This window comes from Paenibacillus sp. GCM10023252, assembly GCF_042653305.1.
Classification (GTDB): domain Bacteria; phylum Bacillota; class Bacilli; order Paenibacillales; family Paenibacillaceae; genus Pristimantibacillus.
Map to the genome: position 1 here is coordinate 1 of NZ_JBHSHW010000029.1, position 57,671 is coordinate 57,671.

51 protein-coding genes and 1 other annotated feature (1 of these 52 running past the window's edge) are annotated in these 57,671 nt (G+C 52.2%); of the genes, 12 read left to right on the plus strand and 39 right to left on the minus strand.

Annotated elements, in window-relative coordinates; genetic code table 11:
* Positions 1–84: 84 nt before the first annotated feature.
* From rpoZ to ACFO9Q_RS16320, 6 genes are all read right to left on the minus strand, one after another.
* On the minus strand, positions 85–300 hold the full coding sequence (gene rpoZ, locus ACFO9Q_RS16295; RefSeq protein ID WP_379183941.1) for a DNA-directed RNA polymerase subunit omega: 216 nt from the start codon (positions 298–300) through the stop codon (positions 85–87).
* 16 nt (positions 301–316) lie between these two features.
* Complete coding sequence (gmk, locus tag ACFO9Q_RS16300) at positions 317–937, minus strand: guanylate kinase (protein ID WP_379183943.1); 621 nt, start codon at positions 935–937, stop codon at positions 317–319.
* 14 nt (positions 938–951) lie between these two features.
* Positions 952–1,212 (minus strand): extracellular matrix/biofilm regulator RemA, encoded by a 261-nt coding sequence (gene remA, locus ACFO9Q_RS16305; protein ID WP_020615370.1) that lies wholly within the window; start codon positions 1,210–1,212, stop codon positions 952–954.
* A 325-nt stretch (positions 1,213–1,537) separates the two neighbouring features.
* Positions 1,538–3,439: a bifunctional homocysteine S-methyltransferase/methylenetetrahydrofolate reductase gene (locus ACFO9Q_RS16310; protein ID WP_379183945.1), complete on the minus strand. Its 1,902-nt coding sequence runs from the start codon at positions 3,437–3,439 to the stop codon at positions 1,538–1,540.
* A 33-nt stretch (positions 3,440–3,472) separates the two neighbouring features.
* The gene (gene dapF, locus ACFO9Q_RS16315) at positions 3,473–4,303 is read right to left on the minus strand and encodes a diaminopimelate epimerase (protein ID WP_379183947.1); all 831 of its coding nucleotides are present in this window, start codon (positions 4,301–4,303) and stop codon (positions 3,473–3,475) included.
* A 101-nt stretch (positions 4,304–4,404) separates the two neighbouring features.
* A complete protein-coding gene (locus tag ACFO9Q_RS16320; protein ID WP_379183949.1) occupies positions 4,405–7,188 on the minus strand; it encodes a calcium-translocating P-type ATPase, SERCA-type in 2,784 nt (927 codons plus the stop codon).
* Positions 7,189–7,361: 173 nt separating this feature from the next.
* Between ACFO9Q_RS16320 and ACFO9Q_RS16325 the strand changes: the two genes are divergently transcribed.
* Positions 7,362–9,173, plus strand: a complete 1,812-nt coding sequence (locus tag ACFO9Q_RS16325; protein ID WP_379183951.1) for an Rqc2 family fibronectin-binding protein — start codon at positions 7,362–7,364, stop codon at positions 9,171–9,173.
* On the opposite strand, the gene ACFO9Q_RS16330 is transcribed toward ACFO9Q_RS16325, so the two are convergent.
* The 8 genes from ACFO9Q_RS16330 to ACFO9Q_RS16365 all read right to left on the minus strand — a co-directional run bounded on the left by ACFO9Q_RS16330 (position 9,170) and on the right by ACFO9Q_RS16365 (position 17,380).
* Positions 9,170–10,144 (minus strand): MerR family transcriptional regulator, encoded by a 975-nt coding sequence (locus tag ACFO9Q_RS16330; protein ID WP_379183953.1) that lies wholly within the window; start codon positions 10,142–10,144, stop codon positions 9,170–9,172. The two genes, ACFO9Q_RS16325 and ACFO9Q_RS16330, sit on opposite strands and share 4 nt — an antisense overlap.
* On the minus strand, positions 10,116–11,006 hold the full coding sequence (locus tag ACFO9Q_RS16335) for a PHP domain-containing protein (protein ID WP_379183955.1): 891 nt from the start codon (positions 11,004–11,006) through the stop codon (positions 10,116–10,118). The genes ACFO9Q_RS16330 and ACFO9Q_RS16335 overlap by 29 nt, the downstream gene beginning before the upstream one ends.
* Positions 10,997–11,908 (minus strand): selenium metabolism-associated LysR family transcriptional regulator, encoded by a 912-nt coding sequence (locus tag ACFO9Q_RS16340; protein WP_379183957.1) that lies wholly within the window; start codon positions 11,906–11,908, stop codon positions 10,997–10,999. Before ACFO9Q_RS16340 ends, ACFO9Q_RS16335 begins: the two co-directional genes overlap by 10 nt.
* A gap of 212 nt (positions 11,909–12,120) precedes the next feature.
* The gene (locus tag ACFO9Q_RS16345; RefSeq protein WP_379183959.1) at positions 12,121–12,558 is read right to left on the minus strand and encodes a hypothetical protein; all 438 of its coding nucleotides are present in this window, start codon (positions 12,556–12,558) and stop codon (positions 12,121–12,123) included.
* A gap of 191 nt (positions 12,559–12,749) precedes the next feature.
* Positions 12,750–13,013, minus strand: coding sequence for a YlbG family protein (locus tag ACFO9Q_RS16350; protein WP_379183961.1), 264 nt, complete (start codon positions 13,011–13,013; stop codon positions 12,750–12,752).
* A gap of 104 nt (positions 13,014–13,117) precedes the next feature.
* A complete protein-coding gene (locus tag ACFO9Q_RS16355) occupies positions 13,118–13,597 on the minus strand; it encodes a YlbF family regulator (protein ID WP_379184582.1) in 480 nt (159 codons plus the stop codon).
* Between the two features lie 94 nt (positions 13,598–13,691).
* On the minus strand, positions 13,692–15,677 hold the full coding sequence (locus tag ACFO9Q_RS16360; RefSeq protein ID WP_379183963.1) for a helicase-associated domain-containing protein: 1,986 nt from the start codon (positions 15,675–15,677) through the stop codon (positions 13,692–13,694).
* The gene (locus ACFO9Q_RS16365; RefSeq protein ID WP_379183966.1) at positions 15,674–17,380 is read right to left on the minus strand and encodes a DNA repair helicase XPB; all 1,707 of its coding nucleotides are present in this window, start codon (positions 17,378–17,380) and stop codon (positions 15,674–15,676) included. The genes ACFO9Q_RS16360 and ACFO9Q_RS16365 overlap by 4 nt, the downstream gene beginning before the upstream one ends.
* Before the next feature lie 151 nt (positions 17,381–17,531).
* Between ACFO9Q_RS16365 and ACFO9Q_RS16370 the strand changes: the two genes are divergently transcribed.
* On the plus strand, positions 17,532–18,395 hold the full coding sequence (locus tag ACFO9Q_RS16370) for a thermonuclease family protein (protein ID WP_379183968.1): 864 nt from the start codon (positions 17,532–17,534) through the stop codon (positions 18,393–18,395).
* Between the two features lie 111 nt (positions 18,396–18,506).
* Here the strand turns inward: ACFO9Q_RS16370 and ACFO9Q_RS16375 are convergent, their stop codons facing one another.
* Complete coding sequence (locus ACFO9Q_RS16375) at positions 18,507–18,953, minus strand: CBS domain-containing protein (RefSeq protein WP_379183970.1); 447 nt, start codon at positions 18,951–18,953, stop codon at positions 18,507–18,509.
* A gap of 106 nt (positions 18,954–19,059) precedes the next feature.
* Positions 19,060–20,247, minus strand: coding sequence for a M20 metallopeptidase family protein (locus ACFO9Q_RS16380; RefSeq protein WP_379183972.1), 1,188 nt, complete (start codon positions 20,245–20,247; stop codon positions 19,060–19,062).
* Positions 20,248–20,460: 213 nt separating this feature from the next.
* On the opposite strand from ACFO9Q_RS16380, the gene ACFO9Q_RS16385 reads away from it, so the two are divergent.
* A complete protein-coding gene (locus ACFO9Q_RS16385) occupies positions 20,461–20,805 on the plus strand; it encodes a YugN family protein (RefSeq protein WP_379183974.1) in 345 nt (114 codons plus the stop codon).
* Positions 20,806–20,810: 5 nt separating this feature from the next.
* Entirely contained in the window at positions 20,811–21,983 is a 1,173-nt protein-coding gene (gene ftsW / locus ACFO9Q_RS16390) for a putative lipid II flippase FtsW (RefSeq protein ID WP_379183976.1), read from the plus strand.
* A gap of 110 nt (positions 21,984–22,093) precedes the next feature.
* Here the strand turns inward: ftsW and ACFO9Q_RS16395 are convergent, their stop codons facing one another.
* Positions 22,094–22,477 (minus strand): Asp23/Gls24 family envelope stress response protein, encoded by a 384-nt coding sequence (locus ACFO9Q_RS16395; protein ID WP_379183978.1) that lies wholly within the window; start codon positions 22,475–22,477, stop codon positions 22,094–22,096.
* A 164-nt stretch (positions 22,478–22,641) separates the two neighbouring features.
* On the opposite strand from ACFO9Q_RS16395, the gene cax reads away from it, so the two are divergent.
* Positions 22,642–23,700: a calcium/proton exchanger gene (cax, locus tag ACFO9Q_RS16400; RefSeq protein ID WP_379183980.1), complete on the plus strand. Its 1,059-nt coding sequence runs from the start codon at positions 22,642–22,644 to the stop codon at positions 23,698–23,700.
* Between the two features lie 55 nt (positions 23,701–23,755).
* Here the strand turns inward: cax and ACFO9Q_RS16405 are convergent, their stop codons facing one another.
* From ACFO9Q_RS16405 to ACFO9Q_RS16425, 5 genes are all read right to left on the minus strand, one after another.
* Positions 23,756–24,043: a DUF1507 family protein gene (locus ACFO9Q_RS16405; RefSeq protein ID WP_379183982.1), complete on the minus strand. Its 288-nt coding sequence runs from the start codon at positions 24,041–24,043 to the stop codon at positions 23,756–23,758.
* Between the two features lie 154 nt (positions 24,044–24,197).
* Complete coding sequence (locus ACFO9Q_RS16410; RefSeq protein ID WP_379183984.1) at positions 24,198–24,440, minus strand: HPr family phosphocarrier protein; 243 nt, start codon at positions 24,438–24,440, stop codon at positions 24,198–24,200.
* A gap of 107 nt (positions 24,441–24,547) precedes the next feature.
* Entirely contained in the window at positions 24,548–25,669 is a 1,122-nt protein-coding gene (locus ACFO9Q_RS16415; RefSeq protein ID WP_379183986.1) for an aminopeptidase, read from the minus strand.
* A gap of 31 nt (positions 25,670–25,700) precedes the next feature.
* A complete protein-coding gene (locus ACFO9Q_RS16420) occupies positions 25,701–26,411 on the minus strand; it encodes a hypothetical protein (protein WP_379183988.1) in 711 nt (236 codons plus the stop codon).
* Between the two features lie 120 nt (positions 26,412–26,531).
* Positions 26,532–28,493 carry a diguanylate cyclase domain-containing protein gene (locus tag ACFO9Q_RS16425; RefSeq protein WP_379183990.1) on the minus strand — a complete coding sequence of 654 codons (1,962 nt, stop codon included), beginning with the start codon at positions 28,491–28,493 and terminating at the stop codon, positions 26,532–26,534.
* Between the two features lie 409 nt (positions 28,494–28,902).
* Here ACFO9Q_RS16425 and rpsD point away from each other — a divergent pair, with 409 nt between their 5' ends.
* Positions 28,903–29,502, plus strand: coding sequence for a 30S ribosomal protein S4 (gene rpsD, locus ACFO9Q_RS16430; RefSeq protein ID WP_379183992.1), 600 nt, complete (start codon positions 28,903–28,905; stop codon positions 29,500–29,502).
* Between the two features lie 98 nt (positions 29,503–29,600).
* Here rpsD and ACFO9Q_RS16435 read toward each other — a convergent pair whose 3' ends face one another.
* The 3 genes from ACFO9Q_RS16435 to tyrS form a co-directional block, all read right to left on the minus strand.
* A complete protein-coding gene (locus ACFO9Q_RS16435; protein WP_379183994.1) occupies positions 29,601–31,136 on the minus strand; it encodes an SPFH domain-containing protein in 1,536 nt (511 codons plus the stop codon).
* A 47-nt stretch (positions 31,137–31,183) separates the two neighbouring features.
* Positions 31,184–31,714: an NfeD family protein gene (locus ACFO9Q_RS16440; protein WP_379183996.1), complete on the minus strand. Its 531-nt coding sequence runs from the start codon at positions 31,712–31,714 to the stop codon at positions 31,184–31,186.
* A 199-nt stretch (positions 31,715–31,913) separates the two neighbouring features.
* The gene (gene tyrS / locus ACFO9Q_RS16445) at positions 31,914–33,167 is read right to left on the minus strand and encodes a tyrosine--tRNA ligase (RefSeq protein WP_379183998.1); all 1,254 of its coding nucleotides are present in this window, start codon (positions 33,165–33,167) and stop codon (positions 31,914–31,916) included.
* A gap of 67 nt (positions 33,168–33,234) precedes the next feature.
* Positions 33,235–33,529 (minus strand) — a binding site (T-box leader).
* Positions 33,530–33,717: 188 nt separating this feature from the next.
* On the opposite strand from tyrS, the gene ACFO9Q_RS16450 reads away from it, so the two are divergent.
* Positions 33,718–36,831, plus strand: a complete 3,114-nt coding sequence (locus ACFO9Q_RS16450; protein ID WP_379184000.1) for a transglycosylase domain-containing protein — start codon at positions 33,718–33,720, stop codon at positions 36,829–36,831.
* A gap of 80 nt (positions 36,832–36,911) precedes the next feature.
* On the opposite strand, the gene acsA is transcribed toward ACFO9Q_RS16450, so the two are convergent.
* Positions 36,912–38,636 carry an acetate--CoA ligase gene (gene acsA / locus ACFO9Q_RS16455; protein ID WP_379184003.1) on the minus strand — a complete coding sequence of 575 codons (1,725 nt, stop codon included), beginning with the start codon at positions 38,634–38,636 and terminating at the stop codon, positions 36,912–36,914.
* Positions 38,637–38,846: 210 nt separating this feature from the next.
* Between acsA and ACFO9Q_RS16460 the strand changes: the two genes are divergently transcribed.
* Together ACFO9Q_RS16460 and ACFO9Q_RS16465 are read left to right on the plus strand one after the other, a co-directional pair.
* On the plus strand, positions 38,847–39,482 hold the full coding sequence (locus ACFO9Q_RS16460; protein ID WP_379184005.1) for a GNAT family N-acetyltransferase: 636 nt from the start codon (positions 38,847–38,849) through the stop codon (positions 39,480–39,482).
* 66 nt (positions 39,483–39,548) lie between these two features.
* A complete protein-coding gene (locus ACFO9Q_RS16465) occupies positions 39,549–40,736 on the plus strand; it encodes an acetoin utilization protein AcuC (protein ID WP_379184007.1) in 1,188 nt (395 codons plus the stop codon).
* 89 nt (positions 40,737–40,825) lie between these two features.
* Here ACFO9Q_RS16465 and ACFO9Q_RS16470 read toward each other — a convergent pair whose 3' ends face one another.
* From ACFO9Q_RS16470 to ACFO9Q_RS16485, 4 genes are all read right to left on the minus strand, one after another.
* Positions 40,826–41,524 carry a 5'-methylthioadenosine/adenosylhomocysteine nucleosidase gene (locus ACFO9Q_RS16470; RefSeq protein WP_379184009.1) on the minus strand — a complete coding sequence of 233 codons (699 nt, stop codon included), beginning with the start codon at positions 41,522–41,524 and terminating at the stop codon, positions 40,826–40,828.
* A 2-nt stretch (positions 41,525–41,526) separates the two neighbouring features.
* Positions 41,527–42,534, minus strand: coding sequence for a catabolite control protein A (gene ccpA, locus ACFO9Q_RS16475; RefSeq protein WP_379184011.1), 1,008 nt, complete (start codon positions 42,532–42,534; stop codon positions 41,527–41,529).
* A gap of 120 nt (positions 42,535–42,654) precedes the next feature.
* Positions 42,655–43,068, minus strand: a complete 414-nt coding sequence (locus ACFO9Q_RS16480; protein ID WP_379184013.1) for a hypothetical protein — start codon at positions 43,066–43,068, stop codon at positions 42,655–42,657.
* A 138-nt stretch (positions 43,069–43,206) separates the two neighbouring features.
* The gene (locus ACFO9Q_RS16485; RefSeq protein WP_379184015.1) at positions 43,207–43,647 is read right to left on the minus strand and encodes a VanZ family protein; all 441 of its coding nucleotides are present in this window, start codon (positions 43,645–43,647) and stop codon (positions 43,207–43,209) included.
* A gap of 58 nt (positions 43,648–43,705) precedes the next feature.
* On the opposite strand from ACFO9Q_RS16485, the gene ACFO9Q_RS16490 reads away from it, so the two are divergent.
* Positions 43,706–44,236, plus strand: coding sequence for a type 1 glutamine amidotransferase domain-containing protein (locus ACFO9Q_RS16490; RefSeq protein WP_379184017.1), 531 nt, complete (start codon positions 43,706–43,708; stop codon positions 44,234–44,236).
* On the opposite strand, the gene ptsP is transcribed toward ACFO9Q_RS16490, so the two are convergent.
* From ptsP to ACFO9Q_RS16520, 6 genes are all read right to left on the minus strand, one after another.
* Complete coding sequence (ptsP, locus tag ACFO9Q_RS16495) at positions 44,233–45,978, minus strand: phosphoenolpyruvate--protein phosphotransferase (protein WP_379184019.1); 1,746 nt, start codon at positions 45,976–45,978, stop codon at positions 44,233–44,235. The genes ACFO9Q_RS16490 and ptsP overlap by 4 nt on opposite strands.
* A complete protein-coding gene (locus ACFO9Q_RS16500; RefSeq protein ID WP_379184021.1) occupies positions 45,975–47,861 on the minus strand; it encodes a glucose PTS transporter subunit IIA in 1,887 nt (628 codons plus the stop codon). The genes ptsP and ACFO9Q_RS16500 overlap by 4 nt, the downstream gene beginning before the upstream one ends.
* Positions 47,862–48,010: 149 nt before the next feature.
* Positions 48,011–48,526 (minus strand): hypothetical protein, encoded by a 516-nt coding sequence (locus tag ACFO9Q_RS16505; RefSeq protein ID WP_379184023.1) that lies wholly within the window; start codon positions 48,524–48,526, stop codon positions 48,011–48,013.
* A gap of 146 nt (positions 48,527–48,672) precedes the next feature.
* Positions 48,673–49,107, minus strand: coding sequence for a CoA-binding protein (locus ACFO9Q_RS16510; RefSeq protein WP_379184026.1), 435 nt, complete (start codon positions 49,105–49,107; stop codon positions 48,673–48,675).
* A gap of 3 nt (positions 49,108–49,110) precedes the next feature.
* Positions 49,111–50,409: a 3-phosphoshikimate 1-carboxyvinyltransferase gene (aroA, locus tag ACFO9Q_RS16515; protein WP_379184028.1), complete on the minus strand. Its 1,299-nt coding sequence runs from the start codon at positions 50,407–50,409 to the stop codon at positions 49,111–49,113.
* Between the two features lie 43 nt (positions 50,410–50,452).
* Positions 50,453–50,995: a shikimate kinase gene (locus ACFO9Q_RS16520; RefSeq protein WP_379184030.1), complete on the minus strand. Its 543-nt coding sequence runs from the start codon at positions 50,993–50,995 to the stop codon at positions 50,453–50,455.
* Between the two features lie 137 nt (positions 50,996–51,132).
* Between ACFO9Q_RS16520 and ACFO9Q_RS16525 the strand changes: the two genes are divergently transcribed.
* Positions 51,133–51,426: a hypothetical protein gene (locus tag ACFO9Q_RS16525; RefSeq protein WP_379184032.1), complete on the plus strand. Its 294-nt coding sequence runs from the start codon at positions 51,133–51,135 to the stop codon at positions 51,424–51,426.
* Between the two features lie 28 nt (positions 51,427–51,454).
* Here the strand turns inward: ACFO9Q_RS16525 and gndA are convergent, their stop codons facing one another.
* Together gndA and ACFO9Q_RS16535 are read right to left on the minus strand one after the other, a co-directional pair.
* On the minus strand, positions 51,455–52,867 hold the full coding sequence (gene gndA, locus ACFO9Q_RS16530) for an NADP-dependent phosphogluconate dehydrogenase (RefSeq protein WP_379184034.1): 1,413 nt from the start codon (positions 52,865–52,867) through the stop codon (positions 51,455–51,457).
* Between the two features lie 234 nt (positions 52,868–53,101).
* Entirely contained in the window at positions 53,102–53,698 is a 597-nt protein-coding gene (locus ACFO9Q_RS16535; RefSeq protein ID WP_379184036.1) for a hypothetical protein, read from the minus strand.
* Positions 53,699–53,953: 255 nt separating this feature from the next.
* On the opposite strand from ACFO9Q_RS16535, the gene ACFO9Q_RS16540 reads away from it, so the two are divergent.
* Positions 53,954–54,604: a YktB family protein gene (locus ACFO9Q_RS16540; RefSeq protein WP_379184038.1), complete on the plus strand. Its 651-nt coding sequence runs from the start codon at positions 53,954–53,956 to the stop codon at positions 54,602–54,604.
* A 77-nt stretch (positions 54,605–54,681) separates the two neighbouring features.
* On the opposite strand, the gene ACFO9Q_RS16545 is transcribed toward ACFO9Q_RS16540, so the two are convergent.
* Positions 54,682–57,671 carry the 3' portion of an efflux RND transporter permease subunit gene (locus ACFO9Q_RS16545; protein WP_379184040.1) on the minus strand. The gene runs 37 nt beyond the window's last position, so the window shows 2,990 of its 3,027 coding nt (coding positions 38–3,027); its start codon lies off the right edge, out of view; it ends in the stop codon at positions 54,682–54,684.

Consider the following 57,671-nt stretch of genomic DNA (forward strand, 5'->3'; position numbering starts at 1 on the left):
TTTGCAACTATTCCATCCTAGCGAGCTGTCTCCTCAAGTGAGCACACCTACTTTTGAGACAGCCCCCTCCTGATTATCAAAAGATTATCTTAAGTTATTGCCTGTCTCGCGAGCTTCAACCACCACGATATCGTGGTAGATCTCTTCCAGCGCGACACCTACGAACTTGCGTGCTCTTGGGTTGCGAAGCTCGGACTTGTCACCGTTGCGAAGCATACGTGCACGGCGGGAAGCGGCGACCACGAGGGAATACTTGCTGTCTACCTTAGTCATCATCTCATCAATTGAAGGATATAGCATGAATGGGCACCTCTTTCTAGGCTTTCTCGGTTGTTGCGGCTTGAAGCTCCGTGAGATTCTTAACGAACCGATCTCGGCGGCAATGTTCAGCTACAATAATACTCTCAATTCGATGACAAGCAGCATCAATCTGATCGTTGATGACCGCGTAATCATAATGCTCCAGCAAGTTAATCTCTTCTACAGCCACAGACATCCGGTGATTAATCGTATCCTGTGATTCTGTTCCTCTACCTGTAATTCGCTGCTTCAGCTCATCCAGGGATGGAGGCATGAGGAAAATAAATACGCCTTCAGGGAACTTCTCCTTCACCTTCAGCGCACCTTGCACTTCAATCTCTAGAATAATGTCTCGCCCGCTGGCAATGGTTCGCTCGACGAAGTCTCGCGGTGTGCCGTAGCAGTTGTCGACATACTCAGCATATTCCAGCAATGCATCGCGAGCGATCATATCCTGGAACTGCTCCTTGGACTTGAAGAAGTAATTGACTCCGTCCACTTCCCCTTGCCTTGCAGCGCGGGTGGTCGCAGATACAGAGTAGACTAGTTCAGGCAGCCGCTTCCGCAGGACGGAGCATACGGTTCCCTTACCGACCCCGGATGGGCCGGACAATACGATTAACAATCCCTTATCCATTATAACTCCCCGTACTATTCGTCGTGATCGTCATCCTTCGTTGACAGACGGTGCGCTACCGTCTCCGGTTGAACCGCGGATAGAATGACGTGATCGCTATCGGTAATAATAACTGCGCGTGTGCGGCGGCCATAGGTCGCATCGATGAGCATATGCCGGTCGCGTGCTTCTTGAATGATGCGTTTGATCGGAGCCGATTCCGGGCTTACGATCGAGATAATACGATTAGCTGATACAATATTGCCGAATCCAATATTAATAAGTTTGATGGCCATGTCAGGTTCCCCTCCGGTCTTCCTCGTGCAACTGCTCGAATCAATCAAGATCTATTATAATTGTTAGTACGATGAAGTCCTTCCCAAGCTTACCAGACAGAACCATTGCACTATTCTTGACGAAAAGTGTCCGGAGCATACGTATGTCTCAGCCTTGACACCACGCAGACCTTCCCTCAGATACAAGGACAATCGAATTGTTGCTTAACCATCCATCCGTATCTATTGAAAACTATTTTAATTGATTTTGCACAATCGAACAAGGGAAAAAGCGAATTCCTGCGAAAATCGCCACATTCCTTCGCTTCTTCCCCTATTATGCGGTTCAAACCTTGCTGTGTGGTGAGCCTGTTCGATCCCATACATGCTGGGTTAGCTGCACCGCCATGTCATAGAACATGAACGGAGTCATAATATAAATTCCGTTAAAATACGGCAATGCATGGTCGATCAGCTCTTGGGCGATGCGCACGCCCTCTGCCCGGCCAGCTTCACCTTCAAGCCCTGCCATTCGCCTGCGCACCTCGTCTGACAGCTGTATACCCGGCACTTCGTTGTGCAGGTACTCCGCGTTCCGCCCGCTCGCTAGCGGGAATATCCCGATGAATACGGGAATGCTGAGATGCTTCGTCGCCTCGGCTACTCGCTCCATTAATTCTGCGTCATAGATGGGCTGGGTCATAATATAATCAGCACCAGATGCGATCTTGCGCTCCAAGCGCTGAACAGCCTTATCCAGATGCTTCACATTCGGGTTGAAGGCAGCCCCTACGACAAACTTAGCCTTCTGCTTGAGCGGCTTCCCGGAGAAGGCAATCCCTTCATTCAGCTGCTTAATCATCCGAATCATCTCGAAGGAAGTGAGGTCATACACATTCTTGGAATCCGGCAGATCGCCGAAGGTAGAAGGGTCTCCTGTCACCGCCAGCACATGATTAATGCCTAATGCATCCAGCCCCATCATATGGGACTGCGTACCGAGCAAGTTGCGATCTCGGCATGCGATATGAACAAGCGGCCTAAGACCGATACGTTCCTGCACGAGCGCGCCAAGCGCGAGATTGCTCATTCTGGTCACGGCAAGCGAGTTGTCCGCCATCGTGATGGCATCTGCCCCTACAGCCTTCAGCGCTTCCGCACCAGCCATGAACTTGCGTATGTCAAGATCACGAGGCGGGTCAAGCTCGACGATGACCGTATGGCGCTCCTTCACGAGATCGACAATGCTAGCTTCCACACCCTCGCCGCCTAAGTCATTCCCTGTGCCATGAGTCGTTACTTCAGGCTGAGTCTTGCTTGGTACAGAGATCTCAATTGGCGAATTAGCTGGCTCAGCAGCGACAGCTGATTGAGACAGCTGCGGAGCATAGCCCTCTAAGGCTGCAGCCATAGCTGCAATATGCTCCGGCGTCGTCCCGCAGCAGCCGCCGATAATACGAGCGCCTTGATCCGCGAACTTGCGGGCATAATCTGCGAAGTACTCTGGAGCGGTGGAGTACGTATACTTGCCGTCTACATAATCCGGTATCCCTGCATTGGGGAATACAGACAACGGCACGCCCACTGGGCCATTAATCGTATCAATTGCCCGCATAATGCCATTAGGGCCTGTCCGGCAGTTGAAGCCGATGACATCGGCTCCCTCCTCCTGCAGGCGGCGGAATGCTTCAAGCAGCGGAATCCCGTCTCTCGTACGCCCTACATCCTCAGCAGCGAACTGGCAGATGACAGGCAGATTGCTAAGCGACCTTGCGGCACGCAGGGCGAGCAGCAGCTCATCCAGATCGTAGAACGTCTCGAGCAGCAGCCCGTCAGCCCCCTCATCGATGAGAGCAGCCATCTGTCGCTCGAAGGCGTCTATAATCGTCCGCGGCTCCGCATTCTTCAGCTTCCCTGAGCGAATGGAGCCGACAGCGCCGACCACATAGGCATCTGAGCCTACTGCCGCGCGGGCAACTCGCACGCCTGCCCGGTTAATCGCCTCGACTTCGGACTCAAGGCCATATATAGACAGCTTCTCACTGTTCGCCGAGAACGTATTCGTCTCGATGACTCTAGCTCCCGCTTCATAATACCGGCGGTGCACATTCTCTATGACATCCGGATGGCTCCGGTTGAATTCCTCGTAAGAAACGCCGACAGGGAACCCCATCTGATACAGATAGGTTCCCATCGCGCCGTCTCCTGTTAGGATGCGCTGCTGGAGCGCTTCACGTAACAGCATCATCTATTCACTCCAATCCTTGCATCGGACACTCGTCTACAGCGACCCGCGGTACACTTCCGCAGCAGGCCCAGTCATATAGACATGATTGTCGGTCTCGTTCCATTCAATGAGCAGGTCTCCGCCCTTCAGCGATACCGTTGCTGTGCGGTCAGTCAGACCATTAAGCACGGAAGCAACCACCGTCGCGCAAGCCCCAGTACCGCAAGCAAGCGTAGGTCCTGCTCCGCGTTCCCATACTCGCATATCGGTATGACTGCGAGACTTGACTGTTACGAACTCCACATTAATCTTGCGAGGGAACATCGGGTGAGTCTCCAGCTTCGGGCCCCACTGTGCGAGGTCGAAGTTCACAGCATCATCGACATAGATGACGCAGTGCGGATTGCCCATGGATACAGCTGTGAAGCGGAATTGCTGTCCATCCACTTCGATTGGATGCTCCACCACTTGCTCGGCGTCCACGGTCGTCGGCACCTGCAGACCGTTCAGGATGGGCTCTCCCATATCTACGCGAACCTTCTGTACAACTCCGTTGTCCACCGTAAGCTGTACCTTCTGTACGCCAGCTCCAAGCGTCTCGATCGTAATCTCTTCCTGGCTCGTTAATTTATGATCATATACATACTTGGCGACACAGCGGATAGCATTGCCGCATTGCTCTGCTTCCGACCCATCTGAATTCATAATACGCATCCGGAAGTCCGCCTTCTCTGAAGGGAGAATATAGACAAGTCCATCTGCTCCTATGCCGAAGAATCGGTTGCACACATCGACAGCAAGCTCAGCCGCATTAGCCGGCAGCTCCTGCTCTCCCGCAATCACTACAAAGTCGTTCCCCAAGCCATGCATCTTCGTAAATTCCATTCTCTATGCACTCCCCTTGCCCTATATGCTTGCCTCCTAGCATACCGCATTAGGGGGAGAAAGGCTATTCATAAATCAGACGAACATTTGCACTTTTTGTGTCACCTAGCGGCTTCCCGAGGACCGAAGTTCAGCTTCGCAGGCTTCTTCCTCCGGTTAGAGGAACCAAGCACGCTGCCAATCCCCATGAAGAAGGTCGGAATTCCGGCGGCTACGAAGACGAGGCACCACTCCCGAACATTCAGCGGAACCGTCTTGAAGATCGGCTGCAGCGCTTCAATGTACAGAACGCCGAGCATGAGCAGCAGGGATGACAGTACAGCCAGCACGAGATACTTGTTCTGCAGCGGGTTGCGGTGGAAGATGGAGCGGGAGCTGCGGCAATCGAACACATGTATGAGCTGGGCCATCACTAACGTAGCGAAGGCGACCGTCTGAGCTCGCAGGAGCTGCTCACTGCTGCCTGGCGCCGTCCGAAGCGTAACCCAGAAGGCTCCAAGGGTACATACTCCGATGAGTATGCCTCTTGAGATGATTTTCCAACCGAGCCGCCTTGCAAAAATATTCTCCTTCGCTGACCTCGGCTTCTGCTGCATAAGATCCTTCTCCGCCTGATCGACGCCAAGCGCCATTGCTGGAAGTCCATCGGTGACCAGATTGACCCATAAGATCTGTATGGGAACGAGCGGCAGGGGCAGCCCCGCCATCATGGCCAGGAACATCGTCATAATCTCTCCGACATTGGAGGCAAGCAGATATCGAATGAACTTACGAATATTCTCGTAGATGGCACGCCCCTCTTCAATGGCAGCTACTATCGTGGAGAAATTATCATCACTCAAGATGAGCGAAGACGCTTCCTTGGATACATCCGTGCCGGTAATGCCCATGGCGATCCCGATATCAGCCGCCTTAATCGCCGGTGCATCGTTCACCCCGTCGCCCGTCATCGCAACGACATGCCCCTGCCGCTGCAGCGCCTTCACGATCCGCAGCTTGTGCTCGGGGGATACGCGAGCGAACACGAAGACGTTGTCGACCACTCGGTCAAGCTGCTCCTCCGTCATCGCCTCCAGCTGGCGTCCGCTCAGTGCGATTCCGCCGCGCGGCATGATGCCAAGCTGCCCCGCAATCGCTTCTGCAGTAAGGAGGTGATCGCCTGTAATCATGACGGTCTTGATGCCGGCGCGCCTGCAGGTAGCAATCGCTTCTCTTGCCTCGCGGCGCGGAGGATCAATCATACCGGTCAGGCCGACGAATACAAGCTGGCTCTCCGCTTGCTCTTCTCTCTCGAATAGATCAGATGGCCGCAGGTCTCGGTAGGCGAGGCCAAGCACCCGCAGCGCTTGATGCGCCATCGCTTCCCCGGCATCCGCGCACTTCTGCTTCAGCGAAGCGGTGAACGGCACTACCTTCCCATCCCACAGAATATAGGAGCAGTGCTCCATCAGCACGTCAGGAGCTCCCTTCGTACAGAGCAGCCTTCCTCCTTGGTGTGTGACGACGACGGACATCCGCTTGCGCTCCGAATCGAACGGGAATTCCTGCTCTCGCTTGTACAGCCCCTCGAGCGAGCTCGCAGACATGCCCAGCTTGGACGCCAGGACGGCAAGCGCCCCTTCCGTCGGATCTCCCTTCAGCACCCACTCGGCATGCTCTTCCTTCGCCTTGCGGCGCTTCGGCTCTTCCGCTTCAACCTTCGTTAGGACAGCATTATTACAGAGAGCGGATACTTGGAGCAGCCGCCTAAGTGTAAGATCATGCTTCACATCGATCGGCTTCCCGCCTTCAAGGATGCCCCCCAGAGGCTCATACCCTTCGCCCGTCACCTTCAGATTACGACCGCCTAGCCACACATCCGTGACGGTCATCTTGTTCTGAGTCAGCGTTCCAGTCTTGTCTGAACAGATGACAGAGGCACAGCCGAGCGTCTCGACCGAAGGAAGCTTCCTCACGATGGCCTTGCGCTTAATCATCCGCTGCACACCAAGAGCAAGTGCAATCGTCACTATGGCAGGCAGCCCCTCCGGTATTGCAGCTACAGCCAGGCTAACGCCAGCTAAGAACATGCCGTACCCAGGCTGTCCATGCAGGATGCCTGCGACGACAACCATTATAGTAAGTCCTACTGCGACGATAATCAGAATCTTGCCTAGCTGCTCCAGTCGATGCTGCAGCGGGGTCTCCATAGACTCTGTCTCTTGGATGAGCCCTGCAATCTTGCCCATCTCGGTGTCCATCCCCGTCTTCACGACGATCCCCTTCGCCGTCCCCCGCGTAATCATCGTACCCATGAAGCCGGTATTCTTCTGATCGCCCAGCGGCAGATCTTCCTCAGCAATGCCTGCAGCATGCTTGCCAACCGGCATAGACTCCCCGGTTAGCGCCGACTCTTCCGCATAGCAGCTGTTCGCTTCAATGAATCTGACATCAGCGGGAACACGGTCTCCGCTCTCGAGCAGAATCAGATCTCCGCGCACAAGCTCCTTCGCAGGAATGGACAGCTGAACACCTCCGCGAATGACCTTGGCTGCTGGCGCTGACATTTCCCTTAGGGCGCGAAGCGATCGCTCCGCCCGGAATTCCTGAACGAACCCTAATAGGGCATTAATGATAATAATGGCTACAATAGTAATAGCATCGAGATACTCCCCTAATAGGCCGGAGAGCAGCGTTGCACCCATTAGGATGAGCACCATGAAGTCCTTGAATTGATTGAGCAGCAGCATAACTGGAGAGACCCTCTTGCCCTCCGTCAGCTCATTGCGTCCCAGCTTCGCTAGCCGATCCGCTGCTTCTTCAGCAGTTAGTCCGCTCTCTGGTGAACTGTCCAGGATATCGATTAGCTCCCCTTTGCTTAATTGATGCCATTTCTTCTGATCCATTGCTTCGTTCCCTCCCGAGTTACGGCTACCCTGCTTAGCCACAAGTTTCCATACGGACAGCCTTCCTATCTCACTCTATTCGGACAATCTTCAATTTATCCCAGGAAGGACTTAAGTTTTCACTTCAACTATGGCATGATAGGAAGAGCTCTACATAGAAGGGAACGATCATCTTGGCATTAGACGGCTTCGTCATACGCTCTATCGTACATGAGCTCCAACGATGTGTTGGCGCTCGTATTCATAAGATTCATCAGCCCAGTACACATGATCTGGTCCTCAGCATTCGCGGGAACGGGGCACAGGGGAAGCTGCTGCTGTCCGCTAATCCCACCTATCCTCGTGTTCACTTCACGACAGCTTCCTATACGAATCCAATGGAAGCTCCCATGTTCTGCATGCTGCTCCGCAAATATTGCGAAGGCGGCTTAATTGAAGCCGTCAGGCAGATTGACAATGAACGTATCATCCATATGGATATCCGACAGCGTGACGAACTCGGAGACCTGAACTTCCGGACGATTATCATTGAGATTATGGGTCGCCATAGCAATATTATTCTGCTGGATCCATCTACTGGCACGATTCACGATGGAATCCATCATGTGACGCCATCCATCAGCAGTTATCGAATCATTATGCCTGGTGCAGCCTATGTGGCACCGCCCGATCAAGGCAAGGCGAATCCGATGGCTGCGGGCACTCTTGATGCCTTCCTCGGATTCATGCAAGCGGCCGAAGGTGCTGATGCTGCCGAAGTTCATGCTGATGCTTCATTAGAAGTCAGCCGCCCCCCTTCCACGGAGAGCAGCCCGATGCAGCAGCTCGTTGACACCTTCAGCGGACTCAGCCCTCTGCTTGCTAAGGAGATCGTTCACCGGAGCGGTGTACAGACGGGCAGCTGGGAGACTGAAGAACTCTGGCCTGCGTTCAACAGGCTGATCGAGGATTCCGTTAATCAACGGTATACCCCTACGATCGTAGTTGACGGGAAGGGCAAGGCTTACTTCACCATTACGGAGTTAACTCATATCGAGAGCAGCAAGACCGACTCTTATGACAGCATCAGTGTCTGCCTGGAGGACTTCTACGGGGACAAGGCGGAGCGGGATACGGTCAAGCAGCGAGTAGCGGATCTCATTCGATTCCTCCATAACGAGCGGAATAAGAATACGAAGAAGCTGGACAAGCTGCAGGAGACGCTGAACATTGCGAAGGATGCGGAGAAGTACAGAGTGCTCGGCGAGCTGGTGACGGCCTACATGCATCAGATTCAGCGGGGCGACAAGCAGGTGACGCTGGTGAACTTCTATGATGAAGAACAGACCGAGGTGACGATTGAGCTTGATCCTCAGCTGACCCCTCCGGAGAACGCACAGCGATACTTCCGAAGGTATACGAAGCATAAGAACAGCTTATCGGTCGTCGCGGAGCAGATGACACTTGCCCATGAAGAGATTGCGTACCTGGAAGGTCTGCTGCAGCAGCTGGACAATGCCGCAATTAGCGATATTGATGAGATCCGCGAGGAGCTTGTAGAGCAAGGATACTTGCGCGATCGGAGCAAGCGAGGCGCCAAGAAGGGCAAGAAGAAGTCTGCGAAGCCCGCTCTTCTGTGCTACTCCTCCTCTGAAGGGGTCCCGATCTACGTCGGGAAGAACAATACGCAGAATGAATACTTAACGAATCGCCTCGCAGCGCCAAGCGACACTTGGCTGCACACGAAGGACATCCCGGGCTCTCATGTCGTCATCAGAGGGACTGATTACGGGAATGCGACGTTGGAGGAAGCGGCTATGCTTGCCGCTTATTACAGTCAAGCTCGGTCCTCGAGCATGGTGCCTGTTGATCATACCTACATCCGGCATGTGCGCAAGCCTAGCGGAGCGAAGCCCGGCTACGTTATCTATGATCATCAGAAGACGCTGTTCATCACAGCGGATGAACAGCGTCTGAAGGCATTGCCCTATCAAGTTAGAAGCTAGTTTTTCTTATCCCTCGCGGCTTGCTCAGCAAGCCGCGATTTTATTTGGCCAACGGCACTCTTGCCATCCCCATAGATGAGATGAACACGCTCGGTTCCCGGGAGCAGGCCTTCCTCAGTGATTGCCCGACCCCCGAGGAATACCAAGGTGGATTGTCCGCTGTCAAGGATGCGCTTGTCAAGCTCCTGCAGGAACGGAATGGAGGCCTCCAGCCGTTCGCTGATGGAGAAGCTGAAGGTGAATGCCGCCGGCTTGAGATCGGTAAGGCAATCCATGATTCCCTTCTCCGACGGGGACGTTCCTAGGTAGACGACACGAAGGCCTTCCTGCTGGGCATAGAAGCCGAAGAATAGAATCCCGAGCTCATGCCTCTCCCCAGGACCGCATGCAGTGACGAGCAGCGGGCTCCCGGGAGCAGGCCGGTATAGATTGCGGATGGAGAGCATCTTATCCCGTATGAAGTGGCTGCCGAAGTGCTCTTGATATTCGGATATCTCGCCTCTCTCCCAGCGGTCTCCCAGCTCTACCAGGGCTGGCTCGAGAATATGGGTGAGCAGGTAGTCTAGATGGTGAATCGAGATGAGCTGCTCATAGTAGCGCTGTGCGCTGTCGAGATCAAGCTGCTTGAAGTAGTGAAGAAGCTGATGAATAGGCTGCTTCCAGTCATCGGTATGGGTCTCTGCCTTGTCCTGTCTTGGTCCTTGGTCCAGCTCAAGCACCTTGCTCTCAGTCGTCCCGTAGATCTCATTCTTCCACTCCAATACAGCCATCCCGATCGGAACACCTGCATCCACTCGCTTCTTCAGCCAGCCTAGCGTATCGAGGTCCAGCTTCGTGTACCCGCGATAGCCATTAGGCATGCGCTCAGGGGTGACGGCTTCGTATCGCTCCTCCCACTTGCGTATGAGCTGGGTGGACAATCCGGTCTGCATAGAGGCTTCCTTAATTGTATAGAGACGTCGTTCCATCATCACTTGAGCCCCCTGCCTCTCGGCTTAGCCGCCTTACAGCATCCATACTAGTCCACCGGCTGCCTACAGCGCCATGGTATAAGGTCCCATTGCGCGCTCCATGATAATCTGAACCTCCGGTGGTGATGAGCCCATACTTAGCGGCCAGCGCGCTGTACCTCGTCTCCTCCGGTGTCCCATGATCCGAATGGTACACTTCAATGCCTGTTACACCTTGCTTAATAATCTCTTCAACCAGCTCATCATCGTGATATAACCCCGGATGAGCAATGACACTTGCCCCTCCTGCTTCATGTATCCACTTCAGCGCTTCAACTGGGTCAATGCGGGGTGGATTCACGTAAGCGGCTGCCCCGACGGCCAGATACCGGTCGAAGGCTTCCTGCATCGTAGCAGCAGCTCCTGCCCGGATAATAGCTTCGGCAATATGCGGCCGTCCGACCGTCGAACCGGGCAGATTGCCCGAATGCTTCTGCCTTGCAATCTCGATGACTTGCTCCATCGTTACAGGGACGCCTAGCTGCACAAGTCTATCTACAATCATCTCATTGCGCTTGTTCCTCGTGTCGCGCAAGGAGCGGAGCCTAGTCAGCCACTCCTCATCTTGCCAGCGTATGAAGTACCCTAGAATATGAATATCATTCCCACGAGCGACCGTGCTTAATTCAACTCCAGGAATGACAGTAAGGCCTAACCGTTGCCCCTCCCGGATCGCTTCCTCTATTCCGGCAACCGTATCATGATCCGTAATGGCGATACCAGACAAGCCTGCCTCTGCGGCAAGGCGGACATTGCTCGACGGAGAGTCCATTCCATCTGACGCAGTCGTATGGGTGTGTAGATCCGCTCGTTCTATAGCCATTGCTGCAGATTCCTCTCTCTCAGGAAGGTGAGGAAGGTAACAGCTGAGATGGGAAGCAGAGCCGACTTCAGATAGATGGAATAGAATTGACGCTTGAACTGCGAATCAGAGATCGGAATGATTCTGATCAGCCCCAGCTCAACTTCGTGCTTAACCGATGAAGTCGATAGCAGCGAGATGCCGAGTCCCGCCTCCACTGCCGACTTCACCGCACCCGTGCTTCCGAGCTCCATAACTACCTTAAGACTTGCAGGATCAATCTTCTTCTTCCTGAACTGCTCCTCCATGACGAGCCTTGTCCCAGAGCCTTGCTCCCTTAGGACGAACGGATATTCCGCTACTTCCGCCAGCGTTAGACTCTGTCGATCGGCCAGCGGGTGGTCCTTAGATACAATCAGCTTCAGCTCGTCGCTCATAACCGCCTCCATATGCATATCAGGATGGTTAACCGGCGCCTCTATCAACCCGAAGTTAAGCTGATGATTCAGAATGTCTTCCATAATCTGAGCGGTATTCATGACCTTCATAGAGATGGAGATGGTCGGATATTCCTGTCCGAACGGACCTAACAGCCGAGGCAGAATATATTCCCCGATCGTCAAGGAAGCGCCTAGCTGCAGCCTCCCCTTCAATTGCTTCGTGAACAGCGACATAGCGGCGTCCGTATCACGAATCAATTCAATGCTGCGTTGTGCATAAGGCATGAGCGCCCTGCCCGCTTCTGTCAGCTCGATTCGCTTCGTCGACCGTAGCAGCAGCTTCGTGCCGAAGTAGTCCTCAAGCGATTGTACCTGCATCGTTACCGCTGGTTGAGTCATATGTAGAGCTTGTGCTGCAGCTGAGAAGCTGCCCCGTTCAGCTACCGTATAGAAGATGTGCAATTGATGAAAATTAAGAGCCATACCTTTCCCTTCCTTCACTTTATTCCCCACATTATACTACAAACCTTGTACAAAGTCTCAACATCTTAAAAACATTTCATTTTCCTCCATGTAAGCTGCAACTAGCATCCCATGTACGCCGTTATTCTCATAGAAGCACAGAAAAAAGAAGCATACCGCAGCTCAGGGAAAGAGTTGCGGCATACTTCTCAACATTCATTTGTTCATTCCTTTTACTTTCTCTTACGGCTGTTCTTAATTAGAGTCATTCTTCGAGAATGTCTAAGCCAAGAGTAATAGGACTTCAAATCTCTAAGCTCAATCGTCTCAGACATCCTCCCTAAGAAGGTGACGACAATCATCTTGTGGAGCGGATTGCCCAGCAAGTCTGTATCCGATGGTGATTCAGAGAATTCAGCCACGAATACAAGATCATCATCAATTAAGTATACGTCTTGCTCATTGCGATAATACGGCTCTACGCGTCCTTGCTTCAAGCATTCCCACAGGAACAGCGCGATATCCTCATACCCTGTGCGTTCGCTCTCGACACGGTCTGCCCAGCGGCTCTTGGCGTGGTTCGTTATCACGATATCTGCTACTCTCTTGTCGCCAAGTGTGACATAAAACGACTCATACGTGCTCCATCTGTTCGTCATTTTATCTTTCAATCGCGTTTCCACTCCTCCCCAGGAACCAGGGCTTTATAACTATATCTCTATATTCATCCATTTTACCATGATTGTCCGAGATTACAACAATAAAATAAAGCCTCCCCAATAATGTAACATTATGGGTAACGCTATGTAAAAAAAGAGGCCCTTCACACGAAGATCATGTGAAAAACCTCTATGAGATCTGGTTATATACTGTAGAATCTTGTCTTGTCCGGCACATCACTAGTATATTCGGTCTTAATCTCATTCCGATACGAACGCTCCACCTTGCGAACAAAGGGAAGCCTGCCAATATTACGAGCGGTATCCTCTGCCCGATCGGCATTCATATACATGACTACATAGTGCATCTTGCGAGACATATAATGTACGGTTCCGTACTTCTCTAATGTTCTTGCTGCCTTCAGATCACTTACCCATATAATATACCCTGTTCGTTCCGGTAACATCTCTTCCCTCCGCCTGCCCGTCGTCTATTGCATATACTAGCTTACATGTCCTTATATCATGCTTGGCTGCTTGCCTCGCTTGGGTGTATGTCATGCTTGGCTGCTTAACCGCAGCCTCCGCTGCCGCAGCTGCATGATCCGCCGCTCCCGCAGCTTCCACCCTTGACACCTGGATCATTGCTCGGGACCTTAATCGTATCGGACACCGATTGTGCAATCATCTTGGATACGTCATAGAGCAGCGTATCCACAGCATCCTCTGCATGCTTGAACCGGGCCACACATTCCAACTCATCCAGCTCCTGCTGCACCAGATTGACGGCATCCTTAGCTGCATGATAGTCCGGATGGAATCTGCCGAACCGCTCACATTCCTCGAACAGCTCCTTCGCCTTGGCGAATCGCTTCAGCAGACCCTTCACCTGTACATCCTCATTAACCAGGTTGTTCCAATATTGATATTCGGCCACTTCGGCCGATTGATTAATCCAATCCCCTAATTCATAGGCGCAGAGCAGGAGCGATGCCATATCAATGGAAGACACGCTGCTATCTCCTTGCAGCCGATCATCTCTGCTGTGCATACTATCAACGGCAGTTAGCAATGGTCCACCTCATCTCCCTATACGTACTTCTACCCTATCATATCATACGCCAGATGAGAATAGGTAGAGCTGATTATTGAGGCTGACTGAGGCCAGGCACGATAATTCTCATCTCTTGCCACATGTCCGGAGTCAATACCTCTTCGCGAGGATTGCCGGCCTCTCTAATCATGCCTCTAACTGCCCAACCTCCATGACCGAATTCAAGCTTCCCTGGGACAAAATCAACAAGCTCCCCTTCGCGGCGAAGCTGAACAGCCGTTCGCCAGCTCAAAGCCTGCTCTAGCAGCTCTCTCCGCGTTGAAGCGTGATACGCTCGGAGCTGCTGCATCCACATGGATGGAACTCCGCGAAGCTCAGGGAACCAATCCTCAATCGGCCTATGCTCCATACGAATCCATTCGTAATGATGCACCGCCGCTTCATCATATACCTCGCCCGCCGAGACGCCGCTGTCCTCTCCTGCCCCTTCATCTGCTGTATCGCTGCCTGCCTGAATGAACAGATTCGGGTATGTTACACCGTCGTTAACCGGTGCTTGTCCCGCAAGGTAGCCCGCATGGGCAAGCTTCCTCCTCAGTTCGGCAGCATCCTCACGGGATACTGCATAGATGGTTGAGCTAAGCCTCTCCTGAAGCAGAGGCTTCACCTGCGGATGGGAAGCCAGTTGATCCGCCAGTTCAGGGCTGTCGCAGCGAAGCAGGATTACCTCTTCCATTCGGAGTTGATCCGCTTGTCTAGTCCAGCTCTCAAGCATGGACACGACTGTTGGTGGCAGCTCCTTCACACCTGCGCCCTTCATCAGCACCTCACTCAGCGCATCGAAGGTGCGCCCTTGCTTGACTGCTCTAGCAACAGATTCTCTAGTCAACCGGTAGGTCGTCATGAACTCGTCCGAGCTCACTTCAGCTATAAGTCCCAGCTCCCAGCGGAGCCGATAGTCACAGTCAGGACCAGCCAGCAGCTCTCCGTCCGGGTTAATAATCAGGAGATCCTTGCTTGATGCTCCCACTGTATCAGGCAAGGAAGAGGCGGTCACTCGGAATACGCGTTCATGGCTTCCTATCCCCTGCTCCACCCAGCCGCAGCTCTGTACGATGGCGAGCCAGCCCTCACAAGCTAAGCGAGGCTCCTCGTCATCTTCGCCGAATCCCATCATGTCTGCTAACCAATGAATGAGATCTTCGGTTCGGTACCAGCTGCCAGCAGGAAGCTCTCTCAGAGCCGCTGCGGCATGAGCCGTGAGCACATTAGAGACGGTATAGCGGTCGGACATCCAGCCTATCAATTCTGCTTCCCTGCCTGCGGAATCCATGGCCAGCCAGCGATCCAATATGCGCTCATTCAATCGGTAATGCCCCTTCAATTGCAGGAGCAGTCCCATTCGCTTCGCTGTATCAAGCATTACAGCTAAGGCCGCTGGGTAATCCTTGTGGCGGGACAGCTTAAGATGGAGAGTATGAAGAGCCTCTTCGTCAAGGTCAAGCCGAGTGACAACTCTCCCAATCGTCTTCTTCGGCAGCACTCCCTTGCTGGTCAGCTCCATACCGCTAAGCGCCAGCTCGGTGAACATAGCCAGCAGCTGCCTGCTAAGCAAGCGGCTTCTCCTCCCCCAAGGCTTAAGCTCCTGCAAGGACTCTCTTGCCAGAGGCCGCAGCTGACAGGGGTGCAGCCGCTGCGACCATAGAGCGAAGCCATCTCTCGGTACGAACAGCAGCCTCTCCCCCCAAGACTTACGCACACTGAACAGCCACCCGGAAGCGAGCAGCCCTTCCACTCCTAGCCTCACTTCTGCTCCAGAGAGCAATGTCTCCTGGCGGGCATGAGCAAGCAGCCGCTCCTCCGGAACTGGCATAGGGCCATAGCTTCGCAGCATAGAGGCAAGCACCGACTTCTCGAAGTGTGGCATCCTTCGGAGCGCCTCGGTTACTTGCTCGGGATCTGCAGAGGCTTCGAGCCAGCCCAGACCCTTCTCCCTCGCGCCGATCCAGCAAGCCGCCTTCATTATTCGCTGAAGCTCCTCATCAGTCAGCTTGTCAGCAATCTCACTCCTATTCATGGAGATACCGCCTCCTGCTCTCCCCCTTCAATGAATACTACTTCCGTCTCTAATTCGTAATGATACCCCTGCTCAAGCATGAACAGCTGCCGCTTCATTGCGTATTCCAGCTCAACCGTAGCATCCGATACAATGGTGTAGAAGTAAGCACGATTGTCTCCTCGCTTGGGCCGAATAATTCGTCCAATCCGTTGAGCCTCCTCTTGCCTTGAGCCGAAGCTGCCGGATACTTGGATAGCTACAGCTGCATCTGGAAGATCTACTGCGAAGTTAGCCACCTTGGACACGATTAAGACAGACAGCTGTCCGGACTTGAACGCCTCGTACAGCTTATCCCTCTCCTGCTGCGGCAGCTCACCGGTGAGAAGCGGCGCTTCGAGCTCATCAGCCAGCCTATGCAGCTGCTGCAGATATTGGCCGATGATCAGGCATGGCATGCCGGCATGCCGGGCCAGCAGCTTCTTCACGACGAGCAGCTTGGCTGGATTCTCAGCGGCAATTCTCCCCTTAGGACGCAAGTCAGAGGCATAATACCTTCTTGCAGCTGCCTCTGGAAGTGGCACGCGAATCTCCCGGCAGGTAAGCTCTGCGAGATAACCGCGGTCCTCTAAGCTTCTCCAGGACAGATCATACTGCTTAGGCCCGATTAAGGAGAAGACATCCTCGGCGCAGCCATCCTCTCGAACGAGCGTCGCTGTTAACCCGAGCCTTCTAGTCGCTTGAATATCGGCGGTCTTCCGGAAGATCGGAGCGGGAAGCAGGTGCACCTCATCGTAGATGATGAGTCCCCAATCCCGATCAGAGAACAGCTTCATATGCGGGAATGGATCACCCTTGCGCTTGCGGCTCGTCAAGATCTGATAGGTTGCAATCGTAACCGGACACACCTGCTTGAGCTCTCCTGCATATTCACCTACATCCACACTCTCCAGAGTCGTCTTGTCGAGCAGCTCCTGCTTCCACTGCTTAACTGACGTCGCATTGGAGGTTAGGATTAAGGTCGCTGAGCGAAGCTCCGCGAGAGCAGCAATACCTACAACGGTCTTGCCTGCCCCGCAAGGCAGCACAATAACTCCGCTGCCTCCTTGCACGGTTCCCTCACGGTGGAACAGCTGGACCGCTTGCTTCTGATAATCTCGCAGCTCGAACGGCCTGCCCTTCTTCGTCTTCTTCAGCAGCGACACTGGCAAGGCTTCCCCTGTATGGTAGCCTGCCAGGTCTACGACTGGGAATCCGAATCGGGTCAACTCTTGCTTGAGCGGACCTCTTCCCTCGTCCCTAATCCTCCATCGTCCGTGGTCCATCCGTTCCGTCAGCCATTCTCCAATGGAGGAATGAGTGACCAGCTCGTCCATGATCTCTGGATCCCCTATCAACTGCAGAATACCCTCTTCTACCATAAGCGTCAGCTTGCCGTAGCGGCCCACTAGCTTACGGATGAGGGATTCCACCTCGAATGGAATCTCATATCGGCTGAACGCAGTTAGCCAGTCCATCATCTGGTTCGCGGTCATGCCGGTCGATGCTGCGTTCCATAGCGATAGCGGGGTCATCCGATACGTATGAATGCCTCCGGGCCTCTTCACAAGCTCGGCGAATAAGCTAAGCCGCTCTCGTGCAGCTGCGCCTGCAGGATGCTCCGCATTCAGCAGCACTGTGCAGTCTGGCTGTACGATCAGCGGCTTGTCCGTGCTCGCAGTCATGGCGATTCCTCCCAGTCCCTTTTTACATACAGTATGACTGCAACGACACCATAATATGCAGCAGCTGCCAACATGGGGATTGTCCAATCCTTCATTATGCGATACACTTCCTAGCACAGAAGCTGGTACACCTATAGGAGTGATTGCATTCATGAACCGACTATTCATTGCCCTTATCCTTATGATCCTGCAGACGGGCTGCGCTGGAACGGCCTCTACGGAACCGATGGCGGGCCAGCCGTTACAAGAGGACACTTGGTATCCCGTTACCGACACCGTGGATGGAGATACATTCAAGATTGAGGTGCATGGTGAACAGGAGACGATTCGCCTGCTCTATGTTGACACCCCTGAGACGAAGAAGCCTAAGACGCCCGTTCAGCCGCTCGGACCCGAAGCTTCCGATTATACGAAGCGGGCGCTGGAGCAATCCGGCGAGGTGAAGCTGGCCTTCGATCGAGAGCCCACTGACCGCTATGGCAGGGTGCTAGCTGTCGTGACGCTTAGAGACGGAACCGTGCTTAATGAGACCCTATTGAACAAGGGGCTTGCTCGTACGATGATTATCGCTCCTAACGTAGCGTTAGAGGAGAGTTACAAGCTGCTGGAGAGGAAGGCACGATCAACTGATAAGGGAATATGGGGACTGGACCATGATTCAGCCGGTGCCTCTCCCAGCCCGAAGCCTGGGGCCAGCGGAATTACGATGGAGGTGGACAAGCGAGGGGAGACCGTTCTACTGAGGAACCTATCGGCGAAGGCTATTGCGCTTGAGGGATGGCGGCTCGTCAGCGTGCGCGGAGAGCAGAGCTTCCAATTCCCTTCCTATGAACTGCGGCCTGGAGCATCGGTCACCGTCTCCTCGACCAAGACCTCCAGCTCAAGCAAGCCTGCCTCGAATTCAACGACTCTGCAGTGGGAGGCGAGCAACATATGGAACAATACGGAGAGCGATCCGGCTAGACTCTATACGGCCGAAGGAACACTTGCTGCCCAATGGGCAGATGTGGAATGAAGGAGTAACACAGCTGTTCATTAGCGCGCTCCCTATTAAAAAAGCCCATCCTGCACCAACCGCTCATGCGGTGATTATGCAGGATGGGCTTCATTCCTTATACATTCCTTATTAATGGTAAGTGGATAGATGGTTCTCTCCTGGCTGCGAGATCTGGCTTAATGCTGCCCCAGCCTCATCCACGAACACTTCACGAATAGCCAGATCTCCAAGAGAGATCATGCCAATCAATTCGCCATGATCCACGACCGGCAGTCTGCGTATCTGCTTAGCCGACATGAGCTGTGCCGCCTCATCAGCCGTTGCTCCCGAATGAATGGTATCCACGTCGCTAGTCATGACCTGAGCAACCTCTGTTGAGCCTGAATGCTTCTCGGCATAGCCTCTGACCACAAGATCACGATCCGTTGTGACCCCAATCAGCTTCTTCCCTTCGACGATCGGCACCATTCCAATATCATGCTGCTTCATAAGGACAGCAAGCTCGTAGATATTGTCCTGGAGCGTTGCGGAGACGCAATCCTTGCTCATCAAGTCCTTCACTAACTTATCCCGCATGTCCAGCTAACCCTCCAACTCTCTGTGAGATAATCCGAAGATTAGGTTAGCCGAATTGCTCGTGATTCATGCGGCATCTGCTCGTTCAGCCCTGATTGGACTGAGACTAGATCCACTGTGCCGTGTAGCTCTCAGCCGAATGGATGAGGAACTGGGCGGCATGTACCATAGCCCGCTCATCCAGGTCGAACTTCGGATGGTGATGCGGGTATGCTGCTCCGCAAGCCGGATTGCCTGCCCCTACGAATGTGAAGCAGCCAGGAATTCTGTCCAGATAGTAGGAGAAGTCCTCCGCCACCATAAGCGCATCAGCCGTCACGACCGAGTCAGCCCCAACGATATCCGCAGCCGCTTCCAGACAACGTCCAGCTTCACGATCGTCGTTGACTACTGCCGGATAGCCAACCCGCAGATCCAGTTCCCAGCTCGCCCCATACATCCTGCATACATGCTCGAGGATGTCTTCCAGCCTGCGATAGATTCGCTTCCTTGTGTCTGGATCGAATGAGCGGATGGTGCCCTTCAGCTGGCACTTCTCCGCAATGACGTTATTAGCTGTTCCCGCTTGAAAAGCGCCGATCGTAACAACCGCAGAGTGCAGCGGATTGACACTTCGGCTCACGATAGACTGGACCGCCTGAACGAAGGCTGATCCGACTAAGACCGTATCCACCGTATCCTGGGGCATGCCGCCATGCCCGCCCCTGCCAATGATATGAATGGTGAACTCATCGGTTGCAGCCATGAATGGTCCAGGCTTGGTCGAGATCTGTCCATAAGGAAGCGGGGTCCATAAGTGAACGCCATATATGACATGTGCCCCTTCGAGTGCGCCTGCTTCTATCATGCGTATGGCTCCGCCAGGCGTCGTCTCCTCTGCCGGCTGGAACAGCAATCTGCGAACCCCTTCGAGCTGATCCTTGTTCTGCTCATAATAGGCAGCAACAGCCAGCAGCCCTGCGGTATGCCCATCATGTCCGCAGGCATGCATAACTCCTGGTACTGTGGACGAGTACTCGCAGCTCTTCTCATCCTGAATAGGCAGCGCGTCAATGTCTGCACGAAGGGCGACGACCGGACCTGGCTTGCCTCCGACGATATCGACTACCAGACCATGACCGCCGATTTCTTCCTTGACCTCACAGCCTATTACCTTAAGCTGCTCCGCAATCCAGCGAGCCGTATTCACTTCATGGAAGGATAGTTCCGGATACTGATGCATATGTCTTCTCCACCGGACCATATCAGGGTAGAGACGCTGCAGCTGTTCTGTTCGTTCTATCACTGTTTTCAACGCATAAGCCTCTCTTTCCGTTCAATCTCCATAACTCTATTTTAGCAGAAGGAATCCTATGTTGGGAGCATATCTTGGGCATTGCCCTCCGTTCGCCAATCTGTCACGAATGGCCCCTCTCACTCGGCGAGTAAGGCTTGCACTGACTGGGGAAACATACTATCATGGGAATGAACGACTACTTTGATTGGATACGAATGAGGAGGAACAACCATGATTATCGAAAATACCGGCCTTAACGGTGTTCAGAGCGACCTTGCGCATCTCGATGAATCAGCGGAGAAGCTTGGCTTTGTCCGTTGGCAGTGGGAATACTACCGCGCTACATACGACTTGAAGCTGGAAGACCGCGCTAGCGGCTCAGAATACTTCCTACGCATTAACACACGTGCTGTGGAGGGCAAGCTGGAATCTCCTCACGCCGTACTGGCGATTGAATCGGTCTACATTGGACGGGCTACCTTCCCGCACGGTCTTGAATACGAATCTCCAGTACCTCAGCCTATCCTGAATACAGCAACACAGCGGCTGGAGCAATTCAAACAGCTTCTGGCTTAACTGCCATGAAGACCGCACAGCAGACTGGCAGCCGTGGAAGACCGGACTTTCTGCTTCTGATTTTAACTCTTGCTCTTGTCGGATTCGGGCTCGTGATGGTATTCAGCGCGAGCTCCAGCATCGCGGTGGCATCTGAAGAGTTTGGTTATGATGCACTACATTTTACCAAGCGGCAAGTTGTTTTTGCTATTATTGGTACCGTAGCGATGTTGTTCTGTATGAACTTCCGATATACGCTCTACAAAAAAGCCTTCATGCTGTTTTTTTTGCCTGTCCTTTTCTCGCTCATTGCTGTTCTCATTGTCGGTGCCGAGCTTAACGGAGCACGCAGCTGGTTCAATATTGGAGGTCTGGGCCTACAGCCTACAGAAGCCGCGAAGCTGGCTGTCATCCTATATCTCGGAGCTCTTATCTCTAAGAAGGGAGAGAAGTTCCGAGACTTCAAGAAGGGGCTGCTCCCCGTTATTATGATCGTCGGACTCATATTAATCCTGATTATGATGCAGCCCGATCTCGGCTCCTGTCTAGTGCTTGCTGCTGCTGCCATCATTATGATTATTGCCGGCGGGGCTAACCTGAAGCAAGTATTCGTTGTGGGAGCTGTCGCTCTCATCGCGATGACCATTGTCGTAAGCATCTCTATGCTAGTATCTTCGCCTGATGCATGGGGATACCGTATTAATCGGATAACCGCCTTCATGGATCCATTAGCAGATGAGCAAGGTACCGGCTACCATCTCGTTGAGTCACTTGAAGCACTCGGACATGGCGGTATTACCGGAGCTGGCTTCGGTAACGGCGTTCAGAAGCTTCATTATTTGCCTTTTCCATACAATGACTTCATCTTCGCCGTGATCGCGGAAGAATTCGGCTTCATCGGCAGCACCTTATTCCTGCTATTCTATCTCTTCTTCCTATGGAGAGGCCTAATCGTTGCTCTGCGATGCCCAGACCAATACGGTACCTTAGTAGGGGTTGGCATTATCGGACTCATTGCGATCCAGACCTTCGTCAACATAGGCGGTGTCATTAATGCGATTCCGGTTACGGGAGTTACACTGCCCTTCATCTCTTATGGAGGCTCCTCCCTTATCATCATGATGATAAGTATGGGAATACTGCTCAGCATATCCAGGGAGTCGAATCGTACGGAGCAAGGAACTCGTCCAAGACGATAGAACGGTACCATCCTTAATCTAAGGAGGTACCGTTTTTTTTGCTGCAATATTTAAGTATGCGCACCTGCTAGCGATAGTCCTGGTGATGTGACAGCTCTATGTTCTACTGCTTATCTTAATCTTGCGTTCTGCACTTCTTCATTCTCTTCTTCCTTGAAGGCGACGCCTTCTACCTTCACATTCACCTCTACTACACGAAGTCCCGTCATGTTCTCGACTGATTCCTGAACATTCAGCTGGAGCTGCCTGCATACTTCCTGAATGGGAATTCCATAATGAACAATAATACGCAGATCAATCGCTGCCTCCAGCTGACCGACCTCAACGGACACACCTTTTTGCACGTTTTTACCGCTAAGGCGCTTGGCTAGACCTTCGGAGATCCCGCCGGACATCCCGGCTATACCTGGTGTCTCGAGGGCGGCAAGTCCAGCAATGGTTGCGACAACATCATCTGAGATTCGAATTAATCCTGTATCGAGGTCTTCGGTCATAAGATCCACTCCTCTATTTGCCATTTCTGATTTCATTGTAATAGATGGTTACTCATGAATCAATATGTGCAGGACAGGTTGATTAGGAAAGTTTACACAGGGGTATCTTTCTTATAGAGGATTTGCAGATTTTTACTGATTATCGGAAGAAGTGAGGTTCGTACATGAGACAAAAACTATTTTTTATCGGGTTGTTCGCTATGTTCGCACTCAGCGCAGCGGGGCATTACCTACACTGGGACATGACTGTGCAATTCATAGTCTCGGCCATTGCAATCGTGTTCGTAGCGGGCTTCCTGGGCAAGGCAACTGAGAGTGTCTCGCATTACGCCGGACAGCGTCTGGGGGGGTTCCTGAATGCGACATTCGGCAATGCAGCCGAGCTCATTATCGCAATCTTCCTTGTTAAGGAAGGATTATTCGATATGGTGAAGGCGAGTATAACCGGCTCAATAATCGGCAATCTGCTGCTTGTTCTTGGACTTAGCATCCTGCTCGGCGGTCTGCGTTACAAGGAGCAGGTCTTCAATAACAAGCTGGCCGAGCATAATTCCACACTGATGACTATGGCCGTGATCGGCCTGTTCGTGCCCGCCGTCTTCGTCAATGTTGAGAAGTTCTCCATTGACGAAGATGCTCTGCTCAGCTTGACAGTAGCAGGCATACTCATTGTCTCTTACTTGTTGTGGCTTGTCTTCTCGATGATTACACATAAGGATGTGCTGTCTGACCCCGAGATGAAGGGAGATCACGGCGAGGAGCCAGCATGGTCCAAGTGGAGGTCCATCCTCTATCTCGTACTCGCTACCGTTATGGTCGCGTTCACCAGTGAATGGCTCGTCCATACGTTAGACTCCTTCAGTGAGAGGTTCGGTCTCTCCGAGTTGTTCATTGGAGCGTTCGTAATCGCTATCGTCGGGAATGCCGCTGAACATAGTGCAGCGGTCATGCTGGCAATGAAGAACAAGATGGGCGCAGCTGTTGAGATTGCAATTGGCTCATCGCTTCAGATTGCCTTATTCGTCGCTCCGGTGCTCGTGCTTGTCAGTACATTCTTCGGCCCTACGATGGATATCGTATTCACACCCATTGAGCTAACGGCCATCGGTGTCTCCGTGTTCATAGCCAAGTCCGTCTCTCAAGATGGGAATACGAACTGGTACGAAGGGGTGCTGCTCCTCATGGTCTACGTCATTCTAGGTGTAGCATTCTTCTTAGTCTAGAGTATGATCAGCCCTTCGTTGCACGTCAAAAAAAAGAGAGTAGTCTCCACGGAGACTACTCTCTTCTATTCAGCGCTTCGTATAAGCGCGCCAGGTTACGCTCCAGCTTGCTCACAATCTCTCTTCCGGCCAGTTCATCAATAAGCCCTGCTCGGACAGCAAAGTCCACCTCACGGGAGAACCCATACATCTGAGTGTCCAATACTTCCTCATACAACGGACATTGACGGGTGGTCAAATTCTCCATCTGGACTTCAATCAGCTTCTCAATCTTAGCAGCATCTTCTTCAAGCAGACGCAGCGCCTTCTCATGCAATTGAACCGTGACTTCCGGTGAAGACATCCTCTTCCCCCCTGTACGCTTACTCCGTCGTCTTCTATATCTTTTATATTAGACGATCTAGAGGGAATACACAAGGACCTAAAAAGGAAAAGCACTCCTACAATAATATAGGAGTGCTGCACTAGCTATAATCAATAATCATGAATCGTAGGAATTACTCGGACACAACCTTAACATTCAAGTTGTGCTTGGCAAATACTTCGGAGAGTGCCTTCTTCGCTTCTTCGGCGTCTGGGCCGTGAACATGCAGCTCATATGCATGGTTGCCAACGAGAGTGGTGAATAGACCAAGGATACTCTTCACGTCAATGTATTTATTCTCGGCTTGAAGAACGATGGAAGAGCGGAATTGGCTGGCTGTTTGGGAAATTTCTACGATAGCAGCGTTGTTAGACATGGGAGATCCCTCCAGAATTTTTAGTAAAGCTTACCTTAACCGAACCATGAACTCATGATAACCTGAAAGGCGGCCGTAGTTCAAGAGGCAAAACGCTTCATTTGCAATTATTTCAAATTATCGGGATTTAGTGCTTCCAGCTCAGGAATAACAAACATACCGTCCTTGCGAATGAGTACATCGTCGAAATAGATCTCTCCGCCGCCATAATCAGGACGTTGAATGAGCACGAGATCCCAATGGACCGCTGAGCGATTGCCATTGTCCGTCTCTTCATAAGCCTGACCAGGTGTGAAGTGCAGGCTTCCTGCAATCTTCTCATCGAACAAGATATCATTCATCGGATGCAGGATGTGCGGATTGAACCCGATCGCGAATTCACCAATGTAACGGGCACCCTCGTCCATATCAAGAATCTCATTCAGCTTCTTCGTATCATTGCTGGTCGCCTCAACGATCTTGCCATGCTCGAAGGTGAAGGAGATGTTCTGGAACGTTACGCCGGAATAGACGCTAGGCGAGTTGTAAGTAATCTTCCCGTTAACGGAATCGCGAACAGGAGCAGAGAACACTTCTCCATCCGGAATGTTGCGGTTGCCAGCGCACTTCTTCGCACCGATGCCCTTAATAGAGAAGCTCAAGTCTGTCCCAGGAGCAACGATCCGAACCTTATCGGTACGGCTCATCAGCGCTTCCAGCGGGTTCATCGCTTGATCCATCTTCGCGTAATCCAGATTGCATACATCGAAGTAGAAGTTCTCGAATGCTTCCGTCGTCATGTTAGCTAGCTGTGCCATTGAAGCGTTCGGGTAACGCAAGACAACCCACTTCGTATGCTTCACACGCTGCTCAGAATGAATCGGATTGCGATAGATCGTATCGTAGAGGCGCATCTTCTCCGAAGGCACATCAGCCAGCTCATTAACGTTCTCTCCGGAGCGAACGGCTATGTAGCCTTGCATCTTCTTCATCCGCTCCAGATCAAGCTCCGCCCAAGTCTCTATCTGTTCCTTCGTCGCATGATGAAGCATGGAACGGAGGACAGAGCGATCACTCGTCTCTACGAAGGGGCGACCTCCGCGCTTAGCTACTTCTTCAATAAGACACTTCGCAAGCTCACGCTCGGCGCCCATTCCAATCATATCAATGAGAACATTCTCACCAGGCTGCACATCAATAGAATAGCCGACTAAGTTCTCGGCCAGCTTCTGTAATCTTGGGTCTCGCATTGGAATAATTCCTCCACTATATTTGGTAATCTTACCTTCTTATCGTACCATGTTTGCTCGCTGCTTGCACAGGGGAGGAGGTTCTGCCATTAAATGACTCCAGCGCAATCCTAGAACGCCTAGTCTCTTGGTGGCTTCGTCCCTGTGATACATATGAGATCATGGAATACTCCTCCAGCTGCATAGGAAGCATCTTATTACGATCAACATAGAGCTTATAGTCCGACTTCACTCTGAGCGTCTTCAACACTTCATTTAACTGCTGCTTCGAGCGATGGAACTCCTCTTCCCAAGCCTTGCGGTAAGCAGCACCCTCCTTGGGCGCATCCGCCGCAAGCGCGGTGAGCTCACTCTGAAGCTGCTCCGTCAGCTTAGCCGCTGGAGCATCCCCCTTCATATGGATCGACAGCTGGACGAGGCCTTCCTGATCCGACTTCATAAGTGACACTTCCTTAGGACTGTTCTGTATCCAAGCAAGCAGCTTGGCTGGATTCACTTCAGAAGTCGATTCACCCTCGGACTGGACAATAAGCTTCTCATGATCAATGACTTTGCCACGATATGCCTTGGGCTTACCCGATACTCCATTAGGCAGAGTAACCGCCGTCTCACCTGAGAATTCATACTGGTCAATGGACGCCAGTCCCGATATCGACATCGTCAGCCATTCCTCTGGCGTACGCGACGAGGAGCAGCCGGTCACAATAATTATAGTGGCAAGTACAACGAACATAGCTTTCACCGCACCTTCACCCTTTCACTCTGGAGCATATATGGATAACGGAGTTATTTTCCCATCAACCGAATACTTCTATTCTCACTTAGTGCTCTATGGGTATATGGATGCCATTAAAAAAAAGCTCTAAGGTCGATTGACCTCAGAGCTTCCCTTCACTATGCCTTGTCCGACATAAATACAGTTTCTCCCATTGTTCTTCGCTTCATACAAGGCCATATCCGCTCGATAGAATAATGATTCCACACTTACCTTCTCATTCTCGTACGTCCACTCGGATACGCCGCAAGAGACCGTAACGGAGGGATCCGTCTCTAGCTCTACCCTGGACCGAATCCGCTCGGCAATGCGGAACGCTGTATCGGTCCGGATCCCCGGCAGATAGACAGCAAGCTCTTCTCCGCCCCATCTCGCGCAGATATCACCTTGTCTGCTGGCTGATCCGATAATCTGTGCAACCTGGATGAGGATGCGGTCTCCAACCTGATGCCCATACGTGTCATTGACCTGCTTGAAGTGATCGATGTCGACGAGAATGAGCGAGCCGTGAGGATCCTTGCGCTGAAGCGCTGTAATCTGTTCATTCAGATAATGTCTGGCATAGAGACCCGTCAGATTATCGGTAATAACCATTCTTCGGACTTCAGCATGCAGAATTCCATTCGTGACCGCAAGTCCGATATGGGTAGACATGACCTGCAGCAGCTTGTAATTCTCATACGAGAAGTAATTGGCCAGCCGATGCCCAACGAGGATGACCCCTGCCACCCGTCCTTCCACCAGGATAGGCGAAGCAATTAATGATCTGGCCGCTGTATGCTCCATCCACTCAGACTTCACCTCGTGATAAGCGGTGTAATCGGATACGATGAGCGGCTCCCCTGTCCGATACACGCTTCCGCAGAAGCCATTCTCCAGTGCGAATCGAGCACCCGCCATGGCAGGAACATTCGTTGACATGACCTGGAAGTGCCCGCTCGTCTCATCCAGTTGGAGTACTGAACAGAATTCAGCGGTGAAGATCGTAAGCAGCTCCGTCGCAGCGAAGTCATAGATCTCCTTAGGTCTAAGCGACTGATTGAGCCGCTTGGTCAGCTCATTAATTAAGCGAAGCTCATTAATGAGCAAGTTGGATTGTTCATAGAGCTTCGCATTCTCGAACGCAGACCCTGCTGTGTCAGCCAACAGCACAATGGCAGGAAGGTCCCTCGGATCCCAGCCGCCTTGTCCAATAGTCAAGCATAGGACGCCATATACGGCCTGCTTGCCAGACATAGGTACCGCGAGCTTAGTCCGTCCATGCTCCGACTCCGTAATGGAACGCCCCTCAAGGAAGGACTTCGTCACTAGATCATGTGAGGCACTGCGGAACACAATGGGCTGCACTCTATTATCTCCGCTGTTGAAGTCCTGGGATAAGTATAGGAACAGCTCGGACTCTGGGTAGAGGGTCTCCAGACTTCGCAGCATCTCAGCCAACAGCGAAGCAACATCGGTCTGGTCGTAGAGCTGCTTGGCAACTAGGAATAAGGAGTCACGGTGGCTGGCTTCCCTCTTCGTTCGCACCTGCTCCTGCAGCATCTCTCTGATGAACTGCTGCTCGAATTGGTAGTAGAAGCAGCTTCTATAATGCAGTGCTGCAGCCACTAAGGCTTCTGAAGATACGGAATCCTCTTGTACCGTCTGTACGAGCAGACAGAAGGGACGCTGGTCTGAACGGCGCAGAACAGGCACTACCATGATTGAAGTATCAAGATTAGGGGCATGAACCAGATTCCACTTGCTACTAGGGAACTCATCTCGCTGTATAGACTTGACTAGCTCATCTCTAATGAATTCATCTAGATGATGCTTAGGAATTCCACTGCAAGCAATTCGCTGTCCTTCCAGTGTATATAAGTGTACACAAGTATGAGTAAGCCATTCAGAGTCTTCCAGCTCCGCCATCCATCGCTTGAAGCTCTTGTGCAAGAGCTCGGGCAGATAAGGATTATCCGAATCTCTTATATCTTCGTTCATGAACCAGATGGACTCCATATCCCTAGCACGTTGAGGGACGATATGAGCGGGGGTATCGGTATGCTTCATGAAGTCATCACCTGCCAATCTTCGGTTTAACCTATTTGGTTATTCTTGTATATTGCAAGCTATACCAGTTATCATACCTTATTCTGTCATTCATTGCACTACTTAGTACCTATTATATAGGACTTTAGTTCCTGTTACGTGAGCTGCACATTTCCCACGATATGCTTCTTGCTAACCTGCCATTCTCACTTGACAAAAGAAGCTGTAATCCTTAGAATTAGATGTTGAATACTGGGCGTACGGTTTTGTGTCACCCTCAGTGATGCGTTTGCTTTCAGGACAGCGGCTGAACTCTCCTGTCAGGCTGTAAAGACTGCTATTGGGCAGCTTTTCGCGTAAAACGTATTCCGGCAAACACAACCCCATTTTTCAAAATAAACTTTATTTGAAGAAGGAGTTAACACGACGCATGTCACGTTATACAGGACCTAAATTTAAACTAAGCCGCCGTCTTGGCATTTCCCTAAGCGGTACTGGCAAAGACTTGAAACGCCCATTCCCTCCAGGACAACACGGACCTAACCAACGCAAAAAAATGAGCGGCTACGGCGTTCAATTGCAAGAGAAGCAAAAGCTTCGTCACATGTACGGCTTGAACGAGAAGCAATTCCGCAACTTGTTCGACAAAGCTGCTAAGCTTAAAGGTAAATCCGGTGAGAACTTCATGGCGCTGCTTGAGAGCCGCCTGGACAACCTCGTATACCGTCTTGGTCTATCTAACTCCCGTGCAGGTGCACGTCAGCTGGTTGCTCACGGTCACGTAACTGTGAATGGCAAAAAAGTAGACATCGCTTCTTACACGGTATCCGTAGGCGACGTAATCGGCTTGCGCGAGCGCAGCCGCAGCCTTAGAACGATTAAGGAAGCTCTTGAAGGCCGTCATCACATTCCGAACTACTTGGAGTTCAACGATCAAGCTATGGAAGGCAAGTATGTTCGTCTGCCAGAGCGCGCTGAGCTGTCCCAAGAGATCGACGAGAAGCAAATCGTCGAATTCTACAGCCGTTAATAACAGGTCTCGCCGTCTTATGGCGGCGAAGATGGTTTTTAACACAACAGAAAAAAACCCCCGGAGATCATACGATCAACCGGGGGTTTTTTTCTGTTTTATTTCTGGTCAAGAGGGGGAACAACGATTGGAGCTTCTGGGACAGATGGGATATGAGGCAATGCCGTCGGTACAGAAGGCGGGGCAACCAGCTTGTTCGTGAGCCCCTTCATCAGAGAATTGACATCAATACCTGATACGCTCTTCAGCATCTCGGGTGCGGTCGCCATGAGGGATGTGACGTAGTTGCTAAGTCTTGCTGCCCCTTCGCCATTGCCGGTATCCACGACCGTCAACTTGTCAATGCCCTTAATCGGTTCGGCAATCTTGCCCGCCAGCTCAGGCAGCATCTTCACGATAATATCCAGCACCGCCGCCTCGCCGAACTTCTCGAACGCCTCAGCCAGCTTCTCCTTCGCTTCTGCTTCCGCTAGACCTCGCAGCCTGATTACCTCAGCTTGAGCTGTACCCTTAGCACGCTCAGCATCCGCTTCCGCCTGACCCGCTAGACGCTTCTGCTCAGCCATCGCCTTCGCTTCCGCTTCAATCCGGTATTGCAGAGCATCTGCCTCATTGAGCTTCTTCGCCTTGTCTGCTTCAGCCGCTTGCACGACCGAATACCGATCCGCATCCGCCTTCTTCTTCACTTCCGCGTCATACTGCTTCTCACGGCGGAGAATCTCCTTCGCTTCCAGATCGATCTCTCTCTCCTTGCGCACGAGCTCGACCTTCATCTGCTCCTCAACCACGCTCTGCTTCGCCTTCGCTTCTTGGATAGCATACGCTTGATCGGCTTCGGCCTTCGCTGTATCCTGATCGCGCTTGAAGGACGCCACCTTCAGCTCCTTCTCCTTCGTCGCTTCCGCTACGTTCGTATCCCGCAGCAGCTCCGCCTTCTGCCCAATCTCCTCCGCACTTGCCTTCTGAATCCGTGAATCTCTGACCGCTTCAGCTTCAGCGATCTCTGCATCCCGCTTAACCGCTGCTATACGGGGCTTACCTAATGCATCAAGATATCCGTGCTTATCGCGGAGATCCTTAATCGTGAAGGAGACGATGGCAAGCCCCATCTTCTTCAGATCGCGTGCAGCGACTCCCTGCACCTCTTGTGCGAACTTATCGCGGTTGCGATACACTTCTTCAACCGTCATTGAACCTAGAATTGCTCTAAGATGTCCTTCGAGTACCTCCTGCGCTTCGCCCTTCAGCGATTCGGTTGGCTTGCCCATATACTGCTCCGCTGCCGTTGCGACATCTTCTACAGAGCCGCCAATCTTAATAATGGCCACACCGTCTGCCATGACAGGAACTCCTTGCTCGGTGTACACTTCAGGCGTGGATACATCAAGCTTATGGGATAAGAGCGATAGGAATTCAGCCTTCTGGAAGATCGGCAGTATGAAGGCTCCCCCTCCTCGTACAATCTTAATCTTGCGGCCGGACTCATCCACTGTCGCATTCTTGCTGCCTAGGAAGGAGCCCGTCACGACCATCGCCTGATCCGGGCTGACCGTCTTGTAGCGAGCCCAGAAGGCTAGACCTAATAACACGATTACTCCAACGACAATGGAAGGTATGATGAGATATTCTGGCATGACCTTACCCCTCTCCTATGTAACTTACTTGTGAATGGCTCGGTGAACTAACCGAGATGAATCTCTGAGACGAGCAGTGTGCCGTCCTTCACTTCAACAACCACAACTCTTGCTCCACTTGGTATTGCAGCACCCTCGAAGCTCGCAGCAATCTGATTCGTATTGCCAGCCCCGACCTTCACCATGACTTCCCCATAGCCCTTCGCGGGTATAGCTACGAGCACTTCGCCCATCTGCCCTGCCAACTCAGCGATCGAGTATCCGACGGAATTCTCGCTATTCTGCATCGGTCTTACGTACAGGAAGAATAGTAGGACTGCAGCAGCAATTGCGATCAGAACAGCCAGTGCGACGACCGTGAAGGCTCCGAGCGAGCTGTACTTCTCAAGCAATAATCCTGCCCCTCCGAATACGGTGATTCCGCTCACAATGGATGTCGATTGCAGCCACGGATGGCCGTCGACCGACAGGAAGTCCAGCGCTCCATCCAGCGCAACGCTTAGCCAATCTCCGAAGATGACAGTAATGAACGCGTACAGCAGGCCTCCGGCAAGGCAAGCCCAGAACAGTGTCTCCATATCCCCCCTCCTCTCAGATGTCTATTCCTTATCCAGATGCTGTTATTAATTCCGTTATTTATTACGCTAATAGAGCGGATAACGTTGCGCTGTCTCCTGCAAAAAAATTAGTGTTATGCCAAAAGGCTCGCATCCGAGCAGGAAGATACCACTCGAATACGAGCCCCAGACGCATGGTCATGCGCTAATGTATTAGTGTCTACAGCTTAATTCTGACAAACTTCCGCTTGCCGACTTGCAGAATGTCTCCATCCTTCAGCGTGATCTCGCCGTTCGGATCCGTCAGCTTCTCTTCATTCAATCGCACTGCGCCTTGCTGCACACTTCTGCGCGCTTCGCTTCCGGAGACTTGCAAGCCAAGCACCGTCAGCAGTCTTACGATGCGGATGGAGCCCTGTTCAAGCTCTTCAGCAGGGACTGCTACCTCTTCTATCTCATCAGGCAGCGCACGCTGCTGGAATACGGTAACGAAGTGCTGCTCTGCAGCAGAGGCTGCTTCTTCATTATGATACATCCGCACGAATGTTCCCGCTAGACGCATCTTCGCGTCACGCGGATGAACCGTTCCAGCTTCCAGCCCGCTCCGCAGCGCGTTGAGCTCCTCATTGCTAATATCTGTTGCTAGCTCGTAGTACTTGAGCATGAGTTCGTCCGGGATCGACATTGCCTTGCCATAGATCTGATTAGGCTCCTCATCAATGCCGATGTAATTGCCAAGACTCTTGCTCATCTTGTTCACGCCATCCAGCCCCTCGATGAGCGGCGTCATAATCGCAATCTGCTGCTTCAGCCCGTATTCCTTCTGCAGCGTACGACCCATGAGCAGATTGAACATCTGGTCGGTGCCTCCAAGCTCGACATCCGTCTCTAGCGCCACAGAGTCATAGCCTTGCATGAGCGGGTAGAAAAATTCATGAACAGATATCGGTTGCCCGGTCGTGAACCGCTTCGTGAAGTCGTCACGCTCCATCATTCGCGCAACCGTGACCTTAGCTGAGAGGGACACTACATCCGCGAAGGTGAGCGGCGACAGCCACTCCGAGTTGAAGTAGAGCTTCGTCTTATCTGGATCAAGAATCTTGTAGATCTGCTTCTGATAGGTCTCGGCATTACGCTTCACATCCTCCTCCGTCAGCTGCTTGCGCGTCTCCGACTTGCCTGTTGGATCTCCGATCCGGCCTGTGAAGTCTCCGATAATGAGCTGCACTTGATGTCCAAGGAGCTGGAACTGTCTCAGCTTGTGAAGGACAACCGTATGGCCGATATGAATATCCGGTGCTGACGGGTCTAGGCCCAGCTTCACCTTAAGCGGTGTGCCAGTAGCAACCGAGTGAGCCAGCTTGTTCTTCAGTTCCTCTTCCGGAGTGATCTCTACCACTCCGCGGGAGATGACCGCCAGCTGGTGCTGCACCTCTGCCTGTTGTTCTGCTGTTAACTTATCCCACTGTACCAATTGAACCACTCCTTATGAATGTAATCTGCCGCCTATCTCATAGAAAACACAAAAAATCCTTCCAGCCCCAAGGGACGAGAAGGATTAGCTCGCGGTACCACCCTCGTTAGAATACACAGTCATAGCTGAGTTAGCCTATGCTGGCACCGTATATGCACTAATGCAAGGTGCGATTCTCACTTCATCATTGATAACGGAGCAGCAACTCCGGAATAGACTACTGCTTGCTATACAAACTGTGCAAGGTTCCCCTATTCAGCTCAAGGCGGTAATTCATCCTGCGTCGTGTACCGGTTCACACCACCCACCGGCTCTCTGAGAGCAACCTGCGCAAGACTACTGAAGCCTGTCGAAGCTGTTAGCATTTGCTTTGCTTAACTTACTGTTTTTATACCATGCCTTCATGGTAAAGTCAATGAGCCCGTACAATGGTCCTGGACCTTCCCTCCTGCTCTAAGCATATCCGGCTGACAGCTGAGCGGGATTAATGCCTCATAATGACGATTTATGATATAATAAGCCTGTTATGTTTGGAGGAGGAGTTGTACGAATGCAAGAGAATCATGGGCAAGCACCTTCCCGGCGCAGCGGTCTGCGCACATTCGGGATGATTACTTTCATTACATTCAAATGGCTGTTTATTTTTGGCGTCTTTATTGGATTATTGGTTGGAGGCGTATTAACAGGTTACGTTGCAGCCCTGGTGAAGGAGGATGAGGTCCGTCCGCGCACCGTTATTGAAGAGAAGGTCGGAGAGAATTCCACCACTGGGTTCGTCTACTTCAATGATGCGACATTAATCGGGCAGCTCCGGACAGAAGAAGACCGGATTGTCGTCGAATACGATGAGCTTCCTAAGACGGTTATAGATGCCGTGCTGGCAACCGAAGATAACAACTTCTACGAGCACTTCGGCGTCGACATTAACGGTCTTGGGCGTGCAGTGAAGCAGAAGCTGCTTAACGAAGAGACACAGACCGGTGGAAGCACGCTCACTCAGCAGCTCGCTCGGCGAGTATTCCTAAGCTTGGACAAGACGGACAGCCGCAAGGTGAAGGAGATCTTCCTGGCGATACGGATGGAACGCTATCTCACGAAGGAAGAGATCCTGGCAGCCTACTTGAATAAGGTGCCGTTCGGCAACGGCTCCAGCGGCTATAATCTATACGGAATTAAGGCAGCCGCCAAGGGAATCTTCGGCATTAGCGACTTGAACAAGCTGACGATTGCTCAAGCCGCTTACCTAGCCGGCCTCCCGCAGCGCCCTTCCGCGTATACAGCATTCACGGGCAAGGGAGCCTTCGACGAGGAAGGATTCAACCTCGCAGTAGAACGTACACATAATGTGCTGGCTCGCATGCTGGAGACAGGGCGCATTAATCAGCAGCAATATGATGAAGCGATGACCTTCGATCTTCGCAAGTCTCTGGCTAAGCCAGTAGAGAAGGCGTATACGACCTATCCATACCTAATGCTGGAAGCTGAACGGCAGGCAGCAGAGGTGATGCTGAAGCAGAAGAATCCGAACCTGACAACAGCCGATCTTCGCAAGAAGGAGAACGCCCCACTGATCGAAGAAGCCCGGGAGCATCTGCTTCGCGGGGGCTATCACGTCTACACGACGATTGACAAGAGCATCTACAAGACGATGCGGGATATCGGTTCTAATGATAAGAACTTCTCCCCCTTCAGCAAGGAAAAAGGGCTGGAGCAAATCGCAGCCGTCATGCTGAATCATAAGACAGGAGCCATTCTTGGGCTGCTGGAGGGCCGTGACTTCTATGAAGAGCAGCTGAATTACGCTACTCAGATGACACGTCAGCCCGGCTCAACGATGAAGCCGATCGCTGCCTACTTGCCCGCCATTGACAAAGGAGCCGTACAGCCGGCAAGCATTATTGATGATGCGCCAATCGTCATGAAGGACGGCGTGAAGGGATTCCATATTCCGAAGAATGCCAACAACAACTATAGAGGACTTGTAACCGCCAGGGAAGCATTGGACGACTCGCTTAATCTGCCTGCCCTGAAGATATTCCTCGATAAGGTCGGCATTGCGGATGCATGGACCTTCACCCGCAAGCTAGGAATTACGACGCTGCAGCCGGCAGATGATGCGGCTCAGACCGGCGTAATAGGCGGACTTAGCATTGGAGTGTCAGTAGAAGAGCTAACGAATGCCTACGGCTCCATTCCGAATCAAGGAGTCTTCAATGATGCTTATATGATTGATCGGATTACGGATGCGAACGGCAACGTGGTCTATGAGCACAAGGCCTCTCCGCAGCGTGTATTCTCGGAACAGACAGCCTTCCTGATGACAGATATGCTCAGATCCGTCATTACGAACGGAACAGCAACCGTAGTAAGAGGGAATTACGAGAAGCGCACAAGCATTCCGATTGCCGGGAAGACTGGATCAACACAAGATTACGGTGATGTATGGTTCATGGGCTTCACACCAGACATTACGCTCGGCGTGTGGTCGGGCTATGAGAAGCAGGTGAACACCTTATCCAAGAAGGGCAGACTTCGTGCACAATGGATATGGACCTATATTATGAATCAGGCGACGGAGACGAAGCCCGAGCTGTTCAAGACGAAGGAGTTCACGAAGCCTTCAGGCATCATCCGGGCTACGGTATCGAGCGCCAGCGGCAAGCTCCCAACAAGCTTAACGAGGGAAGCCGGAATGCTGGTTACCGATTACTTCAACAAGAAATATGTTCCAAGGCAATCGGATGACGCATTAGTCAAAATGGCTTATGTAACTGTTAATGGAATCAACTATGTTCCTAACCCAGCGACTCCAGGCGACATGGTCAGAGAACAAGTAGTCATCAAGCGTGAGATGCCACTGGATGCGCTAATGGACAAGATTCAATCCGCTCAAGCTAAGCTGCCAAGTAAGAGCAGACGTTCCATGAGCTTCTACCTGCCGGATGACGCAGACAAGGATGCGCCTTCCAAGCCTGATCCTAGACAGGATGACGGACGAGCTCCGAATCCGCCTGGGGGTGCGAGGCTTCAGTCAATAGGAGCAGGTGTCGTGAAGCTGACCTTCGCGAAGTCCGGAGATGGCGACGTGGTTGGTTACCGCATCTATCAATCCGTTAATGGCGGAGGCTATCAGAAGGTCGGCGACTCTATCCTCGTAGGCGATGACTACGCCCGCAACATTCAGGTGAATGGCAGCGGATATTCCTTCTATGTCACAGCAGTCGACGTGGTCGGCAAGGAGTCGGCACCTAGCGGCCTGGTTCAATTCGGCGGGCCTTCGCCAATAGTCCCAAGTCCAGATGGAACTATTGCTCCTACCCCGTCGTCTCCTCCATCCTCAGGCTGGCCTACCCCTCCGCCTGAGGGCAACGAAGGAGGCTCGGGAGATGGACAGCTGACTGCCCCTTCCACACCATCAGGGCTCCAAGTAAGTAAGGTGACTGGCGGTGCACAGCTTAGCTGGCAAGCTAATCCGATTGCAGAGCAAGTTACTGGGTATGTCATTCACTTCAGCAAGGACGGTGACGGCCGCTATCGCAAGGTAGGGACTACCCCGGAGACGAGCTTCTTCTATGAAGCTAACTTCCCCGCTGGAAGCTACCGCATATCTGCTGTTAATGCTTCAGGCGAATCACAGGAATCAGCCAAGGTGGATATTCAATAAGCTATTCAACAAAAAAAAGCAAGGCATCGCGCGTTTTGGCGATTCCTTGCTTTTTATGTTATATAAGAATGAAGTAACGATTAGTCCTCGATCGTGGACAGGTCGCCGGTAGGAAGGTTCAGCTCCCATGCCTTCAGCACCCGACGCATAATCTTGCCGCTGCGAGTCTTCGGCAGCTTATCCTTGAATTCAATCTCGCGCGGGGCGGCATGTGCAGACAGCCCTACCTTCACGAACTGTGAGATCTCTTGCTTCAGCTCATCTGAAGGGGTATAGCCTTCCCGCAGCGCGATGAACGCCTTAATGATCTCACCGCGCATCGGGTCTGGCTTGCCAATGACTCCCGCTTCCTGAACAGCCGGATGCTCGACCAGCTTGCTCTCTACCTCGAACGGGCCTACTCTCTCACCAGACGTATTAATGACATCATCGATGCGGCCTTGGAACCAGAAGTAACCGTCCTCGTCCATATAGGCGGAATCGCCGGAGATGTACCACCCCTCCAGCCTGAAGTACTCCTCGTACTTCGAAGGATTGTTCCATACCGTGCGCATCATCGACGGCCATGGTGTCTGAATGGCGAGGTTCCCCATCCGATATGGAGGGACCACATTACCTTGATCATCTATGATAGCCGCCTTGACACCGGGGATTGGCTTACCCATTGACCCTGGCTTAATGTCCATGCTTGGATAATTGCAGATGAGCTGGCCGCCCGTCTCGGTCATCCACCACGTATCGTGGATGCGCTGATTGTACACCTTCATCCCCCAGCGGACGACTTCCGGATTAAGCGGCTCTCCTACGCTCAGTACGTGCCTTAAGGAGCTGAGATCGAACTGCTGTACTACATCGTCGCCGGCACCCATCAGCATCCGGAAGGCGGTAGGAGCACTGTACCAGACGGTTACGCCGTATTTCTGTATCGTACTATACCAGTCGCTTGGACTGAACCGGCCGCCGCGAATGACATTCGTTACGCCGTTCAGCCAAGGCGCGAACAGACCGTAGGATGTGCCTGTAACCCAGCCCGGATCCGCTGTACACCAATAGATATCATCGGGCTTAAGATCAAGTACGATACGTCCTGTATAATAATGTTGAATCATTGCGTTCTGTACATGGAACACACCCTTAGGCTTGCCAGTGGAGCCTGAGGTGTAATGCAGAATCAAGCCATCTTCCCGGTCCAGCCACTCGATCTCTGATTGGTCAGAGGCTTCGGCCATAGCTGTCCGATAATCAATAAGTCCCTCGTCCTCCTGCACCTCGCTGCCGAATACAATGATGTGCTTAAGATGAGGAAGCTCCTCGCGCTTAATCCGCTTCAGCAGAGCAGGGGTTGTAATGATGGCTACCGCTTCGCTGTCAAGCAGCCGGTCCTTAACCGCAGTCTCCATGAAGGCTTCGAACAGCGGGCCAAGCACAGCGCCTACCTTGAGTGCGCCTAATGCGCTGAAGTAGAGCTCCGGAGTGCGCGGCATGAAGATGAATACCCGCTCTCCCTTGCCAACCCCCAGCTTGCGAAGGACATTGGCGAATCGGTTCGATTGCAAGCTTAGCTGCTCGTACGTATACGATTCATCCCGTTCAGCGTCGCTGTAGTACAAGGCAACCTTCTGTCCTCTGCCCTGCTCCACATGACGATCAATCGCTTCATAGGCCATGTTCACCTTGCCCGTGTCGTACCAGCTGAACTGCCGTTCAATCTCATCCCAGTTGAAGGTGTTCACAGCATCCTCATAGCTCTTCAGGTTCGACCCTGCTGCTGTCGCCGGAACCCGCTCTTGATGTAAGTTAATCATCGTATCATCCTCCTATCAGATCTGTCTCTCTGTCTTGAAGAATTTTCTAGAATACGCTTACACTCTACTCTTGCTCCTTCGTCATATATGCCTGAACTATTATAGCATAGAAGATTTCGGTCAGGCTATGCTTTTCAACTGAGGTCAGGTTCTGTTATAAAAGAGGTAGAACAGCAAGACCACGCTGCAGCAAGAGAGGGGCGCGCTTGATTGAACCATCGCAAATCATTGCAAGAAGCACGGATCGTCCTTCCTGACAACCTGGTTCTCACCATCGAGGGGCCTATCCATCCTGAAGTGCTGAAGCAGCTTCGTATGCATCCTGATCTGGATGCCTTCCGCAGGCCGAATGAACAGCATGAAGCGCTTGTGGAGATTGCTTCGTTAGAGGAAGGACGAATTATTGCTGCCAGAGTCGATGATCTCATCGTCGGGTATGTGACCTTCCATTACCCGGATGAATATGAACGCTGGTCGGAAGGCCATATGCCGGAATTGATTGAGCTTGGAGCCATTGAGGTAGCCAATGATTATCGCGCCTACGGATTAGGGAAGCGAATGATTCAGCTGGCGTTCGCAGAGGGCCAGCTGGAGAATTATATTGTTTTTACAACGGAGTATTATTGGCATTGGGATCTCGAAGGGACGAAGCTGAACATCTGGGATTACCGGAGGATGATGGAGAAGCTGATGAAGTCGGTGGATATGGTATGGTATGCGACCGATGATCCGGAGATCTGCTCTCATCCTGCCAACTGCCTCATGGTGCGAATCGGTCGAGAGGTTCCCCAGCATGCTGTGGAGCAGTTCGATCGTGTACGGTTCCGTGGAAGATTCATGTATTAATCGATTAGCTTAATTCATTCTACATGGCAGTTCAACTAAGGCTGCTGGAGAGGACAGGATGATCTGATGTCTTCACATGCTGTATTCATTCATAATCCGGGAGCTGCCGACTACTGCTTCGGAGAGGAACATCCCTTCAACCCCATTCGATTATCCATCACTTGCGATCTGCTGGAGACGCTGGGCGCGCTGTCGCCGCATGAACGATTGCTTGCTCAATCACCTCCATGCAGGGAAGAGCTGCTCTCCCTAGTACATCGACAAGACTACATTGAGGCTGTGCAGCAGCTTAGCCGTAATCAGACGGCTGCAGCGGGCTTAACTGATCCCTCAAGATATGGACTAGATACGAACGACACCCCTTGCTTCACGGGCATGCACGAGGCAGCTGCAGCGATTGTGAGCGGCTCTGTCCTTGCAGCAGAGCAGGTCATGTCCGGGGAGGCCCTTCATGCGTATCATATGGCCGGTGGTCTCCATCATGCCTTCCCGGACCGCGGCGCCGGCTTCTGCATCTATAATGATGCAGCTGTAGCTATTCGTCATATCAGAGAGAAGTATGGTGCCAGAGTACTCTACATTGATACAGACGTTCATCACGGGGACGGGGTGCAATGGGTGTTCTATGACGACCCCGACGTATTCACGTATTCCATACATGAGACCGGCAAGTACCTCTTCCCCGGGACAGGCTATGTGCATGAGAAGGGTACAGATCAAGGCTTCGGAGCCTGCATCAACGTCCCGCTCGAGCCGTATACCGAGGATGACTCATGGATGGAGAGCTTCCAATCCACGATTACTCGAGTGGCTGAAGCCTTCAAGCCTGACATCATTGTGAGCCAGCACGGCTGTGATGCACATGCCTATGATCCGCTCTCTCATATTCATTGCAGCATGAGAATCTATCAGGAGATGCCCGCTCTTATTCACCAGCTGGCTCATCAATATGCTGAAGGCAGATGGGTGGCGCTTGGGGGCGGGGGTTACGATATATGGCAAGTCGTCCCGCGTGCGTGGTCGCTGGTCTGGCTCACTATGACGGAACACCCACTGCTGTCCGAGCTGGCTGCTCCGGGCGCTGAATCTGTTGCATTGCCAGAGCAATGGCGTACGCGCTGGGCAGAGCAAGGACAGCATGAGCTGCCTGAGTACTGGTTGGACCAACCCGACTCCATCCCGCCTATCCCGCGCCGTGAGGAGATTACAGGGAAAAACCGCGAGACTCAGTCCATTATTCTTCATAATCTGTAGATGCGGGCGGTTCACCCCTGGCCGCTATACGAAGCAAGACAGCCCCTTAAGGTTCTGTGCTGAACCGTAAGGGGCTGTCTTAAGTATGATTAGAGATGCTGGAGCATCTCGTCAATGATCTGATAGGAGTTATCTGAGGCTTGAATGGTGAACTCTGCGAAGTTCACATGGGCTGATCCGTCTGCCTTATCCGACATTGAACGAATGACAACGAATGGGATGCTGTTCATATCGCACACTTGCGCTAAGGCTGCCCCTTCCATCTCCGCACAGGCCCCGTTCATCTGCTCATAGAGCATCTGCACCGTATCCCGGCTCGCTATGAACTGGTCGCCAGACAGTACCTTCCCTTGCAAGCTTCTCCCTGGATAATGCTTCTCACACGCTGCCACAGCGAGCTTCACGAGCTGTGTGTCAGCAGCAAACTCAGAACGCTCGTGATAGGGAATCGTCCCTCTCGCGAAGCCAAGAGGTGTGACATCCATATCGTGCTGTACACAGGAGTCCGACACGACGATATCTCCGATATTCAGTCTCGGGTCAACCGCTCCTGCAACGCCTGTGAACAAGACGACCTCTGCCCCGAGGTCAATAAGTACTTGAGTACAGACCGCGGCGTTCACCTTGCCTACTCCAGACTTGCAGAAGATGATGGACTTGCCGTGAAGGTGACCGCTGTAGTAGGTGATGCCGGCCTTGGTTGTCTCTCCTGTTACCTCTGCATGCTTATGCAGCAGGTTAATCTCCTCAGCCATAGCTCCAATAATGCCAATCCGATTGTAAGCCATCGTTATTCGATTCCTCCAACCGATTGACGCATAATGACCTCATGCGGAAGGACAACCTTGGATTGCTCCACGTTCTCCTTCTTCATCAGCTTCGTGAGCAGTCTCATTGATACCGCACCAATGTCGTACATCGGCTGTGCAACAGTTGACAGCTGCGGGCGAACCATCGAAGCCATCCGGCTATTGTCCACACTAATGACCGAGATGTCTTCAGGCACCTTGAGGCTGGAGTCTTGGATGCAATGAATGGCGCCGATGGCCATCTCATCTGTAGCTGCGAACACGGCTGAAGGCCGTTCGCCCAGCTCAATGAAGTACTTCATCGCCTCAACTCCGGATTCATAGCGATAGTTGCCGATACGAACAAGAGAATCCTCATATGGAATGCCTGCAACTTCCAGAGCGCGCTTGTAGCCGTGGAATCTTGCATATCCATTCGAAGGATCCTGCAGCGTACCGCTGATCATCGCAATCCTAGTATGACCTTGTGCAATCAACGTCGTAACTGCATCATAAGCCGCTTCCTCGTGGTTAATATCTACTGAAGGGATCTCGCCGTTCTCTTCCGTCGTTGCGCATAATACGATTGGAACATTCGCCGTCTTGAAGGCTTGCAGATGGTCTTCTGTCACTGCGCCGCCCATGAACAATAGTCCGTCAACCTGCTTCTCGAGCAGCGTGTTGATGACACGAATCTCCTTGTCCTTCTTCTTGTCCGCATTGCACAGAATAATATTATAATGATACATGTTGGCTATGTCTTCAATTCCTCTGGCTACTTCTGCGAAGATAGCATTGGAGATATCCGGAATAACTACACCAACAGTGGTTGTCTTCTTGCTTGCAAGTCCGCGAGCTACCGCATTCGGACGATATCCTAACCGCTCTATCGCTTCGAATACTTTTTTGCGCGTCGCAGGCTTCACGTTCGGATTATTATTCACTACGCGTGATACTGTAGCCATGGACACGCTAGCTTCTCTTGCTACATCATAAATGGTTACCGTCACGGTCCTTCTCTCCATTAATTCAAATTTTTATTCACGATATTTCCTCATTCGCACTCCACAATTACCCTTAATCATACGATAGAAAAAAACTTTTCGCAATGTTACCGGGTATTGCCAGCATTATGTATGCATTCTTCGTCGGGAAATCTGATTCAGCCGTTTATAAATATCTGCTATCCATTCTTGATCATCGGCGGCTTGAGCTAATAGGAGTAGATCCAGCAGCGAGTTGATTCTCTCTTCAATGAGACGATCCATTCGTCTAGGATCCGGCTTCTTCTGCAAGGCCGAAGCCTCTACGAACAAATCTGCCCACTCATTCCACTCATTAAACAATAAAGTTTGTCTTGAGGGCTTCTCACCTAGCTGAGCAATGAGACCGGTCAGGTCCGGCTTCACTTCTGGAAACACCTCGCTTCGGCTGCAAGCCTCGCAGGAATAGATCGGAACGTTGTCTATTTCTACTCTAACGGAATATATCACGGTACGCAGCTTCATGGTCATCATGTTGCCGCAATTGCATAGTTTCTGCAATGGTGGTCACTCCTTCTCGTTATGCCGATAAATACTCCTGCATTAGGGCATAGTTCGCTGCTAATGCGGAGAATGAGATGGATACACATTCGACCTTTTTTGCATAAAATCCTGCTTGCGTCCGGTATGTAATTTTTACTATAGTTCCTTCAGTCTATGCCATAACCTTCGGACGGGCGGCACAGCGGATATGATCGTCCATACTGCGGCGCCGATCATATCATTGCGAATATCGTACAAGTCCATCATTCGGCCTCCAACGTAGGACTGGTGTACCTCATCCGAGACCCCATATAATCCGCATAAGAGGATAATGAGCACCCTGCCGTGCCAACGGTCAGCTCTGCGGCTGAGCGCATAATCGAATGTCATCGCCAGTATGAAGTAGGAGACATAATGCCCCCAATTGAAGCTGGTCATCGAAGGAAAAAATTGCTGCAAAAAAGGAAGAAGGCTGCTAATCTCATCTCCCGTCTGAGCGGACAAGACGTAAATAACCGCCATCCAAGCGATGGCGGGAAGAACGCGGAGCCAGCGGCGCAGTCTGCTACGATTAGTGCGGTTGTTCGTTTGCTTCATTCGATCTCCTTCGTTACAATTAATAGGTAGACATCTTACCGATTCGGAGGGAATTGTCATGTCATTAGTCAATCAGACCGTCATCTGTCTCCTGGATGATGAATTCGAAGACTTGGAGCTATGGTATCCGGTCTATCGCGTCAGAGAAGCCGGCGCAACCGTACTCTATGCAGCACCTGAGAAGGGCAAGAAGTATATAGGCAAGTATGGCGTGCCTGCTATCGCAGATCTATCGTATGAGGAGCTGGTCAGCAGTGACATTGACGGCCTGCTCGTGCCTGGAGGCTGGGCGCCTGACAAGATTCGTCGTGATGCCAAGGTGCTTCAGATTGTTCAGGAGCTGAACGCTGCAGGCAAGCCGATTGGCCAGATCTGCCATGCTGGCTGGGTGCTTATCTCAGCCAAGATCCTTGAAGGCCGTACCGTCACTTCCACCCCTGGCATTCGTGACGACATGGAGAACGCAGGGGCTACCTGGTTGGATGAGGCGGTTGTCGTAGACGGCAATCTCATCTCAGCCCGTCGCCCGCCAGATCTGCCGCCGTATGCGAAGGCGTTCGTCGATGCTCTGGAGCAGCGTACCCGCTAAGAGGTCGCAGCTTCCTCGGCATCTACTCTCTCTATGAAGGAATCCAGCATGGCGTGAACTTCCGCTGATGAGCGGCAATTCATGACTTCATCCAGCAAGGAACGGCTGTCTTCCAGCTTCGTACGGAGCAGCCGCTCCTTGACCGGGAGGATCGCCCCGGCTGACATAGAGATGGAGTCCACATTCAAGCTGAGCCACAGCGGCAGCGCGCGAATATCTCCTGCAAGCTCTCCGCACACCCCTACCCCGATTCCGCTTCGCTTCGCCGCCTCAACAGTCGTCCTAAGCATTCGAAGGATCGCAGGGTGATAAGGCTCGTAGAGATGCGCAATCTCATCGTTCATTCGATCAACGGCTAATGTGAATTGGATGAGATCATTCGTACCGATGGAGAAGAAGTCTACTTCATGGGCGAGCAGATCGGCAATCATGACTGCAGCCGGCACCTCGATCATAATGCCAATCTTCATGTCCGGATCATAGGGCAATCCAAGCTCGCTAAGCTCCTCTTTAGCTTCCTGCAGTATGGCGTTAGCAGCCCGAACCTCCTCTACTGAAGAGATTAACGGATACATCAGCTTCACCTGGCCATAATGGCTGGCTCTAAGAATGGCCCGCAGCTGCGTCTTGAATAAGTCCTTGCGATCTAGTGAGATTCGAATAGCCCGGTACCCGAGGAACGGATTGTCTTCTTCAGGCAGTTCGAAGTAATCGAGCTGCTTGTCTCCTCCGATATCCAGTGTACGGATAATTAGAGGCTTGCCTTCCAGCTTCTGCGCTACGCTCCGATACACCTCATACTGCTCCTCTTCGAGAGGGAACCGATTCCGATCCATATAGAGGAACTCCGTTCGGAACAAGCCTACTCCATGTGCGCCGCTCATTAAGGCCACCTCAAGCTCCTTCAGCGAGCTGATATTCGCAGACAGCTGCATCTCCATACCGTCAGGGGTGACCGGCTTGTAGCTGACAATGCCTCGCAGCCGCTGCTTATCTTCGGACTGCCGCGCTTGAATAAGCTCATACCGCTTCGTCACTTCATCATCCGGATCGATATACACTCTTCCATCATTGCCGTCAATAATCATCATCTGGCCCGTCTGGATCGGCTCCTCCAGATTCATCTCAAGTCCAACTACAAGAGGGATGCCAAGCGCTCTAGCCATGATGGAGGAATGGGAAGTTGTGCTGCCCGCAAGCGTAGCAATGCCAAGCACATGCTGCGGATTAATATGAGCGAGCTGGGAAGGAGACAGCTCCTTCGCGATCAGAACGAACGGCTGCGTATCGGATGGCAGCGTAATCTCTGGTGCGCCTAGCAGATGCTTGAGCAGTCGATTGCCTACATCCTTAATATCAAGGGCGCGTTCCTTCATATACTCATCATCTAGCAGGTCGAACATCGTCACGAAGTGATCAATCGCTTCCTTCACTGCAACTTCAGCAGCCTTATACTGCCTCTGAATGATGCCTTGAATCTCGTTCATGAAGACGGGATCATCCAGGATGGCAAGATGGGCATCGAAGATATGGGTCTCTTCCGTCCCGACTACATCTCTTAGCTCATCCTTAATCTGCTCGATCTCACACTTGGATGTGCGGATTCCTTCATACACTCGCTCGAATTCACGTGCCAGATCCGATACATCGATCTTCTGATCGGGAAGCTCCCACTCCCAATTCGGAAGGACGAATGCTTTGCCAATCGCTATTCCTGCTGAAGCCCCAATTCCATGAATCATGGCCTTTCCCCTCCACCATTTCTCTCTTTAAGCACTACGGACATCACGGAAGACTGCCCTTTCTTGACTGCCTTGAACGGCGCATAACGCCATGAATGGACTAGCTCTGAGTTCGTAATGACCATCGGCGTCGCCAAGGACTTGGAATCTCTGCGCACCTTCTGCAGATTGAAGCGTATGAGCAGCTGTCCCGGTATGACCTCATCGCCTTCCTTAACTGCCGCCTGGAAGTAGTCCTGACCCGTTAAGCGGGATGTGTCGATTCCGATATGCAGGAGCACTTCAAGTCCTTCAGGCGTCTGAAGCCCGATCGCATGCATCGTTGGATAGATCAAGCTGACCTTCCCCTTCACCGGAGAGACGAGCTCACCTCGATCAGGGATGAAGGCGACCCCTTGTCCGACAAGCTTGCCCGCGAAGATAGGATCCGGAACTTCCTCCAGCGGCAGCATCTTACCCTGTACGGGTGAAGAGAACAAGACCTGCGCTTGATCTCGATGAATGGCCTTGATCATCTCAGCCCGGATAAGCTCGCTGAAGGTGCCGAATACGACCTGCACATGCCCGCCCCCGAGACGAATCACTCCGGCTGCGCCTAGATTCCTCAGTGCGTTGATATCGAGCAGCTTCTCATTAGCGACCTTGAGCCGTAGCCTGGTGATGCAAGCCTCCATCTGCACGATGTTCTCCTTGCCGCCTATCGCTTGCAGAATGAGCGGTGCACGGTAAGGAATATCTCCCGCCCATTCGTCGAGCTGAGAGCCTTCTTCCCTGCCGGGTGTGGGAATCCGGAATCTTCGGATGGCCCATCGGAACAGGAAGTAATAGACGAACCCTACTGCAACTCCAATCGGAATGAGGAGCCAACCTCTAGTCGCCAAGTGCTCATTAATGACGTAATCCAGCGCCCCGGCGGAGAAGGAGAACCCGTGCCTAATACCGAGCGCATAGGTTACCCACATAATGACACCGGACAGGAAGGCATGAATGACGAACAGATAGGGAGCAACGAATAAGAAGGCGAACTCGACTGGCTCAGATACTCCCGTTAAGAAGGAAGCAAGCGCCGCGGTCAGGAAGGTCTTCTTAATCTTAGGCTTCAGATCCTCACGCGCTTCATGGATGATGGCGAAGGCGATGGCAGGCAGCGCGAACATCATAGTCGGGTACATGCCTGCCATGAACACTCCAGCCGTTCGGTCACCGGCAAAAAATCTCGGCAAATCGCCGAAAACCATAGCGCCGCTCGCTGTCTCATATCCCCCAATCTGGAACCAGAACACATGGCTCACCAGATGATGAAGACCGAACACAACGAGAATACGGTGTACGAAGCCGTATAGAAATACGCCGAAGCCCCCAGTAGTTGCAACAATATGTCCCAATTGAACGAGCATCGTATCAATGAGCGGGGCAATGCCCAGCATCGCTAATGACAATAGGAAGGAGATTAAGCTGACGAACAAGGGAACGAAGCGCGGTCCGCCAAAAAACTGTATGTACTCCGGTAATCTCAAATTCTTGAACCGTTCATAACTGAAGCCTGCTATCATGCCAATCAATGAGCCAATAAACACCGTAGGTTCGATGGTCAGCTCTGAAGATTGGGTAATCCCTGTGTAAATAATCATTCCAATAAGTGCAGCCATGCCTGCTGCTAGTGCGTTGCCGGTCAGCCCAAGGGACACGCCAAGCGCGAATAGATAAGGGAGATAGAGGAATAAGCTCTCGCCAGCCGTCCACAAGTACCCGCCCATTGCATCAAGACCGATTAGATCCCAAGGCAGCTTGCTGAGGCTCATAAATATTGCCGCTCCAGGCAGCGCAATCATCGGCAGCATGAAAGCCCGTCCGAGCTGCTGCAGGCTTCCCATGAAGTTCATGATGAACTGGATCCTCCTTCTGTCGTTCGCAGCGCCAACCGCCGCCTCATAAGTCTATACAAGATGGTAAGCGTTACATCCGGATTTGTCAAAGAAGAAAAACGGCGGACCAGTCGGTCCGCCGTTGCTCGCTGTCCTATGCTGATGACCTAGAATCCTTGACGGTTATTGTTCGCTTGGTAACCGAGGTGCGAGATAACCGGGCCTGCTTGTTGGTAGCTGTTCGTTGCATGATACACCGGGCTCTGCTGCGTATGGGATTGCACGTAGCCACCCTGGATATATCCTTGGGGCTGACCGCCGCCATAAGAGCCGTTATGGCTGCCGTATCCCGTTGCTTGGTATACGGGACCGCTAGCTTGCTGATCCGCTGTGTACCCTAAGTGTGAGATGACCGGCTGGCTGTAGGATTGACCTTGGCCTTGATTGCTGAAGTGCGATATTGGCTGTGCTGTGTAATGAGAGAAGGTCGACGGCTGTTGGCCGTATGACTGATTATTCGCTTGGTAGCCGCCTGTATGGGCAATTACGGGTTGCTGCTGACCGAAGGAAGGCTGACTGAGCTGGCCTTGATAATGGGATTGTACATAACCCATCGGCTGGAACTGGTTGCCTTGATTCTGGAAGCCTTGCCCTTGATACCCTTGCTGCGACGAATAATTCACTCGTTGTATCCTCCTTGGTATTCCAATATAGAGTCTTCGGATTGGATAACTAACCTTTACAGCAACAACATCACGGTTGCTGTACTGGGATCGTCCGCTCCAGAAGCCTCTCTTATTGTGGGAGAGAGGAGTGAATTTTATTATTGTCAGGTTCTGGGTCGTCCTTCAGGCAGAAGAATGGAATCCTCGACCTTGATACAACGGTCCATGATGACTTCTAATCCCGCAGCGCTCGCGATGGAAGCCGCTTCTTCATTAACAATGCCCAGTTGGAGCCACAGCACCTTAGCACCAATCGCTGCCGCTTCTTCCGCTATAGGCGGCGTATGCTCGGGACGACGGAAGACATTGACGATATCTACCGGCTCAGGTATATCAGCAAGAGATGCGTAGCTCTTCTCTCCTAATATGCGATCTGCACTAGGATTAACAGGTATAATACGATAGCCCTTATTCTGCATAGCCTCGGACACCATGTAAGATACTCGGTCAGGCTTGTCTGATAATCCGACTACAGCTATCGTATGACTTGCCTCTAGAATCTCCTTAATCTGTTCGCGAGACGGATGCGTATAGGCCATCTCTTATGCCTCCTCCAGCCACTCAACGCTTGCGCCGAGCGCTCTTAAGTGATCGAAATAAATTGGGTATGACTTGGCCACATGATGAGCATCACGAATTCGAATCGGCTTATTCGCCCTCAATCCGACTACAGTCAGCGCCATAATGACGCGATGATCGTAGTGAGCGTTAATCTCGACTCCGCCTTCGACGCCTTCCGGACGGCCGTGCACGATAATCTCGCTCTGCTTCTCTTCGACATTCGCTCCTGCCTTGCGCAGTTCATTCAAGTAGTCGGTAATGCGGTCGCATTCCTTGTACCGTAGATTCTCAACATTGTAGAACCGAGAAGTGCCCTCTGCAAATACAGCTGCAGCAACCATGGCCAGCACGGCATCCGTAGCTTGATCTCCGTCGAATTCGACAGCCTTCAATCTGCCGGTACCTTGCACGTGCACCGTACCATTCTCATGAGTGAGCGGTACTTCCATCATACGAAGAACATCTACAATGGCACGCTCTCCCTGCTTGCTGTGCTCCTCCAGCCGGTGAATCGTCACATCGGACTGCGTCACGGCAGCAGCAGCAAGGACAGCCGCTGATCCAGGATAATCGCCTTGAACCATGTAGGTCTTCGCTTCATAACGTTGCCCGCCAGGAACTCGGTAATGCATCAGGTCGTCGCTAGCGTGAATAACAATTCCTGCCTGCGAGAGCACTTCCAGCGTCTGCCCAACCACAATGGCCGACTTGAGATCGTGAAGCACTTCAATCTCACTGTCTTCCTCCAGCAGTGGAGTGAGGAACAGTAGCGCGCTCAGGAACTGAGAGCTTACATTGCCAGACACTGTAATCTTCCCGCCTCTAGGCTTGCCGCCGCGAATCGTTATAGGGAGCTTGCCCTGGTTGTGCTCGACTGTAACACCAAGCTGACCAAGAGATTCGATTAGATCATCATGTGGTCGCTTGCCTAAGGAGTCTGGATAGCGATTAATGAATGTTACTTCCGGACATAGAGCCGTCACGGCCATCAGGAATCGAAGGACTGCGCCGGCATTGCCCACATCCAGCTCCTTCACAGGAGCAGGATTACGTCCGAAGCCCGTAATCGTAATCTTAGTCTCATCTTCTTCAAGAACCGCGCCAAGATCTCGGATACAGCGGCGCATCGCATCGCTGTCCTCGCTATGAGCGGGATAATGGATCGTGCTTGTGCCCTCAGCCAGTGCAGCAACCAGCAGGTAGCGGGTTGTGTAGTTTTTGGAGGACAGCGCCCCAAGCTCTCCCTTAAGAGTTGGAGTAGGAGTAACTAGAACATCCATCGTGTAATCTTCCCCTTATGTAGTAGTGTTAGATTCATGCAGCCTATTCGACCAGCTTCTCATGCTCTCTTCGTATGGCATGAACGACTTCCTCTGCCGACAGCAGCGTGGTGTCCACGGTATAGTGGGCGAACTGATAAGCATCCTTGCGCTCTTGCAGCAGCCTTATCACATTGCCCTTGGGGTCTCCTTGCAGGAGTGGACGTGATTGATCCGCCTGGACTCTCGTCATGATCTGCTCTGAATCACAAGTCAGCGCTACGACGAACCCGGATTGCAGCATTCTCTCACGATTATCTTCCCGTAGAACGGCTCCGCCCCCGGTAGCAATGACTGCTTGCTCTGGTGCAGCTAGAATACCGGCTAGTGCAGCACTCTCGATTCGGCGGAATTCCGCCTCACCCTTGCTTGCGAACAGCTCTCGCACACTCTCGCCTTGCAGCTGTTCAATCTCTTCGTCGACATCAACGCGTTGCCAGCCCAATTGGTCTGCCAGCAGACGACTGACCGTCGACTTGCCCGTTCCCATGAAGCCAACGAGCACAATTTTGCTCCCATTTGCTGCATCATTACGTGTTAAGTTCATTAAGTACCCCGCCTTACATTCACTCATTCTTCCTCATCATAGCATTTTTTCTAAGAGACGGGGTATAAAAATGTGCGAACTGTCGTATGGATGATAGTGGTGCTTGTATAAAAGAAATAGAGGAGTGACGATTCCAAATGGCCGACTCGCCAGAGCTCTCAATCCCTGATCCAACTCGGGGGCAGATCAATCGAATACTAGACCCGAACCATCCGCTGTGCAAGGAAGATGTTCTATGGATGCTTCAATATATTAAGAAAAAAGTGGCTGACGAAGATCCGTCGTTATTGGATCTGTCGCAGCCACGATTGCTTCGGAATTTTCATTTTTTTGCCGAGGCTTCCATGTCTCTTATCCAGAGAAGCCATTGTGCAGACTATGAAGCGGAGCGGCTGAGAACTTGGTTAGCCGAAGCTTCCTACGGCCTGTAGCTTCAGCGACGCTCCTCTCACCATGCTCCTAGGAATCGAGCCAGTTGAAGTGGAACGTGCCTTCCTTGTCCACACGCTTGAACGTATGAGCGCCGAAGTAGTCACGCTGTGCTTGCAGCAAGTTCGCTGGCAGACGCGCTGTACGGTAGCTGTCGAAGTAAGCCAGTGCGCTAGCGAATGCAGGAACTGGCGTACCGTTCGTCACCGCAGCGGCAACCACTTCACGCCAAGCGCCTTGGTAGGACTCGACAATGTTCTGGAAGTAAGGATCAAGCAGCAGGTTGTTCAGGTTCGGATCGCGGTCATAAGCGTCCTTGATGTTCTGCAGGAAGCGGGCACGGATAATGCAGCCTCCGCGGAAGATCATGGCGATATCGCCGTAGCGCAGATTCCAGCCATACTCTTCGGAAGCGGCGCGCATCTGAGCGAAGCCTTGTGCATAGGAGCAGATCTTGGAAGCGAACAGCGCCTTGCGAACTGCTTCGATGAAGGCACCCTTGTCGCCTTGGAACGGCTTCTGCTCTGGACCGTTAAGCAGCTTGCTTGCTGCGACACGCTCTTCCTTCATCGCTGACAGGAAGCGGGTGAATACGGATTCCGTGATGATTGACAGCGGAACACCGAGATCAAGGGAGCTCTGGCTTGTCCACTTGCCTGTTCCCTTCTGGCCGGCAGCATCCAGGATTACATCAACCATAGGCTTGCCAGTCTCAGGGTCATACTTGGAGAAGATCTCAGTCGTAATCTCGATTAGATAGCTGTCGAGCTCGCCCTTATTCCACTCTGCGAAGATCTCATGGAGCTCTTCCGCGCCAACGCCAAGTACATTCTTCAGCAGGTCGTAGGCTTCGCAGATCAGCTGCATATCGCCGTACTCAATGCCGTTATGTACCATCTTGACATAATGGCCAGCACCGTCTGGTCCGATGTAGGTACAGCAAGCATCGTCGCCAACCTTAGCTGAGATAGCCGTTAGGATCGGCTCAACGAGCTTGTAAGCTGACTCTTGTCCGCCCGGCATGATCGAAGGTCCGTTCAGCGCGCCTTCTTCACCGCCGGATACGCCGGTGCCGATGAAGCGGAAGCCTTTGGCTTCAAGGTCTTTGCTGCGGCGTACGGTATCAGGGAAGTAAGCATTACCGCCATCGATGATGATGTCGCCTTCGTCCAAGTGCGGAACAAGGGAGTCAATGGTAGCATCAGTACCCGCTCCAGCTTGTACCATAATGAGAATTTTGCGAGGCACTTCCAGCGATTGCACGAATTCTTCAATGGTGTAAGCAGGGACGAGATTTTTGCCTGCTGCTTCCTTAATCAGGTCATCTGTCTTCTCGCGGGAACGGTTGAATACAGACACGGTGAAGCCTCTGCTCTCAATATTCAGGGCAAGATTTTTACCCATAACGGCCAATCCGATAACACCAATTTGCTGTTTAGACATTTGGTTTCTTCCATCCTTTAATCTCAATTTTGGTCACAATACTGTTATTTTACTCTTTTTAGTCCCAGATGAAAACTATTTGCAAACAAAATGTGCGCTTTCCCGCATTAGACTTTCTAACCATCACCCCAAGATTCCCTTATATTTCCCTTAAGGATGTCTGTAATATGTAAAAAAGAAGAGCCGCTTGGAAGCTGTCGCTCTTCTCTTATAGGATACGCCTAATTATCACGGTTACAATTCCAGCTGCAGCATCTCGGAACGAAGAACGAGCAGCTTCTCCTTACTCTCCTGGATGGAAGCTTCGTGCCCTGCGAGCAGCGCTTCTTGTAGAACAGACAGTTCATAATCAAGCTCGTAGCGCAGGACGATCGCTCTCTCCTCCGCCCGCTTGGATTGATACGCCTGCATAATCTCTTCTATCGTTACGAACGGCTTCTTCTGATAAATAATGCGATGCTCCATTCCGGACACCTCCACCAGTCGTATAATTTCACCGAACATTATGTTCTCAATAACAATCTGACGATCCTTGATCCGCTTCACTACCGCATGTCCACGTGTGTCATTAATCAGCTTTTCAATCAACTCGGACAGCTTCTCGTCTTTAATCGTGTAATCACCAACAATTTTGTACCGACTCTTTATCCGTTGAAACCTCAGCTTGACGAGTTTGCGGCCCGTACGAACCGAGATGAGAAATTGCGTCTCAGTCTCGCTCCAGTACAAGGAGTACCCTTCCTGAATGAGATCACGGATGAGATTTTGGATTTGCCGGCGGTCAAATCGCAGCTCCAGATTGCAGTATTCGACTTCATAGCTCTTGTTCACGGCAATCCCTCCCTTACCTCGGTTTAGTTGACGAAATGTTCTGACAATTTAATCTTACCATTATCTTATACTCCATCTTATGTTATGGCAACTTGGTTTATTGACTATTTTTGAAGGAAATCCGCTTCAATGCCGCCCGTTTTTTCACTCATAATGCCGCGCTTGCTCTCTCGGAGGACAGGCAGCTCATAGACTAGTTATGGTATAATCCAATAATCAACCCTACACCATCGAACTAAGAGGAGATTATATTATATGACTGGAACGGCAACACAGAACTCTATATTCCAAGGCTTCACCAAGGAAGACTTCGACGTATTCGGGCTCGAAGGACTTCCAGCTCGGATGGCTGGCATTCAGAACCGAATCCAGCCCAAGTTCCGCGCGATTGGCGAGCTCATGATCCATGACATGACAGAGATGACTGGTCAGGAGATGCACCTGCACGTGGCCAAGCATCTGCGCAGAACAGTCAATCCTCCCAAGGATACTTGGCTCGCCTTCGCTCACAACAAGCGCGGCTACAAAGCCCACCCCCACTTCCAGATCGGCCTGTTCGATGACCATGCCTTCCTGTGGCTTGCTCTTATCTATGAACTGCCGAATAAGTCTGCTATTGCCTCCTCCTACCTCGCTCGATTGGACGAGCTCATGGACACCGTTCCTCCGGACTACATGCTCTCTCTCGACCATACGAAGAGTGACGCGCTAAGAACAGGGGATCTGACCAAGCAGGAGTGGAAGGAATCGCTTGTCCGCTTCCGAGATGTGCAGAAGGCTGAGCTGCTGATTGGCCGCCGTATTGATGCGGGAGATCCGCTGCTGCAGGATGGCGAGAACTTCCTCGCCTATGCGATAGATACCTTCAACACCTTAATGCCATGGTACAAGCTGGCAATGGCATAAGCTGTTACAATCGCTAGTCACAAGGAGAGGCTGCCCACTTGAGCAATATGCTCGAGTAGGCAGCCTCTATTCGTTCATTAGGTTGTTATGGTTGCAGACTCTGCCTCCCGCACGTTGTTCAGCTGGCGTCTCTGCTTGCGAGACTTGCGGAAGAAGAACAGCTCGTAGATACATGGCACGATAATTAGCGTGAGCAATGTCGCAGCAATGAGTCCGCCGATCACCACGATAGCCAAGCTCTGCGATACGATGCTTCCGCTCTCGTGCGAGCCGAATACGAGCGGAAGCATGGCGGACACCGTAGCCAGAGCGGTCATAATAATAGGCCTCATCCTCGTTGCCGCAGCTTCAATTAGAGCCTCACGAATCGACATCGTCTCCTCATTATGCTTCACCCGATCGATGAGCACAATTGCATTGGTCACAACAATCCCAATGAGCATGAGCGCACCGAACATAGCGGTGAAGTCAGGCGTTACTCCCGATATGAGCAAGCCTCCGATTGCACCGATGGCTGCCAGCGGCAAGGAGAACAGAATAGCGAGCGGTCCTCGAAGCGTCTTGAAGGTCAGCACCATAATCAAGTATACGATACCGATAGAGATAAGTGCAGTCGTTGCCAGATCTGTGAAGTCGCTGGATTGATCAACAGACGCGCCGCCTATCGCCAGCTTGACTCCTTGCGGCAGCTTGAGCCTATCTGCCTTCTCCTTAATCTCCTTCCCTATAACGGACAGCTTGCTAGGATCAACTGTAGCTGTGACCCTCACGTACGGCTTGCCTTCCTTGTGGTAGAGCAGGCTTGCCTCTTCCGTCTTCACGAGCTTAGCTACCTTCTCTACCGGCTGCGGGCCCGTCGCTGTCATGACGGTCAACCCCTTAAGGCCCTCAGGCGAATCCGGCTTAGCAATCGGCAACAGGGTGACCGCCGTATCCCGTCCTTCCAGCGTAATGGTTCCGATCGGCATAGGGTTAATGAGACCTTGCAGCTGCTGCGCGACTTCCCCGCCCGATGCCAGCACTGGATTAACCTCGAAGGTATAGACCGGCTTCATCTCCTCGAGATTGCTCTGAACCTTCTCTACCCCTTCAACCGATTGCACATCCTTCGTCAGTTGTGCAGCCGCTGCCGCGAGTTGTTCCGGATCATCTCCAGTCACGTCCACGAATACTTGAGAGGAGCCCCCGCCCATCAGGAAGTCTGTCGCGTTCACCGTCAGCTCCGCTCCCTTGTATTCGGATTGCTGCTGGCGAACCTTCTCCATGAACACTTCTGCATCCGAGCCTTCCTTGAGATGGATCAAGAAGGTCACTAGGGTAGGCGATGACACCGCACCATACTTAGCTCCGTCTGAACTGTTGCCCATCTGCATGAGCGCCCAGTCTATCTCCTCCAACGTCAATAAGGACTTCTCCAGCTTCGTTCCTTGCTGAAGCACTTCCGCAGTCGGAGTCTCACTCGGGTATTGCAGCGATAGGTTAATGTTCTCACTGCTCGAGGAGTCGAGCGCTCCCTTCGGCATGAGGGCATATGCACTAATGGAGCCGACTAGCAGAATAGCAGCAGTCAGCAGTGGAATCCACTTATGCTGCAGACTCCATCGGATGACTGAAGTGAATCTTGGAGGGGTTGCCGCATCCTGCTTGTTCCCGCTCCGCAGCAGCACCGAGCTAAGCAGCGGCACGACGGTAAGAGCTACGAGCAGCGAAGCAAGCAGAGAGTAGGTTACCGTCAATGCGAATGGAAGCAGGAACGCCTGAAGGGATCCTCTGAGCAGCCCCATCGGCAGGAACACCGCAACCGTGACGAGTGTGGAGGACGTAATCGCTGTCGCCACTTCCTTCGTCGCATCCGTAATGAGCGGAATGGAGAGTGGCTCGCGCTGCAATCTACGGTGTATGTTCTCTATGACAACAATACTATCGTCGACTAGTCGCCCAACCGCAACGGCTACACCGCCTAAGGTAATGATATTAAGTGACACACCTGACAATTGGAGCAGATACAAGGTAATTCCAAGCGATAGAGGAATTGATACAATCGTAATGAGAGTCGCGCGCACATTGCGCATGAACAACAGGATGACAATCGTCGCGAACAATGCCCCTAACAGCACTTCACGAAGCATGCTGTTCACTGAAGTTACAACGGATTCCGAGGTACTAAGAATGATGGAAGCATCTATTCCGTCTATGTCCTCGTTCACTCGCTCTACCGTATCCTCTACAGCCTTGCCTACACGAACCGCATTGGCATCTCCAGACTTGGACACCGTGAACATAATGGCGTCCTTGCCATCAATTCGCGAGACGCTCTCCAGACTGCGGTCAAGCTGGACCGATGCTACATCGCCGAGAACTACACCCGGGGCTAGCGGGAGCTTGCGAAGCGTAGCGAGATCCTTAATCTCATCTCGTACGTTAATGCTGCTGGCCTGACCATCAATGGTCTGCTCTCCGACCGATGCCGACACGCCTCTCCCTTGCAGCATTCCCATCAGTGCGGCTGCCTGTATTCCCTTCTCAGCAAGCCGATCCGGGAGCGGCTTCACGGTCACAGCAGGAGAGGACTTGCCGCTGACACTAACTTCACCAGCCCCATCCGTCTTCTGCAGCTCAGCTGTCACTTCCTTCATCTTCGCTTCCTTCTCACCCTCACTGAGACCGTCATCGAAGGTCAGCGTCACCCATGAGATAGGAATCATCGACGTATTGAACTGTACGACGAATGGAGGCATTACACGCTCCGGAAGCTGCACCTGGGAGACAGCACGTTCGATCTCCGCCTTCGCTTCCTTCATATCCGTCTTGGCATCGAAGTTCAGAGACACCTGCGCATATCCATTGCCCGAAGTGGAGAACATCGAGCTTTTGCCCTTCGTATAAGCGACTGCTCCTTCAAGCGGCTCCGTTACGAGCTTCTCCATGGATGCTGCATCATAGCCTTGACCGATGGCCGTGACCATAACTTGCGGATTATCCGCTTCAGGGAGGAATTCCATCGGCAGCCTGAAGTAGCTCATTACCCCCATTCCTAACGCCATCACTACAATTAGCAGAATTGCTG

What these genes read in the sequence shown, in the direction of transcription:
- ACFO9Q_RS16355 (WP_379184582.1), bottom strand. Translation starts at nt 13,597, where the DNA reads ATGCACAGCAGAGATGATCGGCTGCAAGGAGATAGCAGCGTGTCTTCC.
- remA (WP_020615370.1), bottom strand. Translation starts at nt 1,212, where the DNA reads ATGGCCATCAAACTTATTAATATTGGATTCGGCAATATTGTATCAGCT.
- ACFO9Q_RS16525 (WP_379184032.1), top strand. Translation starts at nt 51,133, where the DNA reads ATGGCCGACTCGCCAGAGCTCTCAATCCCTGATCCAACTCGGGGGCAG.
- cax (WP_379183980.1), top strand. Translation starts at nt 22,642, where the DNA reads ATGAGACAAAAACTATTTTTTATCGGGTTGTTCGCTATGTTCGCACTC.
- gndA (WP_379184034.1), bottom strand. Translation starts at nt 52,867, where the DNA reads ATGTCTAAACAGCAAATTGGTGTTATCGGATTGGCCGTTATGGGTAAA.
- dapF (WP_379183947.1), bottom strand. Translation starts at nt 4,303, where the DNA reads ATGGAATTTACGAAGATGCATGGCTTGGGGAACGACTTTGTAGTGATT.
- ACFO9Q_RS16405 (WP_379183982.1), bottom strand. Translation starts at nt 24,043, where the DNA reads ATGTCTTCACCGGAAGTCACGGTTCAATTGCATGAGAAGGCGCTGCGT.
- ACFO9Q_RS16510 (WP_379184026.1), bottom strand. Translation starts at nt 49,107, where the DNA reads ATGGCCTATACGCATCCGTCTCGCGAACAGATTAAGGAGATTCTAGAG.
- ACFO9Q_RS16425 (WP_379183990.1), bottom strand. Translation starts at nt 28,493, where the DNA reads ATGAAGCATACCGATACCCCCGCTCATATCGTCCCTCAACGTGCTAGG.
- ACFO9Q_RS16410 (WP_379183984.1), bottom strand. Translation starts at nt 24,440, where the DNA reads ATGTCTAACAACGCTGCTATCGTAGAAATTTCCCAAACAGCCAGCCAA.
- ACFO9Q_RS16395 (WP_379183978.1), bottom strand. Translation starts at nt 22,477, where the DNA reads ATGACCGAAGACCTCGATACAGGATTAATTCGAATCTCAGATGATGTT.
- rpsD (WP_379183992.1), top strand. Translation starts at nt 28,903, where the DNA reads ATGTCACGTTATACAGGACCTAAATTTAAACTAAGCCGCCGTCTTGGC.
- ACFO9Q_RS16485 (WP_379184015.1), bottom strand. Translation starts at nt 43,647, where the DNA reads ATGAAGCAAACGAACAACCGCACTAATCGTAGCAGACTGCGCCGCTGG.
- ACFO9Q_RS16435 (WP_379183994.1), bottom strand. Translation starts at nt 31,136, where the DNA reads ATGCCAGAATATCTCATCATACCTTCCATTGTCGTTGGAGTAATCGTG.
- ACFO9Q_RS16415 (WP_379183986.1), bottom strand. Translation starts at nt 25,669, where the DNA reads ATGCGAGACCCAAGATTACAGAAGCTGGCCGAGAACTTAGTCGGCTAT.
- ACFO9Q_RS16340 (WP_379183957.1), bottom strand. Translation starts at nt 11,908, where the DNA reads ATGGCTCTTAATTTTCATCAATTGCACATCTTCTATACGGTAGCTGAA.
- ACFO9Q_RS16490 (WP_379184017.1), top strand. Translation starts at nt 43,706, where the DNA reads ATGTCATTAGTCAATCAGACCGTCATCTGTCTCCTGGATGATGAATTC.
- acsA (WP_379184003.1), bottom strand. Translation starts at nt 38,636, where the DNA reads ATGATTAACTTACATCAAGAGCGGGTTCCGGCGACAGCAGCAGGGTCG.
- ACFO9Q_RS16330 (WP_379183953.1), bottom strand. Translation starts at nt 10,144, where the DNA reads ATGATGGAACGACGTCTCTATACAATTAAGGAAGCCTCTATGCAGACC.
- aroA (WP_379184028.1), bottom strand. Translation starts at nt 50,409, where the DNA reads ATGGATGTTCTAGTTACTCCTACTCCAACTCTTAAGGGAGAGCTTGGG.
- ACFO9Q_RS16470 (WP_379184009.1), bottom strand. Translation starts at nt 41,524, where the DNA reads ATGGCTTACAATCGGATTGGCATTATTGGAGCTATGGCTGAGGAGATT.
- ACFO9Q_RS16320 (WP_379183949.1), bottom strand. Translation starts at nt 7,188, where the DNA reads ATGGATCAGAAGAAATGGCATCAATTAAGCAAAGGGGAGCTAATCGAT.
- ACFO9Q_RS16375 (WP_379183970.1), bottom strand. Translation starts at nt 18,953, where the DNA reads ATGCGGGATAAGTTAGTGAAGGACTTGATGAGCAAGGATTGCGTCTCC.
- ACFO9Q_RS16365 (WP_379183966.1), bottom strand. Translation starts at nt 17,380, where the DNA reads ATGACTGCGAGCACGGACAAGCCGCTGATCGTACAGCCAGACTGCACA.
- ACFO9Q_RS16350 (WP_379183961.1), bottom strand. Translation starts at nt 13,013, where the DNA reads ATGTTACCGGAACGAACAGGGTATATTATATGGGTAAGTGATCTGAAG.
- ftsW (WP_379183976.1), top strand. Translation starts at nt 20,811, where the DNA reads ATGAAGACCGCACAGCAGACTGGCAGCCGTGGAAGACCGGACTTTCTG.
- ACFO9Q_RS16385 (WP_379183974.1), top strand. Translation starts at nt 20,461, where the DNA reads ATGATTATCGAAAATACCGGCCTTAACGGTGTTCAGAGCGACCTTGCG.
- ACFO9Q_RS16520 (WP_379184030.1), bottom strand. Translation starts at nt 50,995, where the DNA reads ATGAACTTAACACGTAATGATGCAGCAAATGGGAGCAAAATTGTGCTC.
- ACFO9Q_RS16440 (WP_379183996.1), bottom strand. Translation starts at nt 31,714, where the DNA reads ATGGAGACACTGTTCTGGGCTTGCCTTGCCGGAGGCCTGCTGTACGCG.
- gmk (WP_379183943.1), bottom strand. Translation starts at nt 937, where the DNA reads ATGGATAAGGGATTGTTAATCGTATTGTCCGGCCCATCCGGGGTCGGT.
- ptsP (WP_379184019.1), bottom strand. Translation starts at nt 45,978, where the DNA reads ATGATTCATGGAATTGGGGCTTCAGCAGGAATAGCGATTGGCAAAGCA.
- ACFO9Q_RS16540 (WP_379184038.1), top strand. Translation starts at nt 53,954, where the DNA reads ATGACTGGAACGGCAACACAGAACTCTATATTCCAAGGCTTCACCAAG.
- ACFO9Q_RS16450 (WP_379184000.1), top strand. Translation starts at nt 33,718, where the DNA reads ATGCAAGAGAATCATGGGCAAGCACCTTCCCGGCGCAGCGGTCTGCGC.
- ACFO9Q_RS16370 (WP_379183968.1), top strand. Translation starts at nt 17,532, where the DNA reads ATGAACCGACTATTCATTGCCCTTATCCTTATGATCCTGCAGACGGGC.
- ACFO9Q_RS16335 (WP_379183955.1), bottom strand. Translation starts at nt 11,006, where the DNA reads ATGGCTATAGAACGAGCGGATCTACACACCCATACGACTGCGTCAGAT.
- ACFO9Q_RS16360 (WP_379183963.1), bottom strand. Translation starts at nt 15,677, where the DNA reads ATGAATAGGAGTGAGATTGCTGACAAGCTGACTGATGAGGAGCTTCAG.
- ACFO9Q_RS16310 (WP_379183945.1), bottom strand. Translation starts at nt 3,439, where the DNA reads ATGATGCTGTTACGTGAAGCGCTCCAGCAGCGCATCCTAACAGGAGAC.
- ACFO9Q_RS16500 (WP_379184021.1), bottom strand. Translation starts at nt 47,861, where the DNA reads ATGAACTTCATGGGAAGCCTGCAGCAGCTCGGACGGGCTTTCATGCTG.
- ACFO9Q_RS16465 (WP_379184007.1), top strand. Translation starts at nt 39,549, where the DNA reads ATGTCTTCACATGCTGTATTCATTCATAATCCGGGAGCTGCCGACTAC.
- rpoZ (WP_379183941.1), bottom strand. Translation starts at nt 300, where the DNA reads ATGCTATATCCTTCAATTGATGAGATGATGACTAAGGTAGACAGCAAG.